This window comes from Morganella sp. BCCO 40_0007 (assembly GCF_032989665.1).
GTDB lineage: Bacteria > Pseudomonadota > Gammaproteobacteria > Enterobacterales > Enterobacteriaceae > Morganella > Morganella sibonii.
Genome location: NZ_JAVBIN010000017.1, coordinates 1 through 48,399, shown reverse-complemented (window position 1 = coordinate 48,399; position 48,399 = coordinate 1). Strand labels below are relative to the sequence as shown.

Annotated in this window: 40 protein-coding genes and 1 tRNA gene; 17 read left to right on the top strand and 24 right to left on the bottom strand. The window is 51.2% G+C overall.

Annotated elements, in window-relative coordinates; all coding sequences use genetic code 11:
- Nucleotides 1-57: 57 nt before the first annotated feature.
- From R5268_RS18210 to R5268_RS18175, 8 genes are all read right to left on the bottom strand, one after another.
- Entirely contained in the window at nt 58-1,344 is a 1,287-nt protein-coding gene (locus R5268_RS18210; RefSeq protein WP_317423121.1) for an HlyD family secretion protein, read from the bottom strand.
- A gap of 139 nt (nt 1,345-1,483) precedes the next feature.
- Nucleotides 1,484-1,771 (bottom strand): hypothetical protein, encoded by a 288-nt coding sequence (locus R5268_RS18205; protein WP_046893220.1) that lies wholly within the window; start codon nt 1,769-1,771, stop codon nt 1,484-1,486.
- A gap of 525 nt (nt 1,772-2,296) precedes the next feature.
- Nucleotides 2,297-2,572: a hypothetical protein gene (locus tag R5268_RS18200; protein WP_218454509.1), complete on the bottom strand. Its 276-nt coding sequence runs from the start codon at nt 2,570-2,572 to the stop codon at nt 2,297-2,299.
- 213 nt (nt 2,573-2,785) lie between these two features.
- Nucleotides 2,786-3,757 (bottom strand): SPFH domain-containing protein, encoded by a 972-nt coding sequence (locus R5268_RS18195; RefSeq protein ID WP_046893218.1) that lies wholly within the window; start codon nt 3,755-3,757, stop codon nt 2,786-2,788.
- Nucleotides 3,758-4,184: 427 nt separating this feature from the next.
- Nucleotides 4,185-5,168, bottom strand: a complete 984-nt coding sequence (locus tag R5268_RS18190) for an MDR family oxidoreductase (protein ID WP_273746055.1) — start codon at nt 5,166-5,168, stop codon at nt 4,185-4,187.
- A 125-nt stretch (nt 5,169-5,293) separates the two neighbouring features.
- Nucleotides 5,294-5,992: a TetR/AcrR family transcriptional regulator gene (locus tag R5268_RS18185; protein ID WP_218455649.1), complete on the bottom strand. Its 699-nt coding sequence runs from the start codon at nt 5,990-5,992 to the stop codon at nt 5,294-5,296.
- Between the two features lie 405 nt (nt 5,993-6,397).
- Nucleotides 6,398-6,706 (bottom strand): hypothetical protein, encoded by a 309-nt coding sequence (locus R5268_RS18180; protein WP_317420261.1) that lies wholly within the window; start codon nt 6,704-6,706, stop codon nt 6,398-6,400.
- Nucleotides 6,707-7,453: 747 nt separating this feature from the next.
- Nucleotides 7,454-7,530: transfer RNA gene (locus R5268_RS18175), tRNA-Arg, on the bottom strand.
- Between the two features lie 192 nt (nt 7,531-7,722).
- Between R5268_RS18175 and folD the strand changes: the two genes are divergently transcribed.
- The 3 genes from folD to cybB all read left to right on the top strand — a co-directional run bounded on the left by folD (nt 7,723) and on the right by cybB (nt 9,405).
- Nucleotides 7,723-8,586: a bifunctional methylenetetrahydrofolate dehydrogenase/methenyltetrahydrofolate cyclohydrolase FolD gene (gene folD, locus R5268_RS18170; RefSeq protein ID WP_046893234.1), complete on the top strand. Its 864-nt coding sequence runs from the start codon at nt 7,723-7,725 to the stop codon at nt 8,584-8,586.
- Between the two features lie 2 nt (nt 8,587-8,588).
- Nucleotides 8,589-8,801, top strand: coding sequence for a ribosome-associated protein YbcJ (gene ybcJ, locus R5268_RS18165; protein ID WP_046893216.1), 213 nt, complete (start codon nt 8,589-8,591; stop codon nt 8,799-8,801).
- Between the two features lie 70 nt (nt 8,802-8,871).
- Entirely contained in the window at nt 8,872-9,405 is a 534-nt protein-coding gene (gene cybB / locus R5268_RS18160) for a cytochrome b561 (RefSeq protein WP_218454513.1), read from the top strand.
- Between the two features lie 81 nt (nt 9,406-9,486).
- Here cybB and cybC read toward each other — a convergent pair whose 3' ends face one another.
- Both cybC and cysS read right to left on the bottom strand, forming a co-directional pair.
- Entirely contained in the window at nt 9,487-9,876 is a 390-nt protein-coding gene (cybC, locus tag R5268_RS18155; RefSeq protein WP_317420264.1) for a cytochrome b562, read from the bottom strand.
- 175 nt (nt 9,877-10,051) lie between these two features.
- Nucleotides 10,052-11,440: a cysteine--tRNA ligase gene (gene cysS, locus R5268_RS18150; protein ID WP_218454514.1), complete on the bottom strand. Its 1,389-nt coding sequence runs from the start codon at nt 11,438-11,440 to the stop codon at nt 10,052-10,054.
- Between the two features lie 273 nt (nt 11,441-11,713).
- On the opposite strand from cysS, the gene ppiB reads away from it, so the two are divergent.
- The 5 genes from ppiB (at nt 11,714) to R5268_RS18125 (ending at nt 16,030) form a co-directional block, all read left to right on the top strand.
- Complete coding sequence (gene ppiB, locus R5268_RS18145; protein ID WP_107678467.1) at nt 11,714-12,208, top strand: peptidylprolyl isomerase B; 495 nt, start codon at nt 11,714-11,716, stop codon at nt 12,206-12,208.
- Nucleotides 12,209-12,210: 2 nt separating this feature from the next.
- Nucleotides 12,211-12,933, top strand: a complete 723-nt coding sequence (locus R5268_RS18140; protein ID WP_046893211.1) for a UDP-2,3-diacylglucosamine diphosphatase — start codon at nt 12,211-12,213, stop codon at nt 12,931-12,933.
- 148 nt (nt 12,934-13,081) lie between these two features.
- Complete coding sequence (purE, locus tag R5268_RS18135) at nt 13,082-13,606, top strand: 5-(carboxyamino)imidazole ribonucleotide mutase (RefSeq protein ID WP_052926525.1); 525 nt, start codon at nt 13,082-13,084, stop codon at nt 13,604-13,606.
- Nucleotides 13,606-14,676 (top strand): 5-(carboxyamino)imidazole ribonucleotide synthase, encoded by a 1,071-nt coding sequence (gene purK / locus R5268_RS18130; RefSeq protein ID WP_317420266.1) that lies wholly within the window; start codon nt 13,606-13,608, stop codon nt 14,674-14,676. Before purE ends, purK begins: the two co-directional genes overlap by 1 nt.
- 88 nt (nt 14,677-14,764) lie before the next feature.
- Nucleotides 14,765-16,030 (top strand): CynX/NimT family MFS transporter, encoded by a 1,266-nt coding sequence (locus R5268_RS18125; RefSeq protein ID WP_107678470.1) that lies wholly within the window; start codon nt 14,765-14,767, stop codon nt 16,028-16,030.
- On the opposite strand, the gene ybbP is transcribed toward R5268_RS18125, so the two are convergent.
- Both ybbP and ybbA read right to left on the bottom strand, forming a co-directional pair.
- Nucleotides 16,027-18,459, bottom strand: coding sequence for a putative ABC transporter permease subunit YbbP (gene ybbP / locus R5268_RS18120; RefSeq protein WP_317420268.1), 2,433 nt, complete (start codon nt 18,457-18,459; stop codon nt 16,027-16,029). The two genes, R5268_RS18125 and ybbP, sit on opposite strands and share 4 nt — an antisense overlap.
- Complete coding sequence (ybbA, locus tag R5268_RS18115; RefSeq protein ID WP_046893206.1) at nt 18,456-19,142, bottom strand: putative ABC transporter ATP-binding protein YbbA; 687 nt, start codon at nt 19,140-19,142, stop codon at nt 18,456-18,458. The genes ybbP and ybbA overlap by 4 nt, the downstream gene beginning before the upstream one ends.
- Here ybbA and tesA point away from each other — a divergent pair.
- The 5 genes from tesA (at nt 19,110) to R5268_RS18090 (ending at nt 22,943) form a co-directional block, all read left to right on the top strand.
- Nucleotides 19,110-19,736, top strand: a complete 627-nt coding sequence (gene tesA / locus R5268_RS18110) for a multifunctional acyl-CoA thioesterase I/protease I/lysophospholipase L1 (protein WP_107678472.1) — start codon at nt 19,110-19,112, stop codon at nt 19,734-19,736. The genes ybbA and tesA overlap by 33 nt on opposite strands.
- A gap of 62 nt (nt 19,737-19,798) precedes the next feature.
- Entirely contained in the window at nt 19,799-20,584 is a 786-nt protein-coding gene (locus tag R5268_RS18105) for an SDR family oxidoreductase (protein ID WP_317420271.1), read from the top strand.
- Between the two features lie 59 nt (nt 20,585-20,643).
- Entirely contained in the window at nt 20,644-21,501 is an 858-nt protein-coding gene (locus R5268_RS18100) for a co-chaperone YbbN (RefSeq protein WP_218454519.1), read from the top strand.
- 54 nt (nt 21,502-21,555) lie between these two features.
- Nucleotides 21,556-22,494, top strand: coding sequence for an SPFH domain-containing protein (locus R5268_RS18095; protein WP_024475083.1), 939 nt, complete (start codon nt 21,556-21,558; stop codon nt 22,492-22,494).
- Nucleotides 22,491-22,943: an NfeD family protein gene (locus R5268_RS18090; RefSeq protein WP_107678475.1), complete on the top strand. Its 453-nt coding sequence runs from the start codon at nt 22,491-22,493 to the stop codon at nt 22,941-22,943. The genes R5268_RS18095 and R5268_RS18090 overlap by 4 nt, the downstream gene beginning before the upstream one ends.
- A gap of 89 nt (nt 22,944-23,032) precedes the next feature.
- Here the strand turns inward: R5268_RS18090 and R5268_RS18085 are convergent, their stop codons facing one another.
- From R5268_RS18085 to cueR, 6 genes are all read right to left on the bottom strand, one after another.
- A complete protein-coding gene (locus tag R5268_RS18085) occupies nt 23,033-24,517 on the bottom strand; it encodes a C69 family dipeptidase (RefSeq protein WP_182105233.1) in 1,485 nt (494 codons plus the stop codon).
- 248 nt (nt 24,518-24,765) lie between these two features.
- Nucleotides 24,766-25,047: a type II toxin-antitoxin system YafQ family toxin gene (locus R5268_RS18080; protein WP_317420275.1), complete on the bottom strand. Its 282-nt coding sequence runs from the start codon at nt 25,045-25,047 to the stop codon at nt 24,766-24,768.
- The gene (locus R5268_RS18075) at nt 25,031-25,312 is read right to left on the bottom strand and encodes a type II toxin-antitoxin system RelB/DinJ family antitoxin (RefSeq protein ID WP_205515762.1); all 282 of its coding nucleotides are present in this window, start codon (nt 25,310-25,312) and stop codon (nt 25,031-25,033) included. Before R5268_RS18075 ends, R5268_RS18080 begins: the two co-directional genes overlap by 17 nt.
- A 199-nt stretch (nt 25,313-25,511) precedes the next feature.
- Nucleotides 25,512-30,146, bottom strand: coding sequence for a hemagglutinin repeat-containing protein (locus tag R5268_RS18070; RefSeq protein WP_317420277.1), 4,635 nt, complete (start codon nt 30,144-30,146; stop codon nt 25,512-25,514).
- Between the two features lie 36 nt (nt 30,147-30,182).
- The gene (locus tag R5268_RS18065; protein WP_317420278.1) at nt 30,183-31,871 is read right to left on the bottom strand and encodes a ShlB/FhaC/HecB family hemolysin secretion/activation protein; all 1,689 of its coding nucleotides are present in this window, start codon (nt 31,869-31,871) and stop codon (nt 30,183-30,185) included.
- Between the two features lie 184 nt (nt 31,872-32,055).
- A complete protein-coding gene (cueR, locus tag R5268_RS18060; RefSeq protein WP_046893196.1) occupies nt 32,056-32,472 on the bottom strand; it encodes a Cu(I)-responsive transcriptional regulator in 417 nt (138 codons plus the stop codon).
- 141 nt (nt 32,473-32,613) lie between these two features.
- Between cueR and copA the strand changes: the two genes are divergently transcribed.
- The 3 genes from copA to ybaK all read left to right on the top strand — a co-directional run bounded on the left by copA (nt 32,614) and on the right by ybaK (nt 36,827).
- Nucleotides 32,614-35,352, top strand: coding sequence for a copper-exporting P-type ATPase CopA (copA, locus tag R5268_RS18055; protein WP_317420279.1), 2,739 nt, complete (start codon nt 32,614-32,616; stop codon nt 35,350-35,352).
- Between the two features lie 134 nt (nt 35,353-35,486).
- Nucleotides 35,487-36,296 (top strand): TraB/GumN family protein, encoded by an 810-nt coding sequence (locus R5268_RS18050; RefSeq protein ID WP_107678481.1) that lies wholly within the window; start codon nt 35,487-35,489, stop codon nt 36,294-36,296.
- A gap of 51 nt (nt 36,297-36,347) precedes the next feature.
- The gene (ybaK, locus tag R5268_RS18045; RefSeq protein ID WP_004237643.1) at nt 36,348-36,827 is read left to right on the top strand and encodes a Cys-tRNA(Pro)/Cys-tRNA(Cys) deacylase YbaK; all 480 of its coding nucleotides are present in this window, start codon (nt 36,348-36,350) and stop codon (nt 36,825-36,827) included.
- A 63-nt stretch (nt 36,828-36,890) separates the two neighbouring features.
- Here ybaK and R5268_RS18040 read toward each other — a convergent pair whose 3' ends face one another.
- Both R5268_RS18040 and ushA read right to left on the bottom strand, forming a co-directional pair.
- Nucleotides 36,891-39,758 carry an RHS repeat domain-containing protein gene (locus R5268_RS18040; RefSeq protein ID WP_317420294.1) on the bottom strand — a complete coding sequence of 956 codons (2,868 nt, stop codon included), beginning with the start codon at nt 39,756-39,758 and terminating at the stop codon, nt 36,891-36,893.
- 274 nt (nt 39,759-40,032) lie between these two features.
- Nucleotides 40,033-41,700 carry a bifunctional UDP-sugar hydrolase/5'-nucleotidase UshA gene (gene ushA / locus R5268_RS18035; RefSeq protein WP_317420283.1) on the bottom strand — a complete coding sequence of 556 codons (1,668 nt, stop codon included), beginning with the start codon at nt 41,698-41,700 and terminating at the stop codon, nt 40,033-40,035.
- A 606-nt stretch (nt 41,701-42,306) separates the two neighbouring features.
- On the opposite strand from ushA, the gene ybaL reads away from it, so the two are divergent.
- Nucleotides 42,307-44,124 (top strand): YbaL family putative K(+) efflux transporter, encoded by a 1,818-nt coding sequence (gene ybaL, locus R5268_RS18030; RefSeq protein WP_317420285.1) that lies wholly within the window; start codon nt 42,307-42,309, stop codon nt 44,122-44,124.
- 130 nt (nt 44,125-44,254) lie between these two features.
- Here ybaL and R5268_RS18025 read toward each other — a convergent pair whose 3' ends face one another.
- The 4 genes from R5268_RS18025 to hemH all read right to left on the bottom strand — a co-directional run bounded on the left by R5268_RS18025 (nt 44,255) and on the right by hemH (nt 48,220).
- The gene (locus R5268_RS18025) at nt 44,255-44,467 is read right to left on the bottom strand and encodes a DUF1471 domain-containing protein (protein WP_317420287.1); all 213 of its coding nucleotides are present in this window, start codon (nt 44,465-44,467) and stop codon (nt 44,255-44,257) included.
- Nucleotides 44,468-44,690: 223 nt separating this feature from the next.
- Nucleotides 44,691-46,001: an inosine/guanosine kinase gene (locus R5268_RS18020; protein ID WP_317420289.1), complete on the bottom strand. Its 1,311-nt coding sequence runs from the start codon at nt 45,999-46,001 to the stop codon at nt 44,691-44,693.
- 95 nt (nt 46,002-46,096) lie between these two features.
- Nucleotides 46,097-47,086 (bottom strand): Wzz/FepE/Etk N-terminal domain-containing protein, encoded by a 990-nt coding sequence (locus R5268_RS18015; RefSeq protein WP_218454526.1) that lies wholly within the window; start codon nt 47,084-47,086, stop codon nt 46,097-46,099.
- Nucleotides 47,087-47,263: 177 nt separating this feature from the next.
- Nucleotides 47,264-48,220 (bottom strand): ferrochelatase, encoded by a 957-nt coding sequence (gene hemH / locus R5268_RS18010; RefSeq protein ID WP_218454527.1) that lies wholly within the window; start codon nt 48,218-48,220, stop codon nt 47,264-47,266.
- Nucleotides 48,221-48,399 lie beyond the last annotated feature (179 nt).

The window sequence follows — 48,399 nt, the reverse complement described above, 5'->3', positions numbered from 1 at the left end:
TTTTTTAAGGATAAACGGCGCATACGGCCTCCCGGTCAGATAACAGAATCCGTTCTGTCATGGTGTGTCTGCTCCTGCCGGCCCGGAGGCACTCTGCTTCATGTTATAAAACGGCGAGACCATCCACTGATAGATTTTGCGCTTTTCCAGAAACAGGCTGGTATTGGCTTTCATACCGTTTTGCAGGCTGAGTTCGCGGCCGCCATATGCAATCTTTTGTTTTTCCGGGCGAACAATGACTTTGTAGTAGGGGATGGACTGCGGCATCTGACTGATTTTCGGTGCGCCGGCGTAGGTCATCATTTCCTGCGGTGAGGCCGGGGTTTTGGAAATCATCTGAATGGCGGCGGCGAACTGGCCGAATTTTTCCGCCGGGAACGCCTCATAGCGGATATTCACGGCATCACCGATGTTCAGATAAGGGAGTGCGTCGTTGGGCACCCAAAGCACCAGCCAGTACTGACTGATATTTTCCGGCAGGATCTGGAGCAGGGTATCACCCGGATTAACCATCTGCCCGACCGTCACGCTGAGGGAATCCACACGGCCGTCAGTCAGGGCACGAACAATAATTCCGCTGCCGGCTTCGTTGGCCACCTGCTCTTTCATCAGTTCGGATTGCTGTAATTCCAGCTGATAAATCCGGTTATCAAATTCCGCAGACTGAGCCAGAATCTGACTTTCCAGCAACGTCACCTGCAAAATATTCTGCTCATTCTGGCCGCTTAATCCCAGCAGGCTGTTTTGCTGGGAATAGTAAAGTGCGGCCTGATTCATCCACTGATCTTTATTTATCAGACCTCTTTCCCGGTAGTGGTGATAATTATCCATATTCAGTTTCATAATACGGATACCTTCCTGTGCCCGCTCAATAATACCGGCAGAGCGTAACTGTGCCTGTGCATAAAGCGATTTTTGTTTTTCAAGCGAGGTCAGTGTGGTGTATTTGTTCTCTTTGAGGCGGGTGATCATGTCGCGGATATGCTGTAACTGATGTTCAATTTCCCGGCGCTGATTATCACTGACCACACCGCTGTCAGTCGCTTTACTGGTATCAATACTGTAAACCGGTTCTCCCTTGCGGATAACCTGCCCTTCAGTCACATATTGCCGGGTAATAAACCCCTGCACGCCGGCAGATACAATGACTGCCCGCGGATTTGTGGTGATTTCCCCTGTCACACTGACCCGGCGTGTATAACTGCCGGATAAGATAAAGACCAGAAAAGCAGTTAAAAACAGGACACTGCATAATAGGATCAGCCACAGCGGAATACCGGGTAACAATAACGCCTTACCCCGCCACTTCATTTTTCTGTTATCAAGTGCAGCTTTGCGGAACACAATAAACCCTGCCTGCGGTTATCCGGTGAAATAAAAGGCAGACAGTATCAGGGAAAAAATAAAAAAAAGGGAATTCATAAAATAATGAATTCCCATAAAATAAAGTATTGACATCAGAAATACGGTGATTCCGTATTAATCAGCCCAGGATTTTTTTAAATAATCCGCCAACACCAGGTAATAATGTTAAGCCGGTTTCGATTGTACCACCGACTTTACCACCAATCTGAGAACCCAGGTTCTTACCTAAATCCGGGTATTTTTGCCCGATATTCATCTGGGCAAGCAGAGGTACTTTTACATTCACAAATGAAACGAATGCACGGAATGTAGCATCACCAACTTTGCCGCCGACACTGGTCAGGCTATCTTTGATAAAACCGGCACCTGAAACTGCGTCAATTTCCTGAATACTTAACTCTTTCATAGTAAACTTTCCTTTAATTATTTGTTATTTCATCCGAGCACCTCAGAAGAATATTTATTTTATATGAATTAACACCCGACAATGAATAGGTAAAATAACGTAACAAAAACAAAATCCCATTATTAACGACGTGATAACACCACCCGGTTATATATTTAAATTTATCTTATTTATCATATTGTTGAGTTGTTAATATATTTTCATTGTCACCAAAAAGTAACACATGCACTAAGTATTAATAGTATCTCTCATGCTACAATAGTACCTGATAAAGTTAAATTTTAATCACGATTACGTCCCCGATATACTTCAGCCATCAAGGTAAAGAAAGGAGTTGTAATAAAATAAGCTATATCATGACGCAGGAATAATAAAAATATCTTAACTAACGGGGAGTGGCGGAATTATTTACGGATTCAGATTAAATACAGAGTATTCTTATGATTAACAACGATAATATTAATGATCCTCCGCTATCACACCAGCAGAGGATCATCACTGAGACAGATTACTTTCTCAGATTAATTATTTACAGATAGTACCGAGGTCAATTACACGACCCAATGTTTTTTCAATAAGACCACCGACAACAGAACCCACTTTATTACCGACATCTTTTCCCAGGTCAGGAACAAAGTCTTTCAGGCTTACTTTTCCGATAACAGGAAGATCAACTTTCAGAAATGGTGAGAGCAGCCCGAAACCAAAATCGCCCAGTTTTTCACCAATACCGGTGATCGTATCCTGGATACAACCCGCGCCGGAAACTAATTCAATTTCTGCATGATTTAATTCTTTCATTATCAATCCTTTTAATAATCAATGGTTTTATCTGAATAACAAAAAATTCACAATGACATTATTTCTGAATTATTTATTATTCAGGATATATCCTACTGATTTTTTTAAAGACCAGATAATTCAATGTTTATTCCGGGGATATCAAAAAAACAATAATAACGGTAAGACAGGAATAAACTCTCTTTTCGCGCCTTACCTTATTACTGATATTATTTATTGCTGAGAACGCATATCCATGATCATTTTACCGTCATAGTCTGCACCCACAACAATATTAGGGACTTCACCTTTATATTTTTCCGCTTTGATTTGTTCGATTTCAAGCTGTTTCCAGTTAATCATTTCGCGGGTGATTGTCTGCTGCAGTACGGTGTTAGCTTCAGATTCTTTCTGAGCCGCATACAAACGGGCATCAGCCTCCTGACGCAGGGCATAAGAACTCGCCTGGGCATTACGTTCACGGGCAAGCGCCTGCTGCTCTGCTGACTCACGCTCAGCCTGTGCGATTACGACTTTTTTCTGTGCCAGTTCACGCTCTTTTTCAGCTTCTGCTTTTGCCTGGTTTATCTGCTCCTGGCGCATTTTGGTATTCACGACCTGCTCCTGAACCACTTCCGGCAGCGTAATATCCTGGATCATAATTTCTTTGATCGTATAACCGTACGGTGAAGCATAACCCTGAATGGCATCACGGATAGAATCCTGTAATTTCCGCTGTGTATCTGCGGTATACAAATCCTGGGCGTTGGCAACATCTTTCCCGAACTCCAGAATCGTGGAAATCAGTTTCTGACGGACATATTTATCCAGTGCTTCACTTTCTGTACCACCATTAATACGGAGAACCGGCGCTTTGGCGCCATCAAACTGAAGCATCACCGTAATATCGACGATAGATTTCAGTTTATCCTGCGACGGTACACGTAACTCTTTCAGTGACACACGGATATCTTTTGTCGAGTACGTATCGAATGTCATAAAAGGGTTAATCGGGAAATGCAACCCGGCATCATATGCCACCGGATTAACCTTACCTAAAAAAGTCCCGACTTTTACCGAACCATCCTGAACAATAGTGTATGAATTAAAGGTAATTATTCCTGCAAACAGGAGAATAACCGCGACAATAATTAATTTGACCACTGACTTCAGTTTCACCGGATTTACTGCCTGCATCATTTGCATGTCCCATCCCTATAAGATAATTCTTAGTTAATATTATTTTTTATAAATACTGTCTTTTTCATCGATAACTTTCATCTTTCAGCGCTATTATTCATAAAATACCGCTGATGAGCAAATTCCGGTATGTATGCCCGAATTTTCTTTAACCGGCAAAGGATCAGAAGAAAATAATACCAGTGACTATTACCTGTAATATGAATAAAAATACAGAGATTATTCTGTCACATCAGCCCGCGGCGATAATACACCTTTCGCTAACTGATTATAATTAGTAGTATGGGAGAGCACGTAATAGTGCTAACTTTGCAAGTCCGGACATCTGCCGGAAGGAATCCGGCAGATGTTCTTTTATATAAAAAAGCCCCCGGAACGGAGGCAAAGGACTTTCGTCAACAAGATTCAGTATTATATTGCGGATAATGCAATATTAATTATTCACATCCACCACCACACGGCCGCGGATTTCACCGTTCAGTAAACGCTGTGCTGCCGGAATCGCTTCATTTAACGGAATAACCCGGCTGATGGTTTCCAGCTGCGCCGGATCGGTCAGTTCTGCCAGCTGTTTCCATGCCGCCACACGGTCTGCCTGCGGACGCATCACACTGTCAATCCCTATCAGACTCACACCTCTGAGGATGAACGGTGCAACAGTACCGTTAAAATCCATCCCCTGTGCCAGACCGCATGCCGCCACAACACCACCATACTGCGTACCGGCACAGACACCGGCCAGAGTATGGCTGCCCACGCTGTCAATCGCAGCCGCCCAGCGCTCTTTGGTCAGGGGTTTACCCGGTGCGGATAACTCGCTGCGATCCATAATTTCGGATGCACCCAGTGTATCGATCAGGTACGCGGTATCCGCAGTGCGGCCGGTGGAAGCGATAACGTCAAAACCTAATTTTGACAGCAGAGAAACCGCAAAGCTGCCCACACCGCCGCTGGCGCCGGTGACCAGAACTTTACCGGACTCTTTGGTGATCCCCTGCTTCAGCAGAGCCTGAACCGCCAGCATAGCGGTATAACCGGCTGTCCCGATCATCATTGCCTGTTTTGTGCTCATTCCGGCCGGTAACGGCGTCAGCCAGCTGTCTTTCACTTTTGCCATCTGCGACAAACCGCCCCAGTATTTTTCACCGACGCTCCAGCCGTTAAGCAGTACTTTATCGCCTGCTTTATAATGCTCAGAGCTGCTTTCAGTGACAGTACCGGCAAAATCAATACCCGGAACCATAGGGAAACTGCGGACCACCGGGCTTTTACCGGTGATCGCCAGACCATCTTTATAATTCAGCGTAGAGTAATCAATCTGAACCGTCACATTATGTTCCGGCAGTTGTGATTCATCGAGCTGCGCCAGTTTGGCGGTATAGCCGTCGGTGTTTTCAATCAAAATACAGTTAAACATGGTGTTATCCTTTTATGAATATAGACCAGATGTCTACTTAATTGTAAAAAAATTTATTAAATACGCACCAGAGTGTTAATGACGGTGATATTTAATAAATTATTCTGCAACATTTCCCGGGGCTGTTATGTTTTATCCGCCAGTATCTGCGTCATAAAAACAGTGATAAACAGATCCAGCGGTTCACTGTTACGCGTCAGTTTGGCTCGCATTACCGCCCCTTCCCAGCCCGTCCAGAAAAAAGCGGCCATCTGCCTGCAATTTGTTTTTCCGGAAATAAGCTGCTGCTTCTGCGCTTCCAGAAGACAGATTTCCACTTTTTTTTGCCAGCCGGTAATAATGTTATCGAGTATTTCGCAATACCCGGCCGGCAGGCTGGCAACCTCCTGACCGAGATTCCCCACCAGGCACCCGCGCTGCCAGTGGTATTTTTCCATTCCGGCTTTGGCCGTCCGGTAAAATAACCGCAGTCGTTCCGGTGGCGGCAGCGTGGTATCAGACAGGCATTTATCCAGAAGGCGGGAAAAGTAGCTGTCGTAATTACGCATAATTTCCAGACCAAACTGCTCTTTACTGTCAAAGTAATAGTAAAAAGAGCCCTTCGGCACACCAACTTTTTTCAGGATACCGTTGATATCCGAAGTCATATAGCCTTTTTCGGTAAACATCTCCATGCCACTGCGGATCAGCATTTTTTTTACATCTGCACCCGCATCATGATTTTTCGGCGGCCGTCCCCGTTTTGGTTTTATGATTTCTGATGTCATCGCGTCTTTACCTCTGTCATACGAAACAATATAGACCGGTTGTCTTGTAAATGCCATATCTTTTTCCGGGTGCCACGGAGCCAGAACTTTACCGACCTGCTCTTTGGTATCCTGCGGCTGACCAGCAATCATATTATACATGGCCTCTGCCTGCCGGACCCGGCAGGGTTTTCTGTGATCCGCACATTGGACTCATGCCCCTCTGTTCAAGTGGCCAGATTTATTAAACCACGACAGAAGTCAATAGCAGACTGTAATCACGATAAGCCGGCAATACGGGAGACTGAGGCGCATCGCATTTCCGGAGCTGATTATTAAGCACCACCTGACAACTGTATAATTATACAGCTCAATGGGAGCCTGATATCAAAAAGGAATTATCATGACTCAAGTAACAAAGGAAGCATGCTGTGATAACGGGCAGACAGTTATTAAGATTATCGTGAATAACTGTTGCAAGTGCTACTGCAAATGTGAGGAGCCGGAAAAGCCGAAACCAACGTGTCCGCCAGTAACGCCAAAACCGACATGCCCGCCTGTGACTGTATGTCCGCCCGAACCAACATGTCCGGTGACAACCCCGTGCGTAACAACACCAACTGTAACAACACCAGAACCAACAACACCAACAGTGACAACACCAGAACCAACAACACCAACAGTGACAACACCAGAACCAACAACACCAACAGTGACGACACCGGCATTTACCGTACCCGTAGTGACAACACCAACAGTGACGACACCGGAAGTAACTACACCATGCTTCACAGGCGATCCTTGATTCAGCAACTGATACTAAGAAAACAACGCCTCGCTAAATAGCGGGGCTTTTTATATCTGATTTCTCATAGCCTCATATAGTACGCACTATATCGGCAGGTAGGATGATCCACATCCTGACCACCGGGAACAGACCGGTCGTGACCAGGCAACGCAGGTAACGTGGCGAAGGTTGCGACTCTGCGCATTTCACCGGCGCATTCACCGCGCAATCAAAAATATTCACAGAAAGCCGAGCCTGAGAAATCACGTTAATGGTGTTTCTGCGGGGCGGTTATTTCTGGTGAACAGGTTCACTTTTTTATAAGGATTTACACCACGACCACTGCCGTAGTTTTACCCGGGTACCATTTTCAGAAAATGGTACCGGCATCTGATGGGCAGGTATTCACAACCAGCTGGAATATTTTGGAAAAACCATAAAAATATGCTGAGGAAAATAAAGTAAACAATCAGCGATTGTCCTGATAAATTTGCAGTGACCAATATTTAGGTCATTAATTACATTGATAAAAATAGCGGTATTCAGCCAATGTATAAGTTATCGAAAGATGGCTATATGTTTCTGGTAATGAGTTTTACCGGCAAGAACGAAAGGCAGGACTTTCCTTGGATGGTCTGAAACTGTTTATGAGAATTGGGTCAGAAGTGAAAAATAAAATACTAACCAGACCCGTTACTTAACCCGCTTTCTGGCGGGTTTTCTTTCCCTAACATATAACTGATTGATTTATATGGTACGCCCTACAGGATTCGAACCTGTGACCTACGGCTTAGAAGGCCGTTGCTCTATCCAGCTGAGCTAAGGGCGCGCTGAGGAAAAAAACAGCGGGTTAACTGCTTGATGCACCGTGGATTATACGGCTGAGGCGCGGCGAGTCAATCAGAAAATAAGTTATCTTCGGCAGTAACTTTCCACCACCTCAATAAAACATAACTGACAGACGGAAAATGTTCTGACAGAATAGTGCCCATCTTTTATCTGTTTTATGGATTTTTACACGATGTCAGCAAAAATTATAGACGGGAAAACGATTGCGTCGACCATCCGTGCCGAAGTTGCCGCAAAAGTGCAGCAACGGATTGCTAACGGAAAACGTGCTCCCGGTCTCGCCGTTATCCTGGTCGGTGAGAACCCCGCATCTCAGATTTATGTCGCCAGCAAACGCCGTTCCTGTGAAGAAGTCGGATTTATTTCACGTTCTTATGACCTCCCCGATACCACCAGCGAAGCCGAACTCCTCCATCTCATTGATAAACTGAATAACGATAATACTATCGACGGGATACTCGTTCAGCTTCCGCTGCCGGCCGGTATTGATAATGTCAAAGTCATTGAGCGTATTCATCCGGATAAAGACGTAGACGGTTTTCATCCTTATAATATCGGCCGCCTGTGCCAGCGTGCGCCAAATCTGCGCCCGTGCACACCGCGCGGTATTGTGACGCTGCTTGAGCGCTGCAATATCAATACATTTGGTCTGAATGCTGTGATTGTCGGCGCATCCAATATTGTCGGCCGTCCGATGAGTCTGGAGCTGCTGCTGGCCGGTTGCACCACAACGGTCACTCACCGCTTTACCACGAATCTGCGTCATCATGTTGAAAATGCGGATCTGCTGATTGTGGCTGTCGGGAAACCCGGTTTTATTCCGGGTGAGTGGATCAAACCCGGCGCGATCGTTATCGATGTGGGTATTAACCGCCTGGAAAACGGCAAAGTGGTCGGTGATGTGAATTTTGCCGAAGCCGCCGAACGCGCAGAGTGGATCACCCCGGTACCGGGTGGTGTCGGCCCTATGACGGTTGCCACACTGATTCAGAATACATTACAGGCCTGCGAAGAATTTCACGATAAGGACGAATAACCATGGATATTTTTAATCTCGACGGGCACCCGCATGTTGAACTGTGTGACCTGCTCAAAATTCAGGGCTGGGCAGACAGCGGCGCGGCCGCCAAACAGTTTATCGCTGATGGTCAGGTGACTGTTGACGGTGAAACAGAAACCCGCAAACGCGGCAAAATCACCGCCGGTAAAGTGGTGGAATTTGCCGGTCAGCAGGTAAAAGTGGCTGAATAATATCAATTTGTGAATAAACCAGAGCATCGACTCTGGTTTTTTTATCCGCATAATAAAAGAGCCGCGAAAAATGGAAACACAAAAATTCAGGCCTGTGCAAATTGCGCTGCACTGGTTTATTTTTCTGCTTGTGATTGTCGTTTATATCAGTGGTCTGTTACGGGATTCTGCTGATGAACCGCTGCGGAGTATCTTATCCGGGTTACATTACAGCTGCGGTATCTCTGTCGGTATACTGATGATTGTCCGGCTGGCGGTCAGAATAAAACATCGCGCACCGGCCATTATTCCCAAACCGTCCCCGGCGATCACCGGATTATCCCATCTGGTGCACCTGATGATCTTTGTGATCTTTATTCTGTTACCGGTGCTCGGTTTCAGTATTAAATATCTGAACGGTTATGACTGGTCATTATTTGGTATTCCGATGCCGGTCTCTGCCACTCCGGATGAAGATCTCGCGTACAGCATACAGAATCTTCATGAGATCATTGCCAATACCGGTTATTTTATTATCGGCCTGCATGCCGCAGCCGCACTGGCACATCATTACTTCTGGAAAGATAATACCCTGCTGCGCATGATGCCGCGTAAACGGCACTGATTATCCGCCGCTGAAATATAAAACGCCCGGCAGTCATAACCGGGCATTTTTAATACTGAAGAACGGTATCTGTATAATCTGTTAACGGTATTTTTTGTGGTATTCACCGCGGGTGACTTTAAATTGTTCAGTCATCGCTTTCGCTTCCTGAATTTTACCCTCTCCCGCCAGTTTCAGTGCCTCGTCGATTTGTCCGGTCAGGACATCATAACCATGATGGTAATCATTCACTTCTGCGCTGTCCGCCGCTTTACCTTTCAGTTTGGCGGGTAATTCCGCTTTGGCACTCTGTGCCGCTGCACGCATTTCTGTCAGTGCATCTTTCAGCGCTGCCGCATCATCTGTTTTTTCAACAATCTGTAAATTCGCGTTCAGCGTTTTCATATTATCTGACAATCCGGCGGCTGACGCCGTGACTGTACCAAACGCACAAACGGAAACGAGCAATACCGCTAACATATTTTTACTCATCAGATGCTTCCTTTATTTTTTTAATAAAAATACGACAAGAAACTCACGTATAAAATCAGCTACGCTGACAGGATAGCTGATAATTTGCAGTTATACCTGCACCGTAAGAATAAAACGAAATAAAAAAGCCCGGCAATAAATCATGCCGGGCTTTTCAGTCAGAATGTAATAATGATTACTTACGGCGCCAGGTGGTGCCCTGCGGGCCATCTTCCAGCACAATACCCATATCGGTTAAGGCATCACGGGCCGCATCGGCCAGCGCCCACTCTTTTGACGCGCGGGCATCATTGCGCTGTTTGATCAGTGCTTCGATTTTCGCTGTATCTTCATCACTTTCGCTCTGCGCACCGCTTTGCAGGAACTGCTCAGGGTCCTGTGTCAGCAGACCCAGTACACCAGCCAGCTGGCGAAGTTGTGCCGCCAGACCGTTCGCCGCCGTCATATCTTCCTGTTTCAGGCGGTTCAGTTCACGCGCCATATCAAACAGTACAGAATAAGCTTCCGGCGTGTTGAAATCATCATCCATCGCATCGCGGAAACGGCTGGCGAATTCCTCATTAACCACCACTGCCGCGTCTTTATCTGTGCCGCGCAGAGCAGTATAAAAACGCTCCAGTGCGGTACGCGCCTGCTTCAGGTTCTCTTCCGTGTAGTTAAGCTGACTGCGGTAATGTGCGGACAGCAGGAAGTAACGCACCGTTTCCGGGTCGTAATAACCCAGCACATCGCGGATGGTGAAGAAGTTATTGAGGGATTTCGACATCTTCTCTTTATCGACCATCACCATACCGGAGTGCATCCAGTAATTCACATACGGGCCGTCGTGGGCACAGGTTGACTGCGCGATTTCGTTTTCATGGTGCGGGAACATCAGGTCAGAACCGCCGCCGTGAATATCAAAATGTGTACCCAGCTGTTTGCTGTTCATGGCGGAACATTCGATGTGCCAGCCCGGACGGCCTGCACCCCACGGCGATTCCCATGACGGCTCACCCGGTTTGGACATTTTCCACAACACGAAATCCATCGGGTTGCGTTTCACATCCGCCACCTCGACACGGGCACCGGCCTGGAGCTGTTCCAGATCCTGACGTGACAGCAGGCCGTACTCCGGATCACTGCTGATATCAAACATCACATCACCGTTATCCGCCACATAGGCATGATCGCGGTCGAGCAGTAACTGCGTGATCTCAATAATTTCTTTGATGTGATGTGTGGCACGCGGCTCTGAATCCGGACGCATCAGGTTCATGGCATCGAAATCGCGGTGCATCTCCGCCACCATGCGATCCACCAGCTGATCACAGGTTTCGTTATTTTCATTTGCCCGTTTGATGATTTTGTCGTCCACATCCGTGATATTACGGATATAGTTCACATCATACCCGGCGTGACGCAGATAGCGCACGATGGTGTCAAACGCGACAAATGTCCGCCCGTGTCCGATATGACACAGGTCGTAAACAGTGATACCACACACGTACATCCCGATTTTACCGGGGTTAATGGGCTTAAATTCCTCTTTTTGTCTTGATAAGGTGTTATAAATTTTCAGCATAGGACTATTCCATTAAAAGTCTGTACGTGTTGATGGTGACTTATGTTAATTAATTGATAATAAATACTTTATTTTTTATATCTGTCTGCGGGGATCATAATCTGAGACAGGTCGGGTTATTGAAACGCGAATACCCTGCAAATGCAAGAAAGACCCTGTAAAACCCGGTGATTATAACAAATACTGACGCAGATTAGTGAGTATGATATAACACACCCCGGAGATAAAAACGGCAGATTATTGCCTTTATAATATAAGCAGCAGGAAATTATTATGGTAACTTTTCATACAAATCATGGTGATATCGTCATTAAGATGTTCGCGGACAAAGCACCGGAAACGGTCGCAAACTTCCTGAGATATTGTGAAGACGGCTTCTACAATAACACCATTTTCCATCGTGTTATCAATGATTTCATGGTCCAGGGCGGTGGTTTTGAGCCGGGCATGAAGCAGAAACCAACCCTCGGTATGATTAAAAATGAAGCCAACAACGGTCTGAAAAACAACCGCGGCACCCTGGCGATGGCCCGTACTAACGACCCGCATTCCGCCACTGCACAGTTTTTCATCAACGTTGTTGACAACGACTACCTGAACTTCCGTTCAGAAACACCAAGTGGCTGGGGCTACTGTGTGTTTGCTGAAGTGGTTGAAGGTATGGATGTTGTGGACAAAATCAAAGCCGTTAAAACCGGTAACAGCGGTATGCACCAGGATGTGCCGCGTGAAGATGTGATCATCGAAAGCGTGACTGTTTCTGAGTAAGTATGACCACGCTTATTATTGCAGATTTGCATTTAAATGAGCATGAGCCGGCGATCACCGCCGGCTTTCTTCGTTTTCTGCGGGAACAGGCGGTTCACGCCTCACAACTCTATATTCTCGGTGATTTTTTTGATTACTGGATTGGTGATGATGACCCGAACCCGCTGCATAAAACCGTGGCCGATGCGCTGAAATCCCTCAGTGACAGCGGCGTGAAGATCTTTTTTATCTGCGGTAACCGTGACTTTCTGCTGGGCAAACGCTATGCCCGTCAGTGCGGAATGACACTGCTGCCGGATACACAGGTAATTGAAGCCGAAGGGCATCAGATCCTGATCCTGCACGGTGATACTCTCTGTACCGATGACACGGATTACCAGCATTATCGTCAGCGTGTTCACACTCCGTGGATACAGCGCCTGTTTCTGTGGCTGCCGCTGTCACTGCGCCTGAAAATCGCGAAGAAAATGCGGGCGGGCAGTCAGTCTGCCAATCAGCGCAAAAGCGAAGCGATTATGGATGTAAATCAGAACGAGGTGATGAAAGCATTCCGTCAGTACCGGACACGCTGGATGATCCACGGTCACACCCACCGTCCTGCGGTACACGATGTTTCCGCTGACGGCGAAACGCACTTTCGCGGTGTTCTCGGTGCGTGGCATTCTCAGGGTTCCGCCTTTAAAATCACCCCGGACAGTATTTCGCTGATCTTCTTTCCGTTCTGAGCCATTACCTGCCCGTATTTGTGAAAAATCCGTGACGCAAACGTTTTCCTTCGTGATTTACCATGATATTATGCCCGTCTTCTTCACCGGCTCACTGCCGGACGTCTGTCAATTTTCGTGACGCGGGATGTACAGGAGCACCGAAAACATGAACGCCGCCTCTTCGCAACAACACTCACCGGCAGCCAAAGTGGCTATTGTTATGGGTTCCAAAAGTGACTGGAGCACCATGGAGCACGCCGCTGCGATCCTCGACCTGCTTCAGGTGCCTTATCACACCGAAGTGGTTTCTGCGCACCGCACGCCGGACAAACTGTTTTCTTTCGCTGAAACCGCAAAAGAGAACGGGTTTGATGTGATCATCGCCGGTGCCGGTGGTGCCGCGCATCTGCCGGGTATGCTGGCGGCCAAAACCCTCGTTCCGGTGCTGGGTGTGCCGGTGCAGAGCGCCGCACTCAGCGGCGTCGACAGTCTCTATTCTATTGTGCAGATGCCGAAAGGTATTCCGGTCGGCACGCTGGCGATCGGTAAAGCCGGTGCCGCCAATGCCGCTCTGCTTGCTGCACAGATTCTTGCCCTGCATGATGAGGCACTGCTTGTCCGTCTGACTGAATGGCGCACAGCACAGACCGATGATGTGCTCAGCAACCCGGACCCGCGGGAGGCCTGCTGATGAAACCGGTGTGCGTTCTGGGAAACGGCCAGCTGGGCCGGATGCTGCGCCAGGCCGGTGAGCCGCTGGGCATTTCTGTTTATCCTGTCGGGTTAGATGCCGAACCGGAAGCCGTTCCTTATCAGCACAGTGTGATCACCGCTGAAATCGAGCAATGGCCGCAAACCGCGCTGACACAAGTGCTGGAGCAGCATCCCGCCTTTATCAACCGGGATATCTTTCCGCGTCTGGCTGACCGCCTGCCGCAGAAAAAACTGATGGATGATCTGCATCTCGCCACCTCACCGTGGCAACCGCTTTCTTCCCCTGATGAATGGCCCGATATTTTTGCCCGCCTCGGGGACTTTGTCATCGTCAAGCGCCGTACCGGCGGTTATGACGGCCGCGGCCAGTGGCGTGTGCGTCTCGGGGATGAATCCGCCCTGCCGCCGGAAATTTACGGTGAGTGCATCGCCGAGAAAGGCATTCTGTTTTCCGGTGAAGTGTCGCTGGTCGGCGCCCGTAACCGTGCCGGGGAATGTGTGTTTTACCCGCTGACGCATAATCATCACGAAGAGGGCATTCTGCGCATGAGCGTGGCCTTCCCGCAGACACAAAATCCGCTTCAGGAACAAGCTGAGCAGATGCTGGGCGCGATCCTCAATGAGCTGGATTATACCGGTGTGATGGCAATGGAATGTTTTGTCACAGAGGATGGTCTTCTGATCAACGAGCTTGCACCGCGTGTGCACAACAGCGGCCACTGGACACAAAACGGTGCGTCAGTCAGTCAGTTTGAGCTGCATCTGCGGGCGATTCTGGATCTTCCGCTGCCGCAGCCGGTCGTGACCGCCCCGGCGGTAATGGTGAATATTATCGGTACTGAACTCAATACGCAGTGGCTGGCACAACCGCTGGCGCATCTGCACTGGTACGATAAAGAAGTTCGCCCGGCGCGCAAAGTCGGTCACATTAACCTGTCATATCCGGAACCGGCACAGCTTATTGCGGCACTCAGTGAGCTGGCACAGAATTTACCGGCGGAATATCAGTCTTCTGCGGACTGGGCAAAAACAATATTAAGCTGGTAGTCAGCACCGTTTCCGGCGACAATAGCTCCATTCTGATGCCCGGCGTTCAGCCGGGCATTTTGCTTTTTACGCCTTTTCCGGAGCCGGGATGTTTTCGTCAGATCGCCGCTTAGGCCCTGTTTATCAATGGACTATACTCACCCTGCTGGGGCTGGTTTATTTTCTGACCACCGCCACCACTTTTACCTCACTGGGCGTGGTTTTACCCGGCATGCTCAGAGAGCTGAACTGGAGCTGGACGGATGCCGGTTTCGGGTTCACCCTGCTCGGACTGACCTGCGGATTATCCAGCTTTCTGCCCAGTCTTCTGATCCGTAAAACCAATGTCCGCCTGACTCTGCTGACCGGGCTGCTGCTGTTTCTGGCCGGATTTTACAGCCTGTACACCACGCAGTCGATTCAGCGCTATTTTATCGGTACGGCTTTCCTCGGGATTGGCTTTACCTTTATGGCCACCGTTCCCGGCACCTATGTGATTTCACGGCTGTTCAGCCGCCAGTCACTGGCGTTTGGTTTTTACTTTACCCTCGGCGGGCTGGGTGGTGTGGTCGGGCCGTGGATCTATTTTCTCGCCGCCCATGTCTTCGGCTCCTGGCGTGTCCACTGGCTGATCTCCGCGCTGACGCTGGCTGTTGTCACACTGATTACCCTGCTGGTTATGCGGGAAGGCCGCCGTGAGATCACGCATGCCCGTGCAGTGATGTGGCAGCAGAAGAAACAAACTTCCCGTATCTACCGCAGTCAGGCGCGCTGGAGCGCCCGTCAGGCACTGAGAACCTGGCAGTTCTATGTGATCGCTGCATCTTATACCGCCTTTTTATGGTGCGGGTTCACCGTGAACAGTTTTGCGGTGCCGCATATCATGGACAAAGGATTCAGTGAAACCATCGCGGCCACACTCCTCAGTACCATGGCCTTTATCAACGCCTTTTCCCGTCTGGCAGGCGGAGCGATAGGCGAGTGGCTGGAACCGAAAAAACTGCTGATTATCAGCCTCGCCACCATCACGTTTGGTGTGCTGACGCTGAGTATCGCGACCAGCTGGCCGCTGCTGATCCTGTTTACGGTGCTGGTGGGGATTGGTTACGGTATGACATTCCTGGCCTCCAGCGTGCTGCTGGCAAACTATTTTGGCCGTGGTCCGTATCTGGAGCTGTTCTCTGTGGTGAATCTGATTTCCACCTTTGCCTGTCTGGCACCGTTTTTTGCCGGTGCCGTCAAGGATTACAGCGGCAGTTTTACCCCGGCGTTCCTGCTGATCGCCCTGCCGGTGATCGTGATTCTGGCGGCCACATTCTTTATGCGGCCACCGCAGCACAAACCGGTCAGGGCATACACGCCGTCGCCGGACTAACTCTGTAAACGGCGGTGCTGCTGAGAATCCCCGAGCAAACGGAGCCCCAGCACACTGCCGCAGAGTGAAAGCAGGAAACCTCCGGCCAGCGGCAGCCCTATCCACAGCGGCCACTGCAATTGCCACGGAAAATCAAACACGCGGGTCTGCAACAGCCACAGGGCAATCTCCGCACCGAGTGCCGCAACCACGCCCGCCATCACGCCCAGCAGCGCAAATTCACTCCACAGCGTACGCCGCAACAGGCGTTTTCCGGCACCGAGGGTGCGGTATACCACCAGTTCAGTCCGGCGCTGATTCATACCCACCTGGATCTGCGCCAGTAATAACAGCACACCGCAGATCAGTACCAGTACCACCATCGCTTCCAGCGCACGGCTGACCTGCGCGAGAATGGTCTGGATCTGTTTCAGCATCGATCCGGTATCAAAAATGCTGATAGACGGATACTTACGATTCATCTGGGTGATTAGTCCATCATTACCGTCATAGTGAAAGCTGGTCAGCCACATGGCACTCTGGTTTTCCAGGGACGCCTGATTAAAGATAAAGAAGAAATTCGGCCGCATACTTTCCCAGTCCACCTGCCGCACACTGCTGACAGTCGCGGTAAACGGCCGGGTATCCCCGGTGAATGTCAGGGTATCTCCGACTTTCAGACCGAGCTGTTTGACGACTTCCATCTCAATAGAGACTTCCCCGGGTTTCGGCGGCCAGGTGCCGTCTGCCAGCTCATTGAGCGGCGGCAGGGACGCCGTCCAGGTGAGACTCAGTTCGCGGCGGACCGTATTGTTGCCGGGATCACGCGCATCTGCCCATTCCAGCGCAGTTTCGCCGTTAATACCGGACAGGCGCGCCAGCACCACCGGATAATATTCCGTTGGCGTCACGTTGTGCGCAGCCAGCAGCTGATTAACAGGTGCTATCTGATCTTCGGTCATATTCACCAGAAAATAGTTCGGCGTATCCGGCGGCAGTTGCTGCTGCCAGCGCCCGATCAGATCACCGCGAACCATCACCAGCAGTCCCAGCAGCATAAAAGAGAGCGCAAATGCACCGGTCTGAACCAGCGTCTGACCGGGCTGACGCAGCAGGCGACGGACAGCCAGCCGCAGACTCAGTGCACGAAACGGAATTTTGGCCAGCAGCCACAATCCGCCGTAACCGGCCACCGCCAGCAGCGCAGCGATCAGAACCACACCGGCCAGCACCGCCCAGAGCAGAAAAGAGGCGTTAGTCAGCACCGCCAGACCACCCGCCACAATCAGTGCTGCCAGCGGCAGATACCAGCGCAGCGGCCAGACCGGTGCCACCACGTCATCGCGCAGCACACGGGTCGGTTGTGTCAGCATCAGCTGGCGGTACGGCCGTGCACCCACCAGCAGAGTGATAGCAACCAGGGTCAGCAGTGCCCATGCCCACGGCCATAATCCCGGCGCGGGCAGCGCTTTCGGCAGCAGCGGAGAGAGCAGGCTCATCAGTACGGCATCAAAAATCAGCCCCAGCAGCGACCCGGCCACCATCGCCGCCGCCATCAGTACCGCCCATTGCCCGACAACCCAGTAACGCAGCTCCCGCCGCCCTGCACCCAGCGTTTTCAATACCGCGATCAGGGTGTGACGACTGCGGCAGTAGTGCGACATCGCAACGGCCACGGCGGCAATCGCCAGTAACAGGGTCAGCAGTGCGGAAAGCACCAGGAACTGCTGAGCACGATCGATAGACTTCGCCAGCGCCCCGCCCTCCTGCTGCAAAGTGACCCAGCGCTGATCAATCCGTAATGCGTCCTCATACTGCTGTTTAAATATCGATACCGTATCCGGTGCACCGGCAAACATATCGCGGTAAGTCAGACGGCTCCCCGGCTGTATTGCCCCGGTGGCTTCCGCATCCTGCAAGCTGATCAGCACGCGGGGAGCCATCTGGAACGGGTTAAAACCGCTGTCCGGCTCCTGAATAAGAAAACCGGCGATTTTCAGATCGGTATCCCCCACTTCCAGCATCTGTCCCGGTTTTACCGAGAGCAGTTCTGCCAGACGCGGCGCGATAAGAATCTCCCCCGGTGCAGGTTTCAGGCCGGGCGGATCGGTTTCCAGCTCACCGTACAGCGGATAAGCCTCATCAGCCGCTTTGACATACACCAGCTGCGGCACATCATTGGCAAACACCATAGTGTTGAAGCTCATCTGCTGACTCAGCGTCAGGCCATTTTCCTGTGCTGTTTTCAGCCAGTTTTCATCAGCCGGATGCGAGCCGCGCAGCACCAGATCACCGGCCAGATAATCACGGCTCTGATAATTCACACTCTGATTAATACGATCACCGGTACGCCCCAGCGCCAGCACACAGGCGACTGCCAGGGTCAATGACAGCCAGACCACCAGCAGGGACGGCGTGCGCCACTCCCGCCAGAACCAGCGCCAGATCATGTCAATTCCTCCAGCTTGCCGTCAGACAGTTTCAGCCGCCGCTGACAGCGGGCGGCCAGAGTCAGGTCATGCGTGACCAGAATCAGTGTGGTGCCGTAATCACGGTTCAGTGAGAACAGCAGATCCGCAATTTTATCGCCGGTACGGCGATCAAGGTTACCGGTCGGTTCATCGGCAAACAGAATTTTCGGCCGGGTCGAGAATGCCCGGGCGATAGCCACGCGCTGCTGCTCCCCGCCGGAAAGCTGGGCAGGCATATGTTTCAGGCGTTTTTCCAGCCCCAGCTGAATCAGCAGTTGTTCCGCATTTTCGCGGCTGGCAGATTCGGATTCACCGCGTAACAACGCAGGCAACTGCACATTTTCCAGCGCATTCAGTGTCGGGATCAGCATAAAGGACTGAAACACAAAGCCGACATCCCGCGCCCGCAGTTTTGCCCGCGCTTCCTCATCCAGCTGCGGCAGTGACTGTCCGAGCAGTTTCACCTCACCGGACGTGCCGTCATCCAGACCGGCAATAATCCCCAGCAGGGTCGATTTTCCGGAACCGGACTCCCCCACCAGCGCAATTGTTTCTTCAGGCTCGACAACTAATCCGACACCCTGCAATATAGTGATCTCATTTTCACCCTGACCGACGCGCTTAATAAGATGATCAATTTCAAGAATAGGCTCCGGAGCCATCTCTGTTTCCTTTTTCTGCTGCTGTTCAGCGGGAATCTGTATGCCGCCGGAACATTACTGATACTGGGGGACAGCCTGAGTGCCGGTTACCGCCTTCCGGCCGGAGAGGCGTGGGCGGCACAGCTGGGACAACGCTGGCAACAGGCCGGTAACGGCATCACACTGATAAACGGCAGTATCAGCGGAAATACGGCCGCTCAGGGACTTGCCCGTCTGCCTGCACTGCTGGAGCAGCACCGGCCGCAATGGGTACTGATTGAACTGGGTGCCAACGACGGCCTGCGCGGCCTGCCGCTGACACAAACCCGCACCGATCTTCAGGCAGCGATTGATGCCGTGAAAGCCGCCGGTGCGAAGCCGCTGCTGATGCAGATCCGTATTCCGCCGAATTACGGCAAACGCTATACAGAGCGGTTCTCTGCGCTCTATCCGGCGCTGGCACAGGAAAATACCGTTCCGCTGATCCCGTTTTATATGGAAGCGGTCATCACCAATCCGCAGTGGATACAGGATGACGGCATACACCCGAACGCAGCGGCACAGCCCTATGTGACAGACTGGATGGATAAAACACTACTGCCTTACTTACAATAACAGGCGTCAGACTATCCTAAATGATTTGTCCATGACTTATAAGCAGTTAAGCAGGTAAAGAAATGCAAAAAGCAGTTTTGATCACCGGCAGTTCCAGCGGTATCGGGTTATGCGCGGCAAAGATACTGAAACAGCGGGGCTACCGTGTGCTGGCCGCCTGCCGCAAACCGGCTGATCTGGCCGAAATGGCACGCCTCGGGTTTGAACCGGTGGAACTGGATCTGGACTGCCCGCAAAGTGTTGCCCGCGCTGCGGAACAGGTACTGGCGCTGACCGGCAACCGCCTGTACGGCTTATTCAATAATGCCGGTTTTGGCCTGTACGGCCCGCTTGAAACGGTCAGCCGCGAAGATCTGGAAAAACAGTTTTCCGCCAATCTGTTCGGCACACATCAGTTAACCACGCTGCTGCTGCCTGCCATGAAACAGGCCGGCGAAGGCCGGATAATCCAGACCAGTTCCGTGATGGGGCTGATTTCTACCCCGGGGCGCGGTGCTTATGCCGCCAGTAAATTCGCGCTGGAAGCCTGGTCCGATGCACTGCGGATGGAACTCACCGGTACCGGAGTCCGTGTCAGCCTGATTGAGCCGGGCCCCATCACCACCCGGTTTACGGAAAATGTCACACAAACGCTGCAGGATAAACCGGTCAAAAATCCGGGTATTGCCCGCCTGTTTACCGGCAAACCGGAGGATGTGGTGAAAAAAGTCATCCGTGCCCTGGAGCACCGGCACCCGAAAATACGCTATCCTGTTACGGGTCTTACCGTAATCGTGATGTGGCTCAGACGCCTGCTGCCGCTGTGGCTGATGGATAAAATACTGAACAAAAAATCCTCTGCCGCTTGAAATGCCGCGCTGCGCCCAGATGTTAATAAAAAGTCCGCCAATTTATTAAGAGAATGAATATGTTATCAAATGCACATATCACAGACGTTAACGAAACCAATTTACGCCAGGTTATTGAATCTTCAATGCAAGTGCCGGTGGTCTTTTTCTTCCATTCCGCGCAGTCCCCGCAGTGTCAGGAACTGGGCGCTATTCTGGAAAAAGTGGCCGCTGACTATGCCGGGATGATGATCCTTGCCAAAGTCAACTGCGATACCGAGCAGATGATCGCCTCACAATTCGGTCTGCGTGCGGTGCCGACCACCTATCTGTTCCATCAGGGACAGCCGGTCGATGGCTTTGAGGGGCCGCAGAATGAAGAGACAGTCCGTAACTTCCTGGCAAAATTCCTGCCGTCCGAATCTGAAATCAAAACCGGTCAGGCCATCGAACTGATTGAAGCCGGTGATTTTCAGGCTGCTCTGCCGCTGCTGCGTGAAGCGCATCAGGCAGACGACCGCAACAGCGAAATCACTCTGCTGCTGGCACAGACACTGCTGGAAGTAAATCTGTCAGAAGAGGCAGAGAAAGTCTTGAAGTCAGTCCCGATTCAGGATCAGGATACACGCTATCATGGTCTCTTATCTCAAATTGAGTTACAAAAGCAGGCCGCAGACACGCCGGAAATCCAGGAGCTGCAAAATGCCTTTACCGCAGATCCGGAGAATGCAGAACTCGCAGTACAACTGGCGCTGAAACTGCATGAGGTTCACCGCAATGACGAAGCACTGGCCCTGTTATTCAGCTTCCTGAAGAAGGATCTGGCGGCTGCGGAAGGTCAGGCACGCAAAACCATGATGGATATTATGGCGGCAATGGGAACCGCAGACAGTACTGCCGCATCTTACCGTCGTAAGCTATACTCGTTACTGTACTAATTATTACTTTACTGAATTATTTAACCCACTCATTACTGATAAGGATTTTGGCTCATGGATTTGTTCTCACTGGGTTTTGTCCCGATTATTATTCTCATCGCCGTCATTATTGTCGCGACCGGTGTCAAAACTGTACCGCAGGGCTTTCAGTGGACTGTTGAGCGTTTTGGCCGCTATACCCGGACACTTCAGCCGGGTCTGCATATTATTGTGCCGTTTATGGATCGCATCGGCCGTAAAATTAATATGATGGAACAGGTTCTCGATATTCCGTCACAGGAAGTTATCTCCCGCGATAACGCCAACGTCACCATCGACGCCGTCTGCTTTATTCAGGTTATTGATCCTGTACGCGCCGCGTATGAAGTCAGCAACCTGAATCTGGCGATTATCAACCTGACCATGACCAACTTCCGTACCGTGCTCGGTTCGATGGAGCTGGATGAAATGCTGTCTCAGCGTGATTCCATTAACTCCCGCCTGCTGCATATTGTGGATGAGGCAACCAACCCGTGGGGGATTAAAATCACCCGTGTTGAAATCCGTGACGTGCGTCCGCCGAAAGAGCTGGTATCTGCGATGAACGCCCAGATGAAAGCGGAACGTACCAAACGTGCCGATATTCTCGAAGCGGAAGGTATACGTCAGGCGGCTATCCTGAAAGCGGAAGGTGAAAAACAGTCTCAGATCCTGAAAGCAGAAGGTCTGCGTCAGTCCGCATTCCTGGAAGCAGAAGCCCGTGAACGTGCGGCTGAGGCGGAAGCCCGCGCCACACAAATGGTATCGGATGCTATCGCTGACGGTAATATGCAGGCTATCAATTACTTTGTGGCCCAAAAATATACCGATGCACTGACCAAAATCGGTGCAGCGGAAAACAGCAAAGTCATTATGATGCCGCTGGAAGCCAGTAACCTGATGGGTGCTATCGGCGGTGTGGCAGAAATGTTCAATGTGTCAAAAGACACGAAAGGTCAGGGTAAATCCGCATGATTGAGATGATCGCATCACAGGCGGTCTGGTTCTGGCTCTGTTTCGGCGGCATCCTGCTGATTCTGGAGATGCTCGGCACCGGGGGTTATCTGCTCTGGAGCGGTGTGGCGGCACTGATTGTCGCACTGCTGACGTGGATAATACCGGGGCTGAGTCCCGAGTGGCAGGGCATTATCTTCGCAGTGATGACGGTGATTTGTGCGGTGCTGTGGCGTAATTTTCAGCGCCGCCGCCAGCGTGATGACAGCAGTTCACCGAATCAGGCCAATCACAAGCTGATTGGTCTGCGCGCCGCGCTGCTGACAGAGACGGAAGAAGGTTACAGCCGCATCCGCCTCGCAGACGGAAGCTGGCGTGTTTACAGTCAGTCACCGCTGCCTGCCGGTACGGAAGTGGAAGTGATTGCCGTTGACGGTATTACACTGACCGTCCGGGCTGTCAGCCGGTAACTGACCGGAAAGACAACAGCAAAACGGCCTCTGTCACCAGAGGCCGTTTTTATTTATCTCAATAATCTTGTCTCAATAACCTTACCGCATCACGCACCTTTAAAACGGTAGCGCTCATTCACGGAATTGGTCAGATCCTGCATAATAATATTGGTCAGTTTATCCGTGGTATTTAACGCGTCCTGCATCACCTTATTCTGGAAGTCCTGTAACAGTTGTTTGGCTTTTGCCGGGTCTGTTTTATAAATACTCAGATACTCTTTTTCCATTGCCTGCTGTTCTTCGGCAAACTGAGCTTCCTGTTTGCTGTATTCCGCCTGCACAATTTTCGAATATTTATTAAAGTCGATCATCGCCAGTGTCTGTAATTTACGGAATTTCCAGTGCGCGGAAGCATTATCCGCCTGCGGTGAGCCGATGGTATACGCCTCCACATAGCTGTCCGGGCCGTAATACACCGGGACATAAACAGATAATGTCGGCATACCGAAAGCGATATAACGGACATTGCCGATTTCTTTCGGTAAATCTTTGCGCACCTGCAAAATATGGGAGTGCTGAGTCCGGAATACGGAGATTGGCCGTTTTGTGGTATCCGGATAGGTGGTGGCATACGGAGATGTGCCGACATTTTCATAATGGTTGCGCAGCCCGGCTTTAATATCTTCCAGCCCCAGTTTTTTCGCCGGTTTTAAGAAGACAGGGAAATCATTGGATTTCACATCTTTAAAATCAGTCTTAATTTCCGGGTTATACATTTTTTGCAGCACTAAGACACGCGGATAGTTGTAATAACCGTCACTTTTTGCATCATCTTTGGTATAGGCTTTTTTGAAATTAAATTCACCGTCTTTTTTCGGATCATATAAGCCGTTTTGCTCGGCAAAGGAAATCAGTGTCGGAGATGACAGGTAGTTGTCTTTGTCATTGATATCAAATTTTTCCAGACGCCCCTGGTTGGCAGTGACATAATAGGTATTGGCCGGGATTTTCGCTGCCATCCACTGGTGGCCGCTGCCGGTTTCCAGATACCAGATGCCGTCTTTATCAATAAAGGCCACGCCGAAACCTTCACCGGCGCCTTTTTCCTCGATAATTTTTCCTAACCGCATTACCCCCTCTTTCGCGGAAGAGACATACGGTAATACCACATCCGGAATAGCATCTTCAATAATCCCGGTATCTTCGACATACGGGTCAATTTTTAATGATGCATCATTGGCAAAAATCGTTTCTGTGGCACTGATCCCGACACCGGCGTCATTAAAGCCGTTAGAACTGAAACGGAACTGACCTTTATCATTCCATTCCGGGATAGTGGTATAACGCATTGCCTTTTCCGGCAACGTATAGGTAAATTTATTTAAGTTGGTTTTAAACTCAGTGTCTTTATTGATTTTTTCCTGATTTACCTGCAAAACTTTCGGGTTTGCCGGATTCATATCTTCATTACGGGCAATATATTGCGCACCATCTGAAGACGCATTTTCACCGACAAAAATAGTGGTACATGCCGTTGCATCAGAAATCACCAGTGCAGCACCCACAGCAAGAGATAAAACACTACGTTTCATAGAGAACACCTTCCATTGAGTTATAAATTGCGTTTACGCTATCCATTACCCGCTGATTTTTCTTTTACGCAGATCGCATAACACAAAGTCAATCACTGGATTATTCTCAAAACATGGTTTATTTCACTAAATTAGTTATTTTTTACGGATAAGTGTTTGGATTAAAATTACGGATTATTTTTTCAGCGGGGAATTGATCGGGAACAAAAAAGAGAAACAGAGATAATCTGTTTTACCAGAGGTGAAAATTAAAAAAATTCACTGTGAGATCCGAGACGAGCCAATTTCAGACAACAATCACCTTCTTTTTTATAAATCAAAATTAAATCAGGATAGAGGTGGCAATCACGAAATGTACGCCAATTCCCTTTAAGCGGATGATCAGCATATTTTTCCGGGATAGGGAGATCATTGACCAGTATATTCAGGATATCCTGCAAACTGTCATTTAGCATTATACGATAAATACCCTTAATTCCCCGTTTATAATCTTTTTTAAACTGAGATGAACGTTCAATCGTCCTTACCATCCTGCAGATCCGCCATTAAATCTGAAATACTGTCAAATTTTTTGCCCTTCCCGCACTCCAACTCTTTTATTGCGGCCCGGGTACGTGCAGCATGACGATATTGTGTGCTTTTCACACTAAATGGCATCGCTTTCTGTTCAACAATCTGAATCATCAACATTCTTATCGCATCACTCACTGTTAAGCCCATTGATTCAAGCGTTTCAATCGCTTCTGCTTTCAGCTTCGGATCAATTTTTGCTCTGACATATTCCACTTTAGACATAACCAGCCCTCAAAGCAGGTGAATAAACAGACGATAGTGTAGTCATACCGTAGTCATTCCACAATCAGATTAAGTACAGCCGAACTGATGACCCTGATCATAACCACAGTTATATAAACAATTTTTAAACCACTCCGGATTGTCACATAAAAAAACGGCTCCGCAGGGAGCCGTTTTATCTTACTGAATAAACTAATAATTACTTCACTTTACTGTTCACACTGCCGTGATCATTAGTGACAGAAATTCCCACCGGGGATTTTCCGTTTACGATTCCGTCTTTAACCGCACTGACAGCCTGTCCGGCATTGAGCGGGAGTTCGCCGTGAATGCGGGTGCCGGTTTCTTTGACCGCCACAGAACGCATTTCGGTGTTCCCGCCATCCGGCAGACCGTCCAGCACCGCACCGGTCAGAATGGTGCCGCCGCCGGTGCGCAGTTTACCCTGTTCACGGGCTGTCAGGCCGGATAGCTGTCCCACCTGCTCAGAAGAGCGGGTTTCAAAGGACACTTTCACCTTGCCGTTCATGCCGGCAGGAGATGTCAGACCGGATTTCACTTTATCCGCCACCGTACCCGCGCCGGTTCCGGCATTTTCACGGACGGAATCTGCTGCTTTATCGAGACCGTTTTCCAGACCGGCTTTGATATCATCCGCAAACTTCGGCGTACCGGCATTCGCCAGTTTCGAGGTGGTACTGCTGCCCTCGTCATTGGTATGTGCCGCCGACAGATCCGCATCTGCTTTCAGAATCGATTCCGTGTTAGTCAGGCTTTCAACCACCAGATCACCGCCGACACGTCCGCTGATGGTATCCGCGCTCAGTTTTCCGCCCTGAATCCGCGTGTCATTGCGGCTGTTCAGCGTGAGATTTTCGCTTTCAGTCAGGGCATTTTTCTGTGTGACTGTCTGCTGATTATCAATCCCGCCTTTCAGACCGGCGCTGATATTATGCCGTGAGCCGGTTTCCGGATTTTCTGTACTGCGCGAGGTCCCGATATTCAGGTTTCCGCCCGCATTCCAATTGGCTTTATCCGTGGTTTTCTGTGCGGATTCAATCACAATCCCGCCGTCACGGGCAGTCAGTGCAATATTTTTTGCATCGGTCTGTGTGCCTTGCAGATGCAGTGCATCATCCCGCATGCCATCTGCCGAGACAGCAACCGTACCACCGCTGCGCAGACTGCCGCCGCGCTGATCCGTCACGTTTTCAGACTGTTTGCTGATACTGAAATCCGCACCGCCGCCCAGTTTGCTGCCGGTTTCTGTTTTACCGCCGCTGACCTGCACACCGCCGTGCCACTGATGGCCGGAAATGGTATTTGTGCTCTCCGCACTGTTCAGCAGAGTATTGTGTCCGCTTTTCACCGTGATATCCCCGTCACTGCTGATATCGGTGCCCTTGGCGGTCAGGTCGTTTCCGGCCTGTAATACCACCCCGGTTTTCCCCTCAGTCACGCCGGTTTTCGCCGTTGTACCGCTTTCGTTATACACTTCACGTCCGCCGCTGAGACCACCGCCCGCATTTTTCAGGTTAATCGACTCCACATTCACCTTCACCCCGGCGTCATAGCCGCTGACGGTTTTACTGTGTGTATCTGCTGCCTGATCCAGCGTCAGATTGTCACCGGCACGGACAGAAACGCCTCCTTCCTCACTGCGCAGTGTATCGCCCTGTAATGAGACATCACGCCCCGCCTGCACCGCGATATCACCTTTCGCTGACAGCGATCCGGTCACTGCTTTACTGCTGCTTTCCGTTGCCAGACGATGACCACCGCTGCCTTCTGCGTTGATCGAAACGTCCTGTCCGGTGGATGTCGCCACGCGCAGGCTGCCTTTACCCTCAGTCACTGATTCAGACTGATGGTGCGTATCTGCCGCTGCCGCAGACTGATAATCACCGGCGTTGATCGCAATACCGCCGTTTTCCGCCCGGTAACGTGTCCCTTCATCCAGAACACGGTCTGTGGCGTTCACGGCAACAGAACCTGCATTAACAGAGGTAGTTTTCGCCTGTGTGTTTCCGGTGGTGGTCTTCCGGTTTTCCCCTTTACCGCTCAGGTCAACGCCGATATCCGGCAGGCCGGTGGCGGCGGTGCTGTCAGCCACACCGGCAACATCACCTTCCGCAAGATTTTCACCGGCTTTGGCCAGCGGACGGGAGACTTTACTGTAATCAAGGGAAACGCCGAGACTGCCTTCGCCGCCTTTGGTGGTTTCTGTGGTGCGATCACTGTTGTGAGCCGCCCGGTGTTCCGAGTTTTGCGCGTTTTCCGTATAAGCGCCGCTCACCGCGTGTGATGCGCCCTCCTGGGAAAGCGTTTTTCCGGCGGTCAGCGTGAGATTACCCTGCACGTTCGTGCCGGAGGTCACCGCCTGATGCTGCTCCTGTGTTTTACCGGTTTCAGTGTGACCGCCGCTGATCCCGCCGCCGAGTTTATCCATACCGCCGGTCAGATAAATACCGCCGTGTGATTCCCCTTTCTGCTGTGTCCGGCTATCACTGTTATCTGCCGCGTTCAGGGTGATATTTTCAGCAGAAAGCGCCGCATCCCCCTGAGTCGTGGTCAGTGAAGAACCGGTAAGGGTGAGATCTTTCCCGGCGGTGACAGAAACACTGCCGCCTTTCAGTTCACTGCCCTGCTGCGTGACAGAATCCTGTTTTTGCGTTTCGCGGGTATGGCTGATATCCAGACCGGCACGGTATTGTTTGTCTTCATCCTCTTTGGCATAGCCGCTGATTTTCAGTGTGGTTTCTGTTTTATCAGACTGCTTTTGCGCCTGTGCCGCACGGACATTAATATCCCCGAGGGTATCAATTTTCAGTGTGCCTGCACTTTCAATCAGACTTCCGGCGATGGTGATATCATTTTTCCCGGCCAGGCGCAGATCGGCCTCTGATTTCAGCTCACTGCGCTCCACCCTGGTATCTTCACTGTTTTCACGAAGCGTGCTGCGGGTGATGTTAAATGCGCCGCCATCACGGTTATCAATATGTTTTGCCGTCCGGCTGATGCCGTTTTCAATCACCAGCGCGCCCTGCCCGGTCTGCACCAGGCTGTCCTGTGTCCCTTTTACCTTGCTGCCGGTGACAGTGACACCGTTACCGCCGGAAAGCCAGAGCTTACCGCCTGCGGTGAAGCCGGAGCCGTGTGCCGTCTCTTCCGTGGTGGCACTGTTTTCACGGGAACCGCCGCCGATACCGCCCCAGGACGTGACATTTTCAGTATGCCCCTGATGCTGTGTCGCGGTTTGTGTGCTGATGGTGAGATTGTTACCGGTGTTGATAATCATATCTTTTCCGGCGCGTGCCTGTGCTGCCTGAGCACGGATATCATGACCGGCGTTCAGTCCCAGATTACCGCCCGCGATCAGTTCCGTTTTCACCAGCTGTTCTTTCGAGGTGACATCGCCGTGTGTGCCGCTGAGCAGTTTTGCCGTCTCATTGCGTTTATTACCGGATACGGTTTGTGTGCGGGAGTCTGTCACGCTCTCAAGCCGGATATCGCCTTTGGCATCCGCGCTGAGATGTGTTCCGGCCTCCAGTTTTGCCCCTTTCAGGGTGATATCACCGGTTGCGGCCGCCAGCCGTATGTCACCGGCAGCACGGATGTTACTGGTTTCCTGCCGGATGCTTTCATCTTTGCGGGTTTCGTTATTTTCCCACGACATCTTCCACTGATTTGTGGTGCGGGTGTCTGACTGCGCAACCTGGTCACTGTCGAGCGTGATGGTGCCGGCCTGAACCGAGATATCCTGTCCGCTCAGATCGGTGCCGGTCAGCCGGGCTTCCTGCTGAGCCACCAGCGTGATGTTTTTTCCGTCCAGCGAAGTGCGGGTGTAGCGCCCCTGCCGGGTTTCAGCGGTGACTGACTGACCGCTGCGTTTATCTTCTGTCCGGTGATGTTCATTACGTAACTGACCTTCAGTCCGCACTGTATCACCGCTCAGACGGATATCACCGCCGGTGACCTGTGCACCGGTCAGTGTCAGTGCGCCCTGTGACTGCGCATCAAAACCCTTTACAGCATCAATATTACCGGCCAGTTTTACGCCGCTGCCCTGCGCGGTGTTCACCAGACGGATTTTTCCGGCACGCATACCGCCCAGGTAGTAGCTGTCCAGCGGAACCGCATTTTTACCGGCGGAAATCGTCAGCAGATCAGCAGAAACAGTATTGTTACCGGTGATCACATTCAGTGCCGCCGCACGGATCTCCCCGTCGGCATTAATCGCGGGAGCGACCAGATCCAGCACTTTACCGGTTGTGATCCCGCTATTTCCGATCGTCAGTGAGTTTGCGTTATCCAGGGTGCTGTACGCACTGATCATGCCGTTTTCAATCAGCGGATTACCCACGATCAGACCGGCATTATTGGTATTGATAAACCCGCAGCCCTGACAGCTGATCCCGTTCGGGTTAGCGAGGATCAGATCCGCCGCCATGCCGAACACTTCCTGCTGACCCAGCAGCAATGACGGGTTACGGCTGACCACTTCGTTGAGGATCACCCCGGCTGCCTGCCCGTTCAGGTTTTTATTGGCCTCCAGCATACCGGCCAGTTGTGACTGTCCTGCGGTCAGGGCGTTATTAAAGACCGCACCCTGATTATCCACATTAAAATCAAGATACTGGTTATGAGACAGCCCGTTACTGTTCGGCGCTGTAATATTGACAATATCTGTTCCGTTTACCTGCGAAACACCGGGGCCGTTCGGGCCGCCGTCCGCCACAATCCCTGCGGCTGTACTGTTCAGCGTGACAAAGGCCAGCGCCATCCACGCGGCCACCTTACCTGACGAAGAGAGTTTAAAGCGTTCTTTTTTCATTGTATTTCCTTACCATCCAACGACTGACGGAGCAGATCAGAACTGATATCCCAGGCGCAGGGAAAACAGGGTATCCTGCGAAGGCAGAGCCGCCGCTGAGGTCCGGGCACGGCTGATTTGCGCATCCAGCTGCGCGCCCCCGTAACTGACATTGACCCCTGCGGCGATACCTGCGGCAGACTGCCATCCCGCCTGCCCGGTCTGAGCCATAACCCGTCCGTAGTCCGCACCGGCACGGGGCGTTACCGTGATCCCCTGCCGGACAAAACGGCGGGAAAGGGTGTTTTGCCAGTACCATCCCTTATCCGCCGATAACGAGCCGTCGTGAAACCCTCTGATCGTGCTGTTATCCGACAGTGTCAGCCACTCCACCCCGGGGAGGTGATCCTGTGTGTACTGACCGGCCAGATGACTGCTGAACAGATAAGCGTTCTCCGACAGCGAAAACTGCTGAACATAACTGAGTGAAAATTTGCCTTTGGTATATTGCGGATCGGCGCCCGGCAGCGTATTCCGGGTATCAGCCCCGAGCAGTGTGGTGCCTTTTTCCGCCGATAACGATGTGCTGATAACGCCGCCCGGCACCAGAATCAGCCCGGTGTAACCGGCTTCGGCAACACTCAGGGACGGGCTGCTGACACCAATCAGGGTTTCATTAAGGTAGTTGCGGCTGCGTTTGTATGTCATTTGTGCCATCAGAGAATCAATCCGTGACCGGTTACGGAAAATGACATAATCTGCCCGCAATGCGGCCTGGGCGCTGTCCCCGCGCAGAATGACGTGCTGATAACGCAGTGCCTGATTGATCCGGTAACGGGAGATACTGCCGTAAGTGCTGATGGTCAGTGCGCCGTAAGGTACGGAATAGAACAGCATGCCGGAGCGGCTGTAACGCGCTGCCGGGTTATCTGTTGTGGCAGAGCCGCTCAGACTGACAAAATCGGACAATCCGGCCGGGCTGTCAGCGGTGACAGCGGCACGGATCACGTTACGTCCGGTACTTTTCTGCCCGTAATTATCCGCACTGAGAGAGAAACCGGCTGGGGTGCCGCGCTGATTCACCAGCCGGATCACTGATCCTCCGGGTGCACTGCCGGGCAGAATATCCATCGTCACATGATTCGATTTCAGGCGGTTCGCCTGATCCAGCCCCTGTTCCAGTTCGGTAATTTTCAGCGGTTTACCGATCAGAGAAGGAAACAGCAGTGACGTATTAACGCCGCGATCCGCGCCGTCAAACTGCTCTATCGTCCCTTCTGTCACCCCGATCCCCAGCTCGTGATAATCATTGACCGGCAGAAAGCGGACCCGCGCGGTGATATAGCCTTTATCCAGATACCGCGCCATCAGTTCCGCCACCAGCCCGTTAATATCCCGGCTGCGGATGCAGTCTTCAGGTAAGGATGACAGTGAACGGAGATCATCCTGAGATAACAGTGTGATCCCGGTGAGATACACACCACTGACCGGCAGACAATGTTCATTCTCTGCCGCGCGCAACAGCGGCTCTGCGGGGGTAATCGTTGACTGCGGCTTGCTCAGCTGCCGCCGGGTCTGCTGCTCAAGCAGGTCGCTGACCTGTTGTGCGGTATCCTGCATCGCCCGGCGCGAGGCATCAGCGCCCGGGTTTTCCGCAGCGGAAGGGAAAGGTGCAGCATATAATGGCGGGCAAAAAAACAGCCCTGATAATAGTATGCGGCGTAATAATGTCTGCAGTTTGGTCAATTCGTCTTACTTATCCTTTGCGTCAGTTACCGCCGCAGCGGACAGAAAATGCCGGTTTTCTCCGGTATGGCACCGGATGAAAAAAAGCCGCGCTTTTATCTGTTATCGGCAGAAATAAGAAAAACTTAACTGACAGGATATAAAACGGCGTCCGCCCGGCGGGCAGACGCAGAAAACAGGCAGATTATTTATGGCAGGCAGGTTTGCTGTGACGGCAGCCGGAGAGATGATCGATAATCGGACATTCCGCGCTGTCATCCCCGGGGCAGGATTCCGCCAGTGCCAGCAGGCGGTCACGGATAGCAGTGAGCTCCGTAATGGTTTTCTCAATCTGCTTCACTTTACCCAGTGTCGCGGATTTTACATCCGCCGCATGGCGGTTCGGATTACGGAACAGCGATAACAGTTCGCGGCACTCATCCAGCGTGAAACCGACCTCTTTTGCCTGGCGCAGCAGTGTCAGTTCATCGACATGCCGTTCACTGAAATACCGGTATCCGTTTTCACCCCGTTCAGGGGGTGTGATCAAAGATTTATCTTCGTAAAAACGGATCGCTTTTGGCGTTAAACCCGTTTTTTGTGCAATATCGCTGATATTCATAACTTCTCCTTGACCTTACCCTTGAGGGAAGGTTTACCATCATCGTAAATCAAAATTCCCGTTCCCCCGAACAGAATTTTTTCTTTTGCGCCGTGTGTTGTTCTGCGGCGTGATGATGCGAAACATGTAAGGAAAAAAAGTATGGCAAATACAACTATTCTTGCGTTACAGGGGCTGTCCTGCGGACATTGCACCGGTAGTGTCAAAAAAGCTCTCGATGCCCGTCCGGATGTTGAATCTGCGGTGGTCACCCTTGATTTCGCCAAAGTGACCGGCGATGCGGATGCGCAATCCCTTATCAAAACTATCGAAGAAGCCGGTTATGAAGCACAGATTGCAGACAAGCCCGGTACAATTTTACAGCTTTCCGGGCTGAATTGTATGAAATGTGCCGCGAAAACGCAAAGTGCATTAGAAGCGGTTGAAGGTGTTGCCGCTGCGGTGGTGGATACCAAAGAAGCAAAAGTGTACGGCAGCGCTGATGCACAAACCTTAATCAGCGCGGTGGAAGCCGCCGGTTATCAGGCGGCAGTGGCGGGAGAAACCCCGTCCCCAAAATCTGAACCGCTGACGTTGCCTCAGACTGAGCCGGCGGCAGCGGAGCACTGCGATATTCCGGCCACACCGGATAATACCCCTGCTATGCCTGAGATAGAGGAAGACGACGACAGTCTCTCCTTCCTGCTCGACGGCATGACCTGTGCGAGCTGCGTCAGTAAAGTACACAAAGCGCTGCTCAGTGTGGACGGCGTGGAGAATGCCCGTGTTAACCTCGCGGAGCGCAGTGCGCTGGTCACCGGTCACGCCTCTGCGGATGCGCTGATCGCCGCCGTGGAGAAAGCCGGTTACGGTGCGGAGCTGATTCAGGATGATGCCAAACGCCGTGAGCGTCAGCAGGAAGTTGCTGTCGCCAATATGAAACGGTTCCGCTGGCAGGCAGCACTGGCACTGGCGGTCGGTATTCCGGTGATGATCTGGGGAATGATCGGCGACAATATGATGCTGACCCCGGCGAATAACAATATCTGGCTGACTATCGGGATCGTCACCCTGGCGGTGATGATTCTGGCGGGCGGACATTTCTACCGCAGTGCCTGGCAATCACTGAAAAACGGCAGTGCGACGATGGATACTCTGGTGGCGCTCGGCACCGGTGCCGCGTGGCTCTATTCCATCACAGTAAACCTCTGGCCGGACGTGTTCCCGCCGCAGGCGCGTCACCTCTATTATGAGGCCAGTGCCATGATCATCGGTCTGATAAACCTGGGTCATATGCTGGAACAGCGCGCCCGCCAGCGCTCATCAAAAGCACTGGAGCGTCTGCTGGATCTGACACCGCCGACCGCACGTGTGGTAACACCGGAAGGTGAAAAAGATGTACCGCTGGCGGATGTACAGCCGGGTATGATCCTGCGTCTGACCACCGGTGACCGCGTGCCGGTCGATGGTGAGATCACACAGGGTGAAGTGTGGATGGATGAGGCGATGCTGACCGGGGAACCGATCCCGCAGCAAAAAACCACCGGCGATACAGTTTCCGCCGGGACTACGGTACAGGATGGAACTGTATTGTTCCGTGCCGCCGCCGTCGGCAGTAAAACCACGCTGGCACGCATCATTAAACTGGTGCGCCAGGCACAGAGCAGCAAACCGGAAATCGGTCAGCTGGCCGATAAAATCTCAGCCGTCTTTGTACCGGTTGTGGTGGTTATCGCTCTGATCGCCGGTGCCGTCTGGTACTTCTTCGGCCCGGCACCGCAGATAACCTATGCACTGGTGATTATTACCACGGTACTCATCATCGCCTGTCCGTGTGCACTGGGGCTGGCAACACCGATGTCGATTATTTCCGGTGTCGGACGTGCAGCTGAGTTTGGTGTACTGGTGCGGGATGCGGATGCATTACAGCAGGCAAGCACCCTGGATACCATTGTTTTCGACAAAACAGGGACACTGACCGAAGGTATGCCGCAGGTGACGGAGATCCACACCTTCAACGGATTCAGTGACGATGATGTGCTGCGTCTCGCAGCGGCGCTGGAAAGCGGCTCTAATCACCCGCTGGCCCGTGCCATTACTGAACGCGCGAAAGATCTGACACTGCCGTCTGTCACGCAGTTCCGTACCCTGGCCGGTATGGGGATCAGCGGGGAGTCTGAAAACCGGACACTGCTGCTGGGTAACCATGCGCTGATGCAGGCACAAAATATCAGTACTGCCGGTGAGGCGGATGCATTGGTGCAGTCACAGGCCGGTAAAGGCGTAACCCCGGTGATGCTGGCGGTTGACGGCAATATCGCGGCAATACTTTCCATCCGCGATCCGCTGCGTGAGGACAGTGTCAGTGCACTGACGCGTCTGCACAAACAGGGATACCGCCTGGTGATGCTGACCGGCGACAACGAAGTGACCGCACGGGCTATCGCCAAAGAAGCCGGGATTGATGAAGTGATCGCCGGTGTGCTGCCGGACGGTAAAGCCGCTGCCATTGAAAAATTACAGCAGGCCGGACGCCGTGTCGCGATGGTCGGTGATGGTATCAACGATGCACCGGCGCTGGCACGGGCTGATGTGGGGATCGCCATGGGCGGCGGCAGTGATATCGCCATCGAAACCGCGGCTATCACCCTGATGCGTCACAGTCTGCATGGTGTGGCCGATGCCGTGGCGATTTCAAAAGGAACACTGCGTAACATGAAACAGAACCTGCTGGGTGCCTTTATTTATAACACCCTCGGGATACCGATTGCTGCCGGGGTACTGTTCCCGTTCACCGGCACACTGCTCAACCCGGTCGTGGCAGGAGCAGCTATGGCGCTGTCATCCATTACCGTGGTCAGCAACGCCAACCGGCTGTTACGCTTTAAGCCAAAAGATTAATCACTGACCTGATAAGGGAGCGAATACTTCGCTCCCTTATTTTTTCCTACTGATTAACCGGATCTTACGTAACAGGGTTGAAAAAAACATGCGGTTGCAGTCAACTAGTGTATCGTTTCACGACAGGAGTCGTCATGAAAACACTGTTCCGCCGGCTGAAAGATTACCTTATCCCGCCTGATCCGCAGGGTGGCTGTACCTGGCCTTCTATCGACCTTACACTCCCCGGGGATATCTCGCTGCACCTGGTCGGCAGTATTCATATGGGTTCGGAAACAATGTATCCGCTGCCCGGCCCGCTGCTGGAAAGAATCAACCGCGCCGACGGCCTGATTGTGGAAGCTGATATCACCCGTCCGGCACCACCGTTCCCCGGACAGGACCCGGAGCATCCCCGTCTGCCGGTAAGTGAGCGCTTACCGGAGCACCTGAGGAATGATTACCGCCGGTACTGTGAAGAGCAGCGTCAGCCGGCGCAGACCCTCGATACCCTGCCCGCCTGGCAGGTTGCCCTGATCCTTCAGTCAGCCCAGGCACAAAGCCTCGGACTGCGGCCGCATTACGGGATTGACTATCAGATGCTTAATGCCGCTCACGGGCAGAATATCCCTGTTTTTGAGCTGGAAGGCACACAGGCACAGATGCAGATGCTGCTGGATTTCCCGGACGAAGGGCTGAGTCTGCTGGAAGATACGCTGGCCTACTGGCATGACAACGCGCGGGCACTGCAGATTATGCTCGGCTGGTGGCTGGATTACCGGCCGGAAAAACTTGCGCAGCCGCTGCCCGCCACCTTCAGTGAACAGACGTATCAGCATCTGATGATCAGCCGCAACGACGCCTGGAAAGCGCGGCTGACACAATTACCGCCCGGCAATTATGTGGTGGCGGTCGGTGCGCTGCATCTTTACGGCGACCATAATCTGCCGTCCATTTTGTGTTAAACTGGCAGGCCTTGTGACACTGCCGTCTGAATTATCTGCAAGGAAAGACCTATGACACCGGCTGTAAAACTTCTGGAAAAAAACCGGATTTCATTCACCCTCCATCCGTACGAACATGATCCGAATGATCATAATTTCGGTGATGAAGCGGTCCGCAAACTCAATCTCGATGCCCGTCAGGTATATAAAACCCTGCTGGTGGCACTTAACGGCGATAATAAACACCTTGCCGTGGCCGTCACCCCGGTATCAGAACAGCTTGATTTAAAAGCGGTGGCCAAAGCCCTTGGTGTGAAGAAAGCGGAAATGGCCGACCCGGTGAATGCACAGAAAGTCACCGGTTATCTGGTGGGCGGGATCAGCCCGCTGGGACAGAAAAAACGCCTGCCGACCCTGATTGATGAGGGCGCACAGGAATTTGCCACCATTTTCGTATCAGGCGGCAAGCGCGGCCTGGATATCGAACTGGCACCGCAGGATCTGGCTAAAGTGCTGGACGGGAAATTTGCCCCGGTAGCGAAACGGGACTGATATACAGAAAAAAGCACTTCCCGGGGGAAGTGCTTTTTAGCTTATTATTACAACAAACTTTCATCAATGCGTTAGAGGAACAGAACCAGTACCAACAACACTGCGTTCCCTGCTATGGCGGATTTCGAGCTTAAGCCCCTGTTGTTTTCTTACTATACCGGATGTTATTTCACCCATAGAAGCAATACCCGGTGCATTTTTCAGGCGCTGGTATTTTATTTGCCATGAGTCTCCTTCATATTTCATAAATGCTGATCCCTGTATATTTTCCAGAACTGTTCCGCTGTAATTTTCATGATATCCGTAATCGCGATATTCCATTGCTCCAATCATTCCATGCCCATGCTCAGACGCATGTAATTTGTTATACTCAGCATCTTCTTTACCTCCCTGAACATGTCGTACCCTGATAGTCGTATCATCCAGTTTATCAGCAACAAACGAGCACCCGCTGAACCCCGGCGTGAATACCAACTGAGGCTGACCATTTTCAGGATGAGCCGGAATATCCGCATATCCTCCTTGCGGAACCCAATATGCTAATGTTGTTCCTTCCCCTCTCTGGAAAGCCGATGTTTCGGTATCAATAATCCGTAATGCATTGATACCGTTATTTCCGGCCGATATATGAACAGCATTAAATTCCATTATTCCGCCTTTAACGGCAGAAAGAGAACTTCGCGTCGAACTGTCCATTTTTACCTTCGCCGGGTTAATCAGGTCAGTAAGCAGAGGTGTTTGCTGTAATGTACTGTCAGCTAATACATCATGCAGCCTGATGGGTTCTCCTTTAAATAATTCAGTAACCGTGTTCGCTGCCGGAGGTATCAACTTAGCCCCCCGAATTTCCCTGTCACTGCCTGTACTGATACCAGGTTGATAAAGAGATGTTCCGGGAATTTGTGTACGCGGATAAGCAACAAGCCCTTGTTCATCAGAAAATGACACCGGATTATTCCTCACCATCCGGAACAGATTCAGCCCGTCAACAGTTCCCGCCGGATCTGAACTCAGCCAGCGCCCTGCCCACGGCTGATAATAGCGGTAGCCGTAGTAATACAGTCCGGTCGCATCCCGCTCTTTGCCGGAATAACGGTGGGTTTTGTAATCAATGCCGCTGTCCGTATCAGCCACCAGCACCGCCGTGCCGCCGAACGGATAATATTCCTCCTGACTCAGCAACTTACCGTCACCGTCCGTTTCCAGGCCACTGCTGCCGATCAGATTGTCATAACTGAACCGCTGGTGATCTTTTTTGCCGTCCGGCCAGTGCAGCAGCCGCACCTGTGCCCGCCCGGCAACACCGGCGCAGATCACCTGATAATTTTCTGTACCGCTGCGCAGTTCCAGCCCCGGCAGATAGATCACCTGCTGTGTCTGTGTGCTGTTACCGGTTTTCTGCACGGCGGCTTTCAGGATACGCTTGCTGCCCGCATCATAACGGTAGCTTTCACGATCACCGGCGGTACCGTTACGCACCACCGGCATGACCTGCCGCAGTTCGCCGCGCGTTGTCCATGACAGGGCTTGCCCCGGCTGGAGTTGTGTCTGCTGTCCGCCAGGGGTAAACAGAGCTTCCGCTTTCTCCGGCGTGTCCGCCAGAGTTTTCAGTACCGCCCGGTTGCTGCGCTGACTGACGGTGATATCCGTGGTGTAGTTATTATTGGTCGCAGATGCTGAGTGGCGGATCTGCGTCATATTCCCGGCACGATCATAGACATAATTGCGGGTGTAATTGGTGTAAGTGGCTTTATCAAACGGGGAAATATCAGGGAGGGAACCGCTTTGTTGTCCGGCATTAGCCATTTCACGTCCGGTAGCGCTGACCAGCTGATACAGCGTGTCATACGTGTATCGGTTTTCCGGCACCACTTTCTGATTATGCCAGAAGCGCGTCTCCTCTGCGTCATTGGTCACGCACAGCACATTACCGACCGGATCGTATTCATAACGCAGATCCTGAAATACGTTTTTCCGTGCCGGATGTTCGGTTTTCACGGCAATCAGACGCTGGGTCTGCGGTTCGTAAGTGTAAGTGGTCACTACGCCGTTGCCGTGCTCCTCACGCAGTTTTTGTCCGGCAGCAGAATAATCCACAGATTTGATGATGATTTTTTCCGCACCACCTTTCACGGTCACACGGCTGGTGCTCAGCAATCCGGCAATATCATAAGTCACTTTTTGCTGATGGCCCGCAGCATCAGTGGTATTCAGCACCGCACCGGTGGCATCTGCTGTGGTTTGGGTGATGTATTTTTCAGCGGACAATAATGCCTGCGGATTGCTTTCCGGCCAGTTAACCGCGATATCCGGGTTATCTGCGTCTTTCAGCAACTGACGGATCACCGACAGCGGCACCCCGGTCAGGGCAATGCTGTCCGTCTGCATCAGACCGGCAGGGTCATAATGGTGCGTACAGATACCTGCCAGGTTTTTCGCTTTTTCCGCCTCACTGTTGCCCGCATAGACAAAGCGTTCGCTCACCACAGCGCTCTGCCCGGCGATCTGCTCTGCAATACTCAGCGGACGTCCTGAACCGGAACCCTCATACTGAAAGGTGTGCGTCACAGCAACGCTGCGGTCATCCTTCCCGTTATCCGTGCGGATCTGACTGATACTCACCAGAGGACGTTCTGCCGCATCATTCAGTGTCAGTGATGTTCCCGCATCCGCACTTTCCGTGCGCAGCACCTGCCCGGAGAGTGAAGTGACATAGTGAAAATTGATCAGCCCGGACGCCTGCATACGCGGATCGGCGCTCTGCTGCAAAAAACCGCGCGCATCAAACTGATGGCGGGTAATCCGTTCATCAGTTTTATCCGGTGTATCAGGATGGCGGTGATACCCGATATCGCGTACCGCCAGCCCCCGGTTATTCAGCACCGTCACCGACGGTGTTTTTGTATGTAAAGTGTTTTCTGTTTTGTTCATCATAATGTCCTGTTTGAGAGGATGGGTATCCGCACGGTACTGATATTTACCACCGCGGACACATACTTATTTTAGAAAAGATAATCAAAACAGACAGGACAAATCGTGGCAGGATGCCATTAATTACGAGAAAAAAATTAAAACACGAATATAAACAATAAATTAGTTACATTATCAATATAGACAAAATACTGATGGATAATGAAACCCATAAGCTATGCGAATAAAAACAGGGACAAGCTGAAGTCCCGGTTTTTATTACTCAGACAGTCAATTATTTGTTTTTATAAATAATTTCGCCTTTTGGTTCATAATCTGCCGCTTTCAGCGGAGAATGGGCTTCGATATAGCCTTTCAGCACTTCTGCATCGACAAAGCCGGTACTCACATAGCCCGGATGCGTATCAATTTTCGGATAACCATCCCCGCCGATCGCATTGAAGTTCAGTGTCGCCATACGGTAGGTTTTTGCCGGGTCCAGCGGTTTGCCGTCAATCGTCACATCACTCACTGAGCCGTCTTTATTCAGTGTCAGTCCCACATTATAAAACTGCGCGTAAGCCCCTGAATCAGTTTTCATATTGGCGACGGCGGTCAGATACGGCAGAACTTCACTGCCTTTGAAATCGACATACACCAGTTCATTGGCAAACGGCTGTACTTTCAGCACATTTTTATAGGTAATATCACCCGGTTCGATAGAATCACGCACACCACCGCCGCTCATAATGGCAAAATCGGCATTCGCCCGTTCTTTTTGTGCGGACAACAACAGATGTCCCATGCTGGTCTGTTCAAAACGGACTTTGCTGCGGTCACCTTCCAGTTTGCTGTCAACCGAGCCGACTTTAATATTAAGCTGCTCACTGCCCTTTTCCTGATACGGTGTCAGCAGTTTCAGCATGTCCGGGTTTTCGGTAATTTCACTGGTGTAATACACCCGCTCTGATGAGCCATCCTCTTTGGTGACTTTTTTCTTCAGATTCACCGGGATAAGCTGATAGTGCTTCAGCGTGAATTCACCGTTGCGGAACTGAAAATCTGCCCGTCCCACATATTTACCCCATTCATGTGCCTGTACAATCCAGGTGCCGTTCTGGTTATCCGGCGCACACGGTGTACCGGGTACGTAATCGGCAATTTTGTAATTTTTATTTTCCGGCTGCATACAGACCGGGTCCTGTGAGTGACCACCCACAATCATATCCAGATAACCGGCCGGCAGACTGCGTGCCATTTCCACATCGCCCGGGGCATTAGAGCCGTGATTGCTGTCATCATAGTGACCCATATGGGTAGCAGCGATAATAATGTCCGGTTTCTCGGTTTCACGCAGTGTTTCGACCACTTTTTTCGCTTCTTCTGCCGGGACGCGGAATTCCGTATCCGGGAAATTACCCGGATTACCGATTTTCGCAGTATCGTCCGTTGTCAGACCAATCACCGCGATTTTTACACCTTGTTTGTCAAACACCGCATACGGTTTAAACAGACGTTCACCGGTGCTTTTCTTATAAATATTGGCGGACAGGAACGGGAACGTGGCCCATTTTTCCTGAATGCGCAGTGTTTCAAGCGGATTATCAAACTCGTGATTCCCCAGCGCCATTGCGTCGTAACCGACCAGGTTCATTCCTTTGAAATCCGGCTCGGCATTCTGTAAATCAGATTCCGGTACGCCGGTGTTAATATCGCCGCCGGAGAGCAGCAACAGTGAGCCGCCTTTCTCTTCCACCTCTTTACGGATGCCGTCCACCAGGGTTTTCTGGGCGGATAAACCATATTCGCCGTGATCGTTCTGCCAGAAATGACCATGGTGATCATTGGTGTGCAGAATAGTGATGTCGTAGGTTTTATCTTTTTCCCAGGCATTCGCCAGTGCCGGAAAAAGAACTGCGGATACCGCCAGCGCGCAGGCTGCTGTTTTCAGTCTGAATGTCATGGTCATTCCCTGTATGTCTGAATGATGATACCGGTACAGAAGCTGCTCCCGCCGGCGTTCTGCTGAAAGTATGATGAAAATTCACAAATTTTTATACCAGATATGATAAATACAGCAAAAAAGTGAGACATTACTCAATGTTTTGTCATTTATTTCAGCCGCACGAATGCGATAACACATCCTTAAAAAATCGTTAAATATCAATATTCAACCAAATTAAATCGGGTATTCCTTATCCGTGCTCAGGTGCTGTTATTTTATTCTCCCCGGACATTATGATGCGATTACCGGTATGAACACCACGGTTAAACACGTAATTTTCAGGTCAATTTTACAGATACCGAAAAATCAGCATCAAAAACAGATTAAACACACTCAATCATTTGTTAAATAAAGACAAAGAAAACACAAAACAAAATCGATTCAGGTACAAACACGTGACCGTATACGGAGAATAACCTGAAAACAACCGGCATTTCACATTATCAACTGCCAAATGCCGTTTTTTACATAATCAGTTATATTTTTAACGCGATTTATGTCACGAAAACATGTATTATATTTATAGCTAACCAACATCCGTTCACACCACTAATCAAAAGGAGAATGAAAAAAGTGCACTCAACGCCTCTTATCACAACTATTGTTGGCGGTCTCGTTCTCGCTTATTTACTTGGTATGTTAGCGCAGCGGTTAAAGATTTCCCCGTTAGTGGGTTATCTGGCGGCGGGTGTGTTAGCGGGTCCTTTTACCCCGGGATTTGTTGCCGATGCCTCTCTGGCACCGGAACTGGCAGAAATCGGGGTTATTCTGCTGATGTTCGGGGTCGGGCTTCATTTTTCACTGAAAGATTTGCTGGCGGTTAAAAATATCGCTATTCCCGGCGCTATCTGTCAGATAGCTGTCGCCACTATTCTGGGTCTCGGCCTTTCCAGTCTGTTCGGCTGGGGATTATTTACCGGGATCGTATTTGGTCTGAGCTTATCCACCGCGAGTACCGTGGTGCTGCTGCGCGCCCTGGAAGAGCGGCAACTGATAGAGAGCCAGCGCGGTCAGATAGCTATCGGCTGGCTGATTGTGGAAGATCTCGCCATGGTATTAACCCTGGTGCTGTTACCCGCAGCAGCCTCTATCATCAATAATCCGGAAGCCAGTGCCAGCACATCAGAACTGCTGATGAGCCTTGCAGTCACTATCGGTAAAGTTGTGGCATTCATCCTGATTATGATTTTTATCGGCCGCCGCGTGATCCCGTGGTTGCTCGCCAGAACAGCTGCCACCGGTTCACGGGAGCTGTTTACCCTGGCGGTACTGGTGCTGGCACTGGGTATTGCTTATGCCGCCGTTGCACTGTTTGATGCCTCGTTTGCTCTCGGCGCGTTCTTCGCGGGTATGGTGCTCAATGAGTCAGAACTCAGCCACCGGGCCGCACAGGACACTCTGCCGCTGCGTGATGCCTTCGCGGTGCTGTTCTTTGTCTCTGTCGGGATGCTGTTTGACCCGATGGTGCTGATCAACCATCCGCTCGGCGTACTGGGTGTGCTGGCGATTATTATCATCGGTAAATCTGCTGCTGCTCTGCTGCTGGTGAGGATGTTCGGCCATAACCGGCGGACAGCACTGACTGTCGCCGTCAGCCTTGCGCAAATCGGGGAGTTCGCCTTTATCCTCGCCGGAATGGGCGTCACGCTGGAGGTTCTCAACCGTCAGGCCAATGACCTGATCCTGGCCGGTGCGATTGTCTCTATCATGCTCAACCCGGTACTGTTCACCCTGCTCGACCGTTATCTGGAAAAAACCGAAACGCCGGAAGAGCAGCAGGAAGAAGAAACGCTGGAAGAGATCACTCAGGTGCCGGTCAATATCTGCGGTCATACCATCGTTGTCGGTTACGGACGCGTCGGTGCGATGCTGGCGGACAAACTGCATAATAAAGGTTATCCGGTTGTGGTGGTGGAAGATACCCGCGCCCGCTTTGAAGAGCTGGCTGAACGCGGTTACCCTTCCGTGATGGGGAATGCGGTGGCACAGGATGTACTGGAACTTGCCCGCGCCGATTGTGCCAGTTCCCTGCTGCTGACAATCCCGAACGGCTATGAAGCCGGTGAGATTGTGGCCAAAGCCCGCGCCATGAACACACATATGACAATTATTGTCCGCGCACATTATGACGACGAGCGTACCTATATTATGGAGCGTGGTGCAAACCGTGTGGTGATCGGTGAGTTTGAAATCGCCCGTGCGATGAGCACACTGCTGGCAGAAAATCAGACCGACCATGAATTCGGCTGCCCTGTCAGTATCAATCCGGTGGCAGAAACTGCACCGGAAACAGAAACGGAAGGCCGCTCACTGCATGATATGCTGCGCAAACCGGAAACAGATGCCACTCCGGAGAATCAGAACCCGCATCCGTCGGCATAACCTGTTTTAACCTGCTGAAATACAAGCCCGGTCAGTGAACCGGGCTTTTTTATATGCATATATAAAAAATCCTGCCGAAGCAGGATTTATATCAGAGGATAATAAACAGGTGCTCAGTCACTGAACGCCATTATTTTTGCAGTTCTGCCGTCATAATCACATTATCAGTCGTACGGGCGCTGGTGATGGTATAACCGGAAGCTCCGCTTTCCTGTGCTTTTTCAGCAATTTTTGCTTCAGCTGATGTCAGTGTGTCACTGGTGACAGAGACGGATTCAGCAGAAGCCGCAAAGGAAAACAGTGTCAGAGCAGAAGCGGTAATCAGTGTTTTTACAGTATTCATGGTCATTTCCTTGTTACATTCAATAAAGGGTATATTTCATCTGGCAAGCCTCTCTTGCCGGGAATGACCAAAGCTTAAACCTCAACATAACCTGAGGTTAAAGCGAATTTTTCACCTCAACTTCATCAGTAAAGTTGATGATGCCGATGTGTAACACGGATTATTTGTTATTGCCCATAAAAAACGCCGGAAAATTCCGGCGATTATCTGTCAGTAATGGTTATCAGCGTTCCCAGTATGACTCTTCCAGGCTGTCTTCCCGGTCCGGTAATCCTTTGGTCAGACGCGGTGAGTGCTGGATCAGTACCTGATAGCTGACACGGTTGGCATATTTGCAGATCTGAGCCAGTGAGGAGTATGTCAGATAACGGCGCTGATGCTTACTCGAGTTCGGGATATTCATCCGGTGATAGCTGTTAGCCGTAATATCATGCAGTAAGGCAGATAATGCACCATCACCGGCACCGTTGGTGTTCATAATCTTATCCGGACCGCCCATATACGGTTCGATATGGGAATAGACCCGTGCGGCGTCCTGACAATCTTTCCGGCGCATTGCACGGCTGAATTCATAGCGGTTAAATTCGGCCAGCGCCCCCGGCAATAACGGATGGGTGGTTTCGCGCATAAATTCTTTTTCTGAATAACCCGCCATATATAAACCGGCAGGGCCTGCGGTACACAATACCAGATCCACCCAGTCCAGCGCTTTATCTGACGCCAGCAGCGGATCGGTAAAGCCGGTCAGTGCCAGCGCCTCTTCTTCATTCATTGCCAGCACAGAAATATTTTCCGCGAGGAAATCACACCACCACTGCGGATCTTCCGCGATCACATGTTTGGTTCCCAGTGTCAGGATCACCGGCACATCATGTTTTTTGGCGTATTCAATGGCTTTCATGGTGGCATCCGGCATCGGTTCGCCCGGTTTGCAGCGCACCAGATAGGCGGTCAGCACCAGTGCGGAGGCTTCCGCAATGATCGCTTCCGGAATGCTTTCCGGACGCAGCTGGTTCATCAGCCCGGGACTGATGGCAAATGTCCGCTCACCGTTTTCGCTGATCAGGGTAAAACAGCGGCCGATGGGGCCGTCCACGCCCTGCAAATAGTTGAGATCCATACGGCTGGATGTATTGCACAGATAATAATAGGCATAACTGCCAATCCGGATATTATTACACATCGTGCCCAGCAGCACGGAACGGTCATCAGCCAGTACTGAGTAATTATGAAGGGTATTTCCGATGGTGCCGCCGGCAAATTCATGGGTGATCAGCGAGCGCTCAATCAGCTCACGATACAGCTCTTCAGCCACATCATCCTCAATAACCAGCGAATGCCCGCGGCTGAGCTGATAACGGCGGATAAAATCATCATCCACATTGGCTTCAATATCCACCAGCGTCTGATCAATACCGACGATATATGCGCGGGTATTTTCATCATCTTTCATCAGCTGGATGGGCTGTAATAACGGGTCACGCAGGCTGACCGGGAAGTAGTGTTTGGATTTGCGTCTGCCGGGGAATTTCATAAAGGTTCATGGCCGGAAAAAAAGATGCCGTATTTTATCATAACCAAAAAGAGAATGTGAGCGGACAGACCCCTTAATGCCCGCTCAACCGGAAACTATGCTGATTTTTTTCTGTTAACAAACATATTCCATGCAAAAACTGCCATCACAGAGAGGATAAACCCTAAAAAGGCAGATGCAATAAGATACATTTTAGCACCGGGGCCGTCTTTCACCACCGGCAGAGCCGGGGATTCGGTCACGGTAAACGGAACAATATCCACAGAGAACGGCGCGATGCTTTTGATACTCTTCAGTGTATAGGCTCTGTCCAGAAGATCTGCATCCACCGCCGGTAAATCTAATGCTTTCAGTGAATTTGTCATCTGCATAATTGCAGGGCGGCCCATCGCACTGTAAGCCGCAACCGGATCAGCTTCCGGATTCTGAGGCGGAACAGATGCTGTCGCCGGTGCAATGCGTTCTGCCGCTTCCAGGTAAGCCAGAGTCTGTTCACGCTGATGCTCTGCTTTGACCAGCGCCACACTATACTGGCTCTGACCGGCACTCAGTGCAGCAGCCAGGTTTTCCTGTAACTGCATCTGCATGACGTTCTGGCTGTATTGCGCGGTGTAATCGAGATAGTCCGATAACATCCGCTGCGCTGTCTGCGGATCAGCCGCAGTGAACGTCACCTCGGCAGTGGCCGGTTTCAGGATATCGCCATCAGTCTTTTTAAAACCAAAAGTACCGGAAGCCGCGGTATCGCCCGGTAAGCTCAGAAATGATTTCTGCACTGACGGGGACTGCCAGACAGTACTGAAAACATTGAACGCCGCAGGCAGATCCGAGACGGCTGACACATTGAGAGCGTTCATCTGCAAGCGAATTTTATTCAGCTCAGGCATATCACGCAGCTCTGTTGCCGTCACTTCCGCGGTACTGGTCCACTTTTGCGGCAGTATTTTGGAAACACCAAAACCGGCTGCGGCGAACAATACGGTCACAATGACGATAAAAACTTTATAGCGGTATAACAGTTTCAGAAGATCAATAATATCGATCTCGTCATTATTAAGGTTCACTGAACCCTTCTCACTCACCATGTCCGTAGCACCCGTTCTGTTTGCGATGAAATATCAAATTTCACTTAAAATCAGCAATAATATCTGTCAATTTTAAGCCAATTAATTGTTACATGTTTAATGTTAACATTAATTCCTTAAAATTCTACGCATAACAGTGGTATATTTCGGACTATTCCCGATTGGAGCGCAAAAAAACTACCCTACCAGCTCGTGTAATAGTTTTATATGAATATCATCATCATTCAGCGACTCAATGTAATGATATTCCTCGCCTCCTGAAGATAAAAAGAACCCTTTATTCTGTTCCTTAATCTCTTCTAATGTCTCAAGGCAGTCAGCCGAAAATCCCGGACACATCACCTGAACAGACCTTACTCCTCCTAAGGGTAATCCCTTCATTGTTTCATCCGTATAAGGCGTCAGCCACGGCTCCCGGCCAAAGCGGGATTGATAAGTGTGCATGATATGTTCAGCCGGAAAACGGAGCCGCTCCCGCAGTAATGCCGTTGTTGCCTCACATTCTTCCGGATAAATATCCCCCTCTTCCGCATAGCGGACAGGAATACCGTGATAGGACAAGATCAGCCGGTCCGGCTCCCCGTGTTCCGCAAACGCCGCCTCTGCCGATTGTGCCAGCGCCTCAATATAGAGCGGATGCGTCGCATAACTGCGGATAAAATTGAGTGACGGAAAGGTCCGGCGGCGTTTAAAGATATCTGCCAGCCCGTCAAACACCGCACCGGTGGTTGAGCAGGAATACTGCGGATACAGCGGCAGGACATCCAGATGCGTCACGCCCTGCTCCAGCAGAGCATCAACAGCGGACTCCAGCGATGGCGAACCATAGCTCATTCCCAGCACCACCGGTGTACCCGGCAGCTGTGCAGCCAGTGCTGCCTGCTGACGGCGGCTGTACACCAGCAGCGGAGAGCCCTCCTCCATCCAGATCGACTGATACAGCTTCGCCACACGCGGTGAACGGAACGGCAGCACAATGCCGCGTAAAATACACTGCCAGAGCAGCGGAGAGACATCCACCACACGCGGGTCACTCAGGAACTGCTTCAGATAGCGTTTTACCGCCGGGGTTTCCGGCGCATCCGGAGTGCCTAAGTTAACCAGTAAAACGCCGCGTTTGTGTTGATTTGTCATCAGAAAATCCTGTCAGCAACTAGAATGATTGTCAGGGTAATGTATTGTATGTAATGATTCTTATTCTTTTCTGCCATGTTCTTCATGTTCTTCATCCTTTTGTCCGCAGGTTCGTTGGCTGCTCTCTGTCACCCCGGTCACATACTGATGTATGCTCACGGTGTGCCTTCGTTTGCCGC

What these genes read in the sequence shown, in the direction of transcription:
- cueR (WP_046893196.1), bottom strand. Translation starts at nt 32,472, where the DNA reads ATGAATATCAGCGATATTGCACAAAAAACGGGTTTAACGCCAAAAGCG.
- copA (WP_317420279.1), top strand. Translation starts at nt 32,614, where the DNA reads ATGGCAAATACAACTATTCTTGCGTTACAGGGGCTGTCCTGCGGACAT.
- cybC (WP_317420264.1), bottom strand. Translation starts at nt 9,876, where the DNA reads ATGAGTAAAAATATGTTAGCGGTATTGCTCGTTTCCGTTTGTGCGTTT.
- R5268_RS18070 (WP_317420277.1), bottom strand. Translation starts at nt 30,146, where the DNA reads ATGAAAAAAGAACGCTTTAAACTCTCTTCGTCAGGTAAGGTGGCCGCG.
- R5268_RS18200 (WP_218454509.1), bottom strand. Translation starts at nt 2,572, where the DNA reads ATGAAAGAATTAAATCATGCAGAAATTGAATTAGTTTCCGGCGCGGGT.
- purE (WP_052926525.1), top strand. Translation starts at nt 13,082, where the DNA reads ATGAACGCCGCCTCTTCGCAACAACACTCACCGGCAGCCAAAGTGGCT.
- R5268_RS18015 (WP_218454526.1), bottom strand. Translation starts at nt 47,086, where the DNA reads ATGGTGAGTGAGAAGGGTTCAGTGAACCTTAATAATGACGAGATCGAT.
- R5268_RS18075 (WP_205515762.1), bottom strand. Translation starts at nt 25,312, where the DNA reads ATGTCTAAAGTGGAATATGTCAGAGCAAAAATTGATCCGAAGCTGAAA.
- ushA (WP_317420283.1), bottom strand. Translation starts at nt 41,700, where the DNA reads ATGACATTCAGACTGAAAACAGCAGCCTGCGCGCTGGCGGTATCCGCA.
- R5268_RS18020 (WP_317420289.1), bottom strand. Translation starts at nt 46,001, where the DNA reads ATGAAATTCCCCGGCAGACGCAAATCCAAACACTACTTCCCGGTCAGC.
- folD (WP_046893234.1), top strand. Translation starts at nt 7,723, where the DNA reads ATGTCAGCAAAAATTATAGACGGGAAAACGATTGCGTCGACCATCCGT.
- R5268_RS18205 (WP_046893220.1), bottom strand. Translation starts at nt 1,771, where the DNA reads ATGAAAGAGTTAAGTATTCAGGAAATTGACGCAGTTTCAGGTGCCGGT.
- cysS (WP_218454514.1), bottom strand. Translation starts at nt 11,440, where the DNA reads ATGCTGAAAATTTATAACACCTTATCAAGACAAAAAGAGGAATTTAAG.
- tesA (WP_107678472.1), top strand. Translation starts at nt 19,110, where the DNA reads ATGATCAATTTCAAGAATAGGCTCCGGAGCCATCTCTGTTTCCTTTTT.
- R5268_RS18090 (WP_107678475.1), top strand. Translation starts at nt 22,491, where the DNA reads ATGATTGAGATGATCGCATCACAGGCGGTCTGGTTCTGGCTCTGTTTC.
- R5268_RS18025 (WP_317420287.1), bottom strand. Translation starts at nt 44,467, where the DNA reads ATGAATACTGTAAAAACACTGATTACCGCTTCTGCTCTGACACTGTTT.
- R5268_RS18125 (WP_107678470.1), top strand. Translation starts at nt 14,765, where the DNA reads ATGTTTTCGTCAGATCGCCGCTTAGGCCCTGTTTATCAATGGACTATA.
- R5268_RS18050 (WP_107678481.1), top strand. Translation starts at nt 35,487, where the DNA reads ATGAAAACACTGTTCCGCCGGCTGAAAGATTACCTTATCCCGCCTGAT.
- ybaK (WP_004237643.1), top strand. Translation starts at nt 36,348, where the DNA reads ATGACACCGGCTGTAAAACTTCTGGAAAAAAACCGGATTTCATTCACC.
- R5268_RS18040 (WP_317420294.1), bottom strand. Translation starts at nt 39,758, where the DNA reads ATGAACAAAACAGAAAACACTTTACATACAAAAACACCGTCGGTGACG.
- R5268_RS18190 (WP_273746055.1), bottom strand. Translation starts at nt 5,168, where the DNA reads ATGTTTAACTGTATTTTGATTGAAAACACCGACGGCTATACCGCCAAA.
- R5268_RS18080 (WP_317420275.1), bottom strand. Translation starts at nt 25,047, where the DNA reads ATGGTAAGGACGATTGAACGTTCATCTCAGTTTAAAAAAGATTATAAA.
- R5268_RS18085 (WP_182105233.1), bottom strand. Translation starts at nt 24,517, where the DNA reads ATGAAACGTAGTGTTTTATCTCTTGCTGTGGGTGCTGCACTGGTGATT.
- ybbP (WP_317420268.1), bottom strand. Translation starts at nt 18,459, where the DNA reads ATGATCTGGCGCTGGTTCTGGCGGGAGTGGCGCACGCCGTCCCTGCTG.
- ppiB (WP_107678467.1), top strand. Translation starts at nt 11,714, where the DNA reads ATGGTAACTTTTCATACAAATCATGGTGATATCGTCATTAAGATGTTC.
- ybcJ (WP_046893216.1), top strand. Translation starts at nt 8,589, where the DNA reads ATGGATATTTTTAATCTCGACGGGCACCCGCATGTTGAACTGTGTGAC.
- R5268_RS18185 (WP_218455649.1), bottom strand. Translation starts at nt 5,992, where the DNA reads ATGGCATTTACAAGACAACCGGTCTATATTGTTTCGTATGACAGAGGT.
- ybbA (WP_046893206.1), bottom strand. Translation starts at nt 19,142, where the DNA reads ATGGCTCCGGAGCCTATTCTTGAAATTGATCATCTTATTAAGCGCGTC.
- R5268_RS18105 (WP_317420271.1), top strand. Translation starts at nt 19,799, where the DNA reads ATGCAAAAAGCAGTTTTGATCACCGGCAGTTCCAGCGGTATCGGGTTA.
- purK (WP_317420266.1), top strand. Translation starts at nt 13,606, where the DNA reads ATGAAACCGGTGTGCGTTCTGGGAAACGGCCAGCTGGGCCGGATGCTG.
- hemH (WP_218454527.1), bottom strand. Translation starts at nt 48,220, where the DNA reads ATGACAAATCAACACAAACGCGGCGTTTTACTGGTTAACTTAGGCACT.
- R5268_RS18095 (WP_024475083.1), top strand. Translation starts at nt 21,556, where the DNA reads ATGGATTTGTTCTCACTGGGTTTTGTCCCGATTATTATTCTCATCGCC.
- ybaL (WP_317420285.1), top strand. Translation starts at nt 42,307, where the DNA reads ATGAAAAAAGTGCACTCAACGCCTCTTATCACAACTATTGTTGGCGGT.
- R5268_RS18100 (WP_218454519.1), top strand. Translation starts at nt 20,644, where the DNA reads ATGTTATCAAATGCACATATCACAGACGTTAACGAAACCAATTTACGC.
- cybB (WP_218454513.1), top strand. Translation starts at nt 8,872, where the DNA reads ATGGAAACACAAAAATTCAGGCCTGTGCAAATTGCGCTGCACTGGTTT.
- R5268_RS18140 (WP_046893211.1), top strand. Translation starts at nt 12,211, where the DNA reads ATGACCACGCTTATTATTGCAGATTTGCATTTAAATGAGCATGAGCCG.
- R5268_RS18195 (WP_046893218.1), bottom strand. Translation starts at nt 3,757, where the DNA reads ATGCAAATGATGCAGGCAGTAAATCCGGTGAAACTGAAGTCAGTGGTC.